This is a genomic window from Uliginosibacterium sangjuense, from assembly GCF_059132465.1.
Genome location: NZ_CP101132.1, coordinates 2,552,024 through 2,605,152, shown reverse-complemented (window position 1 = coordinate 2,605,152; position 53,129 = coordinate 2,552,024). Strand labels below are relative to the sequence as shown.

Genomic DNA, 53,129 nt, shown 5'->3' with positions numbered 1-53,129 from the left:
GGCGCTGTTGATGCGCAGGCCTGAAGACAGGCGCTGCAGCGAGGTTGCAAGGGAGTCGTTGGTGCCCGAGAGATTTCTCTGGGCATTCAACGACGGTACGTTGGTGTTGATAGTCATTGCCATGATTCGATCCTCCACGGATGCGGAAATTTCATTCGCGCCGAGCGCGGTGCGCCCGTTGCGAATCGCCACTACTTCCGCAGGTAACTGGCGAGCCACGAAGAATGACTGACAATGACAAATGCATTGACCGCACTCCGTTGCAGGCTCTCTATTGCGAAGAGCGTGCCAGTTCTGAAATTGCCGGGAAAACCCGTGCTTTTTCCCTCTGGAAGGGGGTTTTCAGGGGGCTGACAACGCGCAGGGCGGGAGCTCTTGCCGGTCTGGCTGCGAGTTTCGCCGCCCGGGGCGGCAGACTTTGCCGGTCGCTGGAGACAAAAAAGCCCGCCGTGCAGGCGGGCCCGGTGGCTGGCGAGGCCCCTGACTTATTGCAGTAACTGCAACACCTGCTGGGGCAGGGCATTGGCCTGCGCCAGCATGGCCGTGCCGGCCTGTTGCAGGATCTGCGAGCGCGACAGACTGGTGGTCTCCATGGCGAAGTCGGCATCGACGATGCGTCCGCGCGCGGCGGCCTGGTTCTCGACCGCGATCTGTAGCGACGAGATCACCGCCTGCGTGCGGTTGATGGCTGCGCCATAGCCGGCGCGCGTGGTGGTCAGCGTGTTGATCGCTGCGTCCAGCGAGGTGATCGCCGCCTGTGCCAGCGTGGCCATCGTGATGTCGACGGTGCTGCCGATGCCGACCACCGAGGCCAGCAGGTTGGCCGAACTCACCGAGATCTGGTCGTTGGCCGTGGTGCCGGCGCCGACCTGGAAGGTGAAGCTGGCAGTGGAGTCGCTCAGCAGCGCGACGTTGTTGAACTTGGTGGCCGCCGCCAGGCGTGAGACTTCGCTTTGCAGGGCAGAGAATTCCACTTGCAGGTTGGCGCGGTCGCCCGAGTTCAGCGTGCCGTTGGCGGCCTGGACGGCCAGTTCACGCATGCGCTGGACGTTGTCCGAGATCTGCTGCGCACCGCCGTCGGCCACCTGCATCAAGGAGATCGCATCGTTGGCGTTGCGGATGGCGACGTTGAAGCCGCGCACCTGGGCGTTGATGCGTTCGGAGATGGCGAGACCGGCGGCGTCGTCCTTGGCGCTGTTGATGCGCAGGCCTGAGGACAGGCGCTGCAGCGAGGTGGCCAGCGCATCCTTGGTGCCGGACAGATTGCGCTGCGCGTTGAGCGAAGCCACGTTGGTGTTGATCGTCATTGCCATGAGGGTCTCCTGATCGGGTCCGATGCGCGGGCAAAGCGCGTGCAGCCGCACGCAGGGGCGCGTTGCGGTCCTCGCCCTGCAGGAGTCGTGCCAATGTCATTTTGTGTGAAACCCGCCGCCGTCCTGGCCGCAGGGGCGGGACACGACGTGGATTCTTGCCGCCGGGGCGGCAAATCCAGGGCCTGTGGCAGGCAGGATTTGCCGCGCCGCGTGTGGTTCAGCGTGGCTTGAGCGGGGTGCTGGGTAGGAGGCGCACAATGCGCTCGCCGACCAGGAGCAGGCTGCCGTCCTGCGGGTTGAAGGCCAGGTTGCGCAGATGGCGCGCGGTATGGGTGGGCAGGGCCTGCCATTGGCGGCCGGCATCGGAGCCGCGCAACAGGGTGCCCGCCGCGCCGACGATCAGTACGTGGCCGGTGCCGGGCTCAAGGGCGGCCGCGCGCAGTTCGGCTGTGGTGCCGCTCGTCACGCCCAGCCAGCTCTTGCCACCATCTTCGGAGCGCAGGATCAGCCCGTTTTCGCCGAAGGCCAGCAAAGCCCGCCCGCGCGGTTCTTCGATCATGCGCCGCAAGGCGACCTCGCCGCCCGCATGGGCGCGGCTCCAGTTCGCCCCCTCGTCGGTGGAGCGCAACACGGTGCCCCCCTTGCCGAGGGCGAAACACTGCTTGCCGCGCGCTTCGCACCAGGCGCCGTACAGGTCATCGGCGAAACCGCTGTCGGTGATCTGCCAGGCGCTACCACCGGGGCTGCCGCGCAGGATCAGCCCCTTGCTGCCGACGGCCACGATGTGCCCATTGCGGCTCAGTGCGCCATGCCAGATCTCGCGGCCATTCAGGTTCACTGCTTGCGCGGCCCAGGTCTGGCCATCGTCGGTGGAGGTCTTCAGCGCGCCGAAGGCGTCGAGCGCGATGACGGTCTTGCGTTCGCGATCGACCAGCAGGTGCACGATGGCCTCGCCCTGTTCCAGCTTGGCCGCATGCGTGGCCTGCCAGGTCTCGCCGGCGTCGGTGGAGCGCATGATCGTGCCGGGCGGGCCGGCGGCCAGCAGGGTCTGGCCGTCCGGGCCGGCGACCAGCGCACGATAAGCCGGCGGCGTATTGGGGTCGGGATAGGTGATGTCGGGGGTGAGCCAGTCGGCGCCCTGGCCGTTGCCGCGATACAGGCTGCCGAATTCGCCGGTCGTGACCACTGCCGAGCCCTGGGCCACGAACAGCGCGTCGCGCTGGTATTCGGGCAGACCGACGAGGGCGGTCTGCCACACTTCGCCGGCATTCTGCGAACCCAGCATGTAGCCGCCCTTGCCGGGCACGGCCATGGTCTTGCGCGCCGGATCGTAGATCAGGGTGGCGAAACTGACCGGGATGCCCGGGGGCAGCGCCTCCTCCCAGTGCTGGCCGCCGTCGATCGAGCGCAGCATGCTGCCCTGGTGGCCCACGGCGACCAGGTTGCGATTGCTCTCGTCGAAGCGGATCGCCGAGAGATAGGTGCGGCGCCCGCCGAACTCCGTCTGCACCAGTCGCCAGTTGCGTCCGCCGTCGGTCGAGCGCGCCACTTCGCCCAGGTGGTTGCTCACCACGATGGCGCCGGACACGGGGTCGAGCGCACTGTCGGTGAAGAAGCCCTTGGTGGCGAGCTGGTGAACCTGCCATTGCTTGCCATTGTCATCGGTATGCAGGAGGCGGCCGAGCCCGCTGCGCGCCAGCAGAATCTTGCCGTGGCGGTGGAAACCCGCCACCGGCGTGTCGATCGGCATCTGCTGCAGAACCCAGTTCTCGCCGCCGTCGGTGGAGCGGCCAAGCAGACCCTGCTCGCCACCCAGCCACAGCGATTGTGAGGCGGCATCGTAGAACAGGCTTTCCAGCTTGATCGGGCGCGCCGCGCGCTGGCTCTTCCAGGTCTTGCCCGCGTCGCTGGAGCGGGTGATCACGCCCTGGGTGCCGGCGGCGATCCACACTTTGCGCTGGCTGTCGTAGGCAATTGCCTGCAGGCGTACGTCGGGCTGCGGCTCGCCGACAGCCTGCCAGGTCTGGCCCGAATCCTCCGAGCGCAAGATGCCGCCTTGCTCACCGACCACCAGGGTGACGCCTTCTGCAGTCGCGCCGCGCACGAGGTCTGTCGTGGCTGGGCTGCGGGCAGGGTGCCATTGCAAGGGATCGGTTGCGCGCAGGATGCTGCCATCGCTGCCCCAGGCCAGCATGACGCCGTTTTCGGGGATGACCAGACCGTCGACCAGTTCGGGATTGACCACCTCGGCGCGATACTCCGGGGGCGGGCGGTCGAAGCGTTCGCCAGGCGTGCAGGCGGACAGGCCCAGCCCGGCCGCCAGGGCCAGCCAGGCGAAGCGGCGCAGGCCGCCGGCGCCGCTGTCGCTCAGCGCGTTGAAATTGACTCGCATCGTGTCTCCATCATTCTTGTGTGGGCCACTTGCCGGGCGGGCAGCGGCCTCTGGTGCCGGATTGTGCCGCGATGGCGGCGGTCGTGCGGGGCCGACCGGTCCCGGCCATCATGCCGGGTATCGGGTCGTCCTCAAGACAGTACCGGATGGACAAACTATAATCGCTCGCCAGCCCGCTCCGGCCGCATCGCCTGCCCTTCGACGTGACGGATGCCGCGCGCTCCGGCGGGTGCGCGGGATGCCGGGGCTTCACTCAGCGAGGTCAGCATGCGAATCCTGCTCAGCAACGACGATGGTTATTACGCACCCGGCATTCAGGTCCTGGCCGGCGAGGTGTCCCGCATTGCCGACGTGACCGTGGTTGCGCCGGAAGCTGACCGCAGTGGGGCCAGCAATTCGCTGACACTGGACCGGCCCTTGCAACTGCGCTGCGCGCCCAGCGGCTACTACTACGTGAATGGCACCCCCTCCGATTGCGTGCACCTGGCGGTGACCGGCATGCTGGACGTGCAACCCGACATGGTGGTCTCCGGCATCAACCACGGCGCCAACATGGGGGACGACACGATCTACTCCGGCACCGTGGCGGCAGCCACCGAGGGCTATCTGCTGGGTGTGCCGGCGATCGCGATCTCGCTGGTCGGCAAGGACGGCATCCACTTCGCCACTGCGGCGCGTGTTGCCTGCGAGCTGGTCGAGCGCTTCCGCCGAGAGCCCTTCGGCGAGCCGGTGCTGCTCAACGTCAACGTGCCGGACGTGCCCTACGAGGCCCTGCGCGGCATCAAGACCACGCGCCTGGGCAAGCGTCATCGTGCCGAGCCGGTGATCCGCGACACCAACCCGCGCGGCCAGACCATCTACTGGGTCGGTGCGGCGGGCGAAGCTGCCGACGCCGGAGAAGGCACCGATTTCCACGCGGTGGCCAATGGTTACGTGTCGGTGACGCCGCTGCAGGTTGACCTGACCCATGCCGCCCAGATCGCCTCGATCGCCAACTGGATCAAATAAAAAGCTGCACATGAATGATCGACTGCAGGGCTCGGGCCTGACCTCGACGCGCGCTCGCGCGCGCATGATCGAACGGTTGCGGGCCGAAGGCATCCGCGACGAGAAGGTGCTGGCCGCCATGAACCAGGTGCCACGCCACGTGTTCGTGGAGGAGGCCCTGTCCAGCCGCGCCTACGAGGACACGGCGCTGCCCCTGGGCTTCCAGCAGACCATCTCGCAACCCTTCGTGGTGGCGCGCATGAGCGAGCTGCTGGGGGCCGGCGGCCGCGCGCTGGGCAAGACCCTGGAGGTGGGCACCGGCTGTGGCTACCAGGCCGCGGTGCTGTCCTACCTCGCCACCGAGGTGTACTCGCTGGAGCGCATCGGCAAGCTGCTGGAGAAGGCGCGCTCGAACCTTCGCCCGCTGCGCTTGCCCAATGTGAGGCTGAAACATGCCGACGGCAGTCTCGGGCTGCCGGAGTTCGCCCCCTTCGATTCCATCATCCTGGCCGCCGCGGCGCCCTCGGGTGTGCCGCGCGCGCTGCTGGAGCAGTTGGCGCCAGGCGGCCGTCTGGTGATCCCGCAAGGCACGCAGGAGCAGTACATCGTGCTGGTGGAACGCACGCCTGCCGGGGGCTTCAAGGAAACACGACTGGATGCGGTACGATTCGTGCCGCTTTTGCCCGGAACGGAATGATCGTCGAATGAAGGAATGCCTCACCCGGATGTCCCCCCGTGCTGCGCTGGCAGCCCTGTCGCTGGCCCTGCTGGCGGCGTGTGCAAGTACCGAACAGGCCGCGCCCGTTGAATCCCGCACGCCCGGCGCACCCGCCAGGGCCGCAGCCGAGGAGGCTGTGACACCGCAGGCTCCCAGCCTGCCACGCCCCGGCTATCACATCGTCAAGCGCGGCGAGACGCTCTACAGCATCTCGCTGGAGAACGGGCAGGACTATCGCGAGGTCGCGCGCTGGAATGGCATCGACAACCCCAGCCTGATCCAGGTCGGGCAGGAACTGCGCATCACCCCGCCGGAAACGGGCAACAGCGTGACGCCGGTGCAGGCGCCTTCGGTCAGCGTCGTATCCAGCTCGCCGGCCGCCGCACCCGCCGCACCTGGCTCCACCTCCGCCGTGACTTCACCCGCTGGTGGCGATGCGCCGGGTGCGCTCAAGACCGAGCCGCGGGGCGGACGTGTCGCCTATTCGCCGCAGGCCCTGGCCGATCTGCAGAAGGGCGTGGTGCCGGCCGCCAGTGTCGCGCAGTCGGCCGTGCCGAAGCCCACGCCCCCCGCTGCCTCGTCACCGCCTGCAAGCGCATCGGCTCCTGTTGCGGCGCCAGCGGCTTCCGCACCGGCCACCGAGGCCAAGAGCGGGGATGACGCCATCGACTGGTTGTGGCCTACCAATGGCAAGGTGATCGCCACGTTCAACGATGCCAGCAACAAGGGTGTCGATCTGGCTGGCAATGTCGGCGACCCGGTCCTGGCGACTGCGGCGGGCAAGGTGATCTATGTGGGCAGTGACTTGCGCGGTTACGGAAACCTCGTCATCATCAAGCACAACAATTCCTACCTGAGTGCTTATGCGCACAACAGCGAGGTGTTGGTGAAAGAGGGCCTGCAGGTCGCACGCGGACAGAAGATCGCTGCGGTCGGCCAGAGCGACGCGGACCGTCCCAAGCTGCACTTCGAGATTCGCCGGCAGGGTAAGCCTGTCGATCCATTGAAGTACCTACCGAAACGCTAGACACGATAGGGCGCTGACATGTTCGAACCGGCATTCCTCGACGACGCAGATGACAAGGAAACGGAAGACATTCCGCCCGAGCTTGAAGCGTTTGCCGAGCCTGCGCCGGTTGTCCCGCAGGACAACGAATTCCTCAACGATGTCACCCAGCTCTACCTGAACGAGATCGGCCTCAATCCGCTGCTGACGGCGGAAGAAGAGGCGGCGCTGGCGCGCAAGGTACGCCTGGGCGATTTCCAGGCTCGCCAGACCATGATCGAGCGCAACCTGCGCCTGGTCGTGAATATCGCCAAGCACTACCTCAACCGCGGCATTCCGTTGCTCGACCTGGTCGAGGAGGGCAACCTGGGGCTGATGCACGCGCTGGAGAAGTTCGATCCGGAGCGCGGCTTCCGTTTCTCGACCTACGCCACCTGGTGGATCCGCCAGAACATCGAGCGCGCGATCATGAACCAGTCGCGCACGATCCGCCTGCCGGTGCATGTGGTGAAGGAGCTGAACCAGGTGCTGCGTGCGCAACGCCAGCTTGAGGCCTCAACCGGCGCCACCACCACGGTGGAGGCGGTGGCCGAGAAGCTGCAGCGGCCGGTGGAGGACGTGCGGGCGATCCTCGCGCTGAATGAACACACGGCTTCGCTGGACGCACCGCTGGACATCGACCCGAACCTGTCGATCGGTGAATCGTTGGCCGATGAGCAGGCGATCGCCCCCGATGTCTCCATCCATACCGACGAGGTGGAGTCGCTGTTACGCGAGTGGATCGGCCAGCTCAACGAGAAGCAACGCCTGGTCATCCAGTATCGCTACGGGCTGGACGATGTCGAGGTGCTGACGCTGGAAGATCTCGCCGCCCAGTTGGGCCTCACACGTGAGCGGGTGCGCCAGATCCAGCTCGAAGCGCTGGCGCAGTTGCGCCGCATCGTCAAACGTCGTGGCGTGTCGCGCGACGTTCTGCTGTAAATCCCCCGCTGGAAATCCCCAACTCATTCCGCACTGCGGATCGGCGCGTTCAGCGCTTGCCCGGGTTCCTTGTCGTCTGCGTAGCCTGCTGCAGGCTGTTGCGGCGCGCAGCGCGCACCGCTTCCGCCAGGTCGTAGACCGCCATGGCGTAGAAGCTGGAGCGGTTGTAGCGCGTGATGACGTAGAAGTTCTGCAGGCCCAGCCAGTACTCGCTGGGCTGGCCCGGGGTGACGAATTCGATCAGGCAGGCGGTCTCCCCCTCGGCGAGCGAGCCCTTGGCCGGGCTGACACCGCGTGCCGCGAGTTCGTCCGCATTGAAGGCGGGGCGCAGGTCCGTGGTGCTGGCGGCTGCTACGTCGGCGTCGTCCGTCAGGCGCGCGCGCAGGGCGACGCGGCCATCCTTCTGCCAGCCGTAGTCGGCGAGATAGCGCGCCACGCTGCCGATCGCGTCGGCCGGGCTGGCGGTCAGCTCGATCACGCCGTTGTCATCGAAATCCACGGCATGGCGCAGCACGCTGCTGGGCAGGAATTGCGGCAGGCCCAGGGCGCCGGCGAAGGAGCCCTTGTAGTTGATCGGGTGACGGCCTTGCTGGCGTGCCAGGAGGAACAGGGATTCCAGCTCGCCGCGGAACAGCGGGGCGCGCGGCGGATAGTCGAAGGCCAGCGTGGTCAGTGCGCTGAGCGTGTTGAAACTGCCTGTATTGCGCCCATAGATGGTTTCCACGCCGATGATGCCCACGATGATGTGGGCCGGCACGCCGTAACGCGCCTCGGCCGCGTCCAGCGTGGCCGCGTGTTCGTTCCAGAACTGCAGGCCGGCGCGGATGCGCGTGGGTTCGATGAAGCGCGTGCGGTAGCGTTGCCAGGAGCGCACTCCCGGATTCTCCGGCGGCTTGATCAGGTCGATGACGCGCGGCGTCTCCTGCGCCATCGCCATGGCCTGTTCGATCTCCTGCGGCGTGAAGCCATGGCGTTCGACCATCTCCTGCATGAACAGGCGGACGTCTTCGCGTTCGATGTAGGGCGTGGCAGACATCGCGCCAGCACTGTGGAGTGCGAGACAGAGGAGGACGGGACGGAGCAGGTTCATTGCAGTCGGAGTTGGCGGATGCGCAGGGCCAGCATTCTGACATCTTCAGCCGTCGCCGCATGCGGACCGAAGCGCAGCCCGGCGTAGTCCTCGGCCAGCGCAAGCAGGGCATTGGCCTCGGGACCGAACTGCGGCGCGATGCGGGTGACGTAGGCAAGCGGTCCTTCCCAGTCGTGGCGGGGGCCGCCGCGTCGGGCCAGGCGACGCTGCAACGCATGCCAGACGCGATCCAGTGCGTCGCGGCGCGGTGCGCGAGCGCGATACTGCCAGGCCGCCCAGGCCAGCCACAGGCTCACGCCAGCGGCCAGTAGGCCGCCCAGCTTCTGCCAGTCGGGGTCGGGCATGCCCAGCTTGCGCAGCAATTCCATCTGGCGGCTGGCGTTGTAGCCCAGCACCCACTGGTTCCAGGCGTTGCCCAGGGCTTCCCAGCGGAAACGCAACTGCTGCAGCCAGGGGATGTCGCGACGCAGTCCGAGGGGGAGCGTGTCAGTCTGCGACAAGGCCTGGGTGAGGCCGCTGTCGATGCGCTGCGGGTAGGACGCGGCGGTGGGGTCGATGCGCCGCCAGCCTTCGCCTTCCAGCCATACTTCGGCCCAGGCGTGAGCGTCGGACTGGCGGATCACCAGGGTGTTGTCGAAGGGGTTGATCTCGCCCCCTTGATAGCCGGTCACGACCCGCGCCGGCAGGCCGGCGGCGCGCGCCATGATCACGAAGGCCGACGCGAAGTGCTCGCAGAAGCCCATGCGGGTGTCGAACAGGAATTCATCGGCCGTGTGCTCGCCCAGGGTGGGTGGGTAGAGCGTGTATTGCAGGCCGGCGCCGCGCATGAAGGCGAGGATGGTATCGACACGCCGCGCCGGATCGGTTTCGCGTGCGGCGATCTGCTGGCCTTGCGCGACGCTGCGCGGGTTGGACTTGGGTGGCAGGCGACGCGAGGATTCGAGCAGCCAGCGTGGTTCGCTCAGGCCTACTCGCGCGTCGGGCCAGGCGCTCATCTCCAGGCGCACGCGCGTGCGTAGCGGGTTGCGCGCCATTGCGGTGTAGTCGCGTGTGAAGCGCTCCGCTGAGCCGGGCGAGGGGTAGTCCAGCGCCAGCAGCCAGCGCTGGTTGTGCGGTTCCAGCGTGCTGGCGTAGCGGATCTGCTGCTGTCCGCGTTCGATGCTCAGTGTCGGCTGGGGCAGACCGGACAGCGCCGTCCACCGCCGACCGTCGAACTCTGTGAGCACCGGGCCACGCCAGTAGCGCAGGCGGTTCGGCGGGGGCGGGCCGTCGAGGAATTCCACGCGCATGGCGATCTCGCTGGACATCGCCAGGGCATTGATCGCCCCCGGTTCCATGCTGTCGGACAGCCCCGAGCGGCCGCTGAACGCGTCCATGGGCAGCCCCCACAGCGGGCCGTCGATGCGCGGGAACAGCAGGAACAGGATCAGCATCAGCGGGATGGCCTGCAGCAGCAGGCGCCCGGCCAGGCGCCCTGCTGGCTGCAGCGTCAGGTGAGGCGATTGCACACGCGCGGTGGCGGCGAGCAGCAGCCCGGTGTTGAGCAATACGCAGGCGGCCAGCCAGCTTTCCTGGCTCAGGGCAAACAGGCCGACCTGCAGGAACAGGCCAAGCATCAGTGCGACGCGGGCGTCACGCGTGTTGCGCGACTCCAGCAGCTTGAGCGGCATTAGCATGCTCAGCAGCGAGAGGCCGGGCTCCTTGCCCAGCACCTGCTTGTGGGCCAGCAGGACCAGCGCGAGGGTCGCCAGCGCCACGCCCAGCAGCAGCCATCGCGAGGGACGCTGCAGTTTGCGCCAGCCGTTGATGCCAGCCCATGCGCACAGCGCCGCCGACAGCAGGCTGATCAGGACGGGCTGAAAAGCGGCAAGCGGCGCCAGGATGACGCAGGCGACGACGGCCAGTTCCGTCAGCAAACGGTCGGGCAGGGCGGGGGAAGGCATTCCCGCGGCGTGGCGGGTCATGATCCCGCCCTCAGGCCGTAAAGCGCCAAGCGACTCAGGCAGGCGTCGAAGTGCGCGGGCTCCGCCGAGGGACCGAGCTGGCCGGTAGACAGACGCAACTGCATCGGTCGACCCGCCTGGCGCGCAGTCAGTACCCACTGGGTGAGCTGTGACAGGCGTGCCTCCAGCGGCATATCGGGGGGCAAGGCGTCCCAGTCCAGGCACAGATCCTGGCTTTCACCACCCAGGTAGTGCTTGACCAGAGGGGTTGCGCTGCGCGCCAGGGTCTTCCACGCGATGCGGCTGGGCGGGTCGCTGGGTTGATGGCTGCGCAGTCCGGCGAAGTCCTCGTCACCGGGCACCGTGGCGACCGCCACTTCGGGCGCAGCGGCGTGGCCTAGTGGCAGTGGCAGATCGCCGTCCGGGGTGGGCAGTACGAGCTGCTGCACATCTGGCTCGATGTAGCTCCAGGCGCGGATCCAGCCCAGCGGGTAGCGGCACTCGACCACGATGCGGCCCGGTCGGTGCAGGCCACGGCGGGGCACCGGCCAGGCCAGGTTGAAGGGAGTTTCTGCTTGGGCCGGAATATCCGCCTGACTCAGCAATGCATGCCCGTCGAGCAGTAGCGTGATGCCGTGGCGGGGCTGGGTGCTGCGATTGCCCAGTTGGGCCTGCAACGCTGCGGCGCCGCCGGCGAAGGCTTCACCAGTGGCGCGGAAATGCAGGCTGAGCCCGACCAGGCTGCGCCAACTCGCCAGGATGTGCGCGATCCACACCGCACCGAGCAGGAAAGTCAGGCCGTAGCCCAGTGACAAGGTGTAGTTGATCGAGCCGATCAGCATGAGCAGCAAGGTGGCCAGCATGGCCAGGCCGGCCGATGTGGGCAGCACGTAGACGCGCCGCTGTACCAGCGTGATCGGCTGGGCCTCGGGCGCGCGATTGCGCAACATCCAGCGGATGAGGCGTTCGCGCAGGGCGGGGGAGAGCAGCCGCATGCCGGCTCAGGGCAGGGTGACGGCCTCGATGAGCCGGCGCGACAACTCGTCGCCGGACTGCCGGATGCCATGCGCCTGCAGGCGATGGCCAGCCACCGGCGGCAGCACGGCCTGGATGTCTTCCGGCCGCACGTGGTCACGTCCGGCGCACAGCGCCCAGGCGCGCGCGGCAGCGAGCAGGCCGATGCCGCAACGCGGCGACAGGCCGTGGGCAATCTCCGGCAGGCTGCGGCTGGCGGCGAGCAGGCCTTGCACGTAGTCGAGGATGCGCTCATGCACATGCACGGCGGCCGCCTGAGCCTGCAGCGCCTGCAGGCCATCGGGGCCGGTCACCGCCTGCAAGGTCGCGAGCATTTCCCGACGGTCACGGCCGGCCAGCAGTTCGCGTTCGGCCTGCGCATCCGGCAGGCCCAGGCTGATGCGCATCAGGAAGCGGTCGAGCTGCGATTCCGGTAGCGGGAAGGTGCCGATCTGATGGGCCGGGTTCTGGGTGGCGATCACGAAGAAGGGCGCGGGCAGCGGATAGGTCTGGCCATCCACCGTGACCTGGCGCTCCTCCATGGCTTCCAGCAGCGCGCTTTGCGATTTCGGCGTGGTGCGGTTGATCTCGTCGGCCAGGACCACTTGCGTAAACAGTGGCCCTGGGTGGAAGCGGAATACTTGCTGGCTGGTGTCGAAGATCGAGACGCCGATCAGGTCGGCCGGCAACAGATCGCTGGTGAACTGGATGCGGGCGAAGCGCAGGCCCAGGGTGATCGCCAGCGAGTGCGCCAGGGTGGTCTTGCCGACGCCGGGCTGGTCTTCGATCAACAGGTGGCCGCGCGCGATCAGGCAGGTCAGGGCGAGTTTGAGCGCGTGCTCCTTGCCCAGCACGATCTGCCCGAGCTGGTCGAGGATCGCCGGAACGGCGGGCATGGTGGAGCGGGCAGGGGGCGGGGCGAGCTGGGCGGTCTGGGTCATGAGGCGATGCAGCGTGAAGGGGCGTTGTTATGGTTGATAGGCCCGAGACCACCGCTGCGGTGAAGCGTTCCCGCAGAGGTCGCAAACGGGCCTGGACAGAGCCTTAACGGCAGGCGCAGCCCAGGACTGAGGGCGCGCCGACCCGCGGTCGACGGGTGCTCAGGGGTTAAGTTGCTTATAGACGGTCTGGGCGATCTGCAGCAGACGGTTGCGCTCGATTTCACCCGACAGGGCGTAGCCCAGCTCGTGGTCCAGCCAGTAGAACACGCCCAGGCGGCCGCTCTGCGAGAACTGGAAGGCCGTCTCACGCACCTCGCCGGTCTGGCCGCTGACGTAAAGTGTGAGGCGCAGACCATTGGCATCCTGGTACATGAACTGGGCCACCGGCCCGGCCTCGCCGGGCAGCAGGCGGCCGCCCACGAGATTGAAGCCGAGCAGGCCCAGTTGCGGGATGCGCAGGCGCTTGCCCAGGCGCTTGGACAGCCAGTTGACGAGGTGGGTCTCCTGTTCGGCACCGACCTCGACCGGATGACGGATCTCCGGGGCGTAGGTGGCGTGCGCGATGGCTGCTTCGCGCGGCAGGCTGGGTTCCGCACGTGGCGCGATTTCCTGTTGCTGTTGCAGGGCGGCGACGCCGAAGCCCAACAAGCCGCCCAGCAGCAACCAGCCGATGGACGCCGCGTAGCGCAGCGGTGAGGCGCGCGAGGCACGTCGCGCTGCACGCAGCAGGTGCTCGGGTACCGGGGCGCGCGCGATGTCGTCGTAGTGCTGGCGCAGGGCGTCGATGTGGCCGCGCCATTCGCGCACGCGCTGAGCGTCTTCCGGCGAGTCCTGCAGCATCTGCTGCACGGTCGCACGATCCTCGACGTCGAGGCGGTCGTCGGCGTAGCGCAGCAGCGCCTGGTCGCGGGCGGAGAGCTTGTCGGTCGGGCCGCTCATTTCACCACCTTCAGATGCAGGCCCTCGGGCGCCGCCAGCACCGCGCGCAGGCGTTCGCGCGCGCGGAACAGGCGCGACATGACGGTACCGACCGGCACACCGATCACCCGCGCCGTGTCCTCGTAGCTCAGCTCCTCCAGCCCCACCAGCAACAACACTTCGCGGTGTTCCGGGCTCAGCCGGGACAAGGCACGTTCCAGCTCGCGCAGGGCGATGCCGTCTTCCTGCGTGGCGCGCGTGGGTGCGTCAGGGAAGGTTTCGTCGTCGCGGTATTCGATGCGTGCGCCATGCCGGATCTGGTTGACGAAGATGTTGTGCATCAGCGTGAACAGCCAGGCGCGCAGGTTGCCGGGTTGCCACAGCATCCATTTGCTGAGCGCGCGTTCGATGGTGTCCTGCACCAGGTCGTCGGCGCGATAGCTGTCGCCGGTCAGCGCGCGGGCGTAGCGGCGCAGACGCGGAATCTCGGCAACGATGTCTTGCTGGTTGGGCATGTCTGTCATTGTGCATGCCCCGCGTGCCGCGGTCGACAAGGGTTGCCACGTATCGCCGCCGGCTGGTGCGAAGAGATCGTACAGGCAGTGAGCGTAAGTGCGATGTAAGCTGTACTTCATCTAATCGCCACATCCTCCCGGGCGCGGTATGGCCTTGTCCGGGAACGAACACATACGACACGGCGAATATTCCGGCCCCTACCAGAGGAGAAGAATGCAATGAGCACCATCGATTCCGTGATGCAGGAAACCCGGGTCTTCCACCCCGCCGAGGAGACCGTGGCGCGCGCGGCGATTTCGGGCATGGCGGCCTACGAGGCGCTGTGCAAGGAAGCCGAGGCGGACTACGCCGGCTACTGGGCCCGCCTGGCGCGCGAGCACCTTAGCTGGAAGCAGCCCTTCACCCAGGCGCTGGACGAGAGCAATGCGCCGTTCTACAAGTGGTTCGCCGACGGCAAGCTCAATGTTTCGTACAACTGCCTGGATCGCAACCTGGAGAACGGCAACGGCGACAAGGTGGCCATCATCTTCGAGGCCGACGATGGTTCGGTGAAGCGCGTGACCTATCGCGAGTTGCATGCGCTGGTGTGCAAGTTCGCCAACGGCTTGAAGTCGCGCGGCATCAAGAAGGGCGACCGGGTGGTGATCTACCTGCCGATGTCGGTCGAGGGCGTGGCGGCGATGCAGGCCTGTGCGCGCATCGGCGCGACGCACTCGGTGGTGTTCGGCGGCTTTTCGGCCAAGAGCCTGCAGGAGCGTATCTCGGACGCGGGCGCCATCGCGGTCATTACGGCAGATGAGCAATGCCGCGGCGGCAAGGCACTGGGCCTCAAGAACGTGGTCGATGAAGCCCTCGAAATGGGCGGCTGTGAAACCATCCACAGCGTGATCGTGTATCGCCGTACCGGCGCGAACATTGCAATGGCGGCGGGGCGCGACATCTTCCTCGATGAGCTGATGGCCAAGCAGCCGGCTGAATGCGAGCCAGAATGGGTGGAGGCAGAGCATCCGCTGTTCCTCCTCTACACCTCGGGCTCCACCGGCAAACCCAAGGGCGTGCAGCACTCCACGGCGGGCTATCTGCTGCATGCGGTGCTGACGATGAAGTGGACCTTCGACGTCAAGCCGCAGGACGTCTACTGGTGCACGGCCGATATCGGCTGGGTCACCGGGCATACCTATATTGCATACGGGCCGCTGGCCTGCGGGGCGACCGAGATCGTGTTCGAGGGGGTGCCGACCTACCCGGACGCCGGCCGCTTCTGGAAGATGATCCAGGACCACAAGGTCAGCATCTTCTATACCGCGCCGACCGCCATCCGTTCGCTGATCAAGGCCTCGGAAGGCACGCCCAGCACCCATCCGCGCAACTACAAGCTGGACAGCTTGCGCATCCTCGGTTCGGTGGGAGAGCCGATCAATCCCGAAGCGTGGATGTGGTACTACGAGCATGTCGGCGGCGCGCGCTGCCCCATCCTCGACACCTTCTGGCAGACCGAGACCGGCGGCCACATGATCACCCCGCTGCCGGGCGTGACGCCGCTGGTGCCGGGTTCCTGCACGCTGCCCTTCCCGGGCATCGCCGCCGCGATCGTGGATGAGACGGGGCATGACGTGGAGTGGGGCAAGGGCGGTTTCCTGGTCGTCAAAAAGCCCTGGCCTTCGATGATCCGTACGATCTATGGCGACCCGGAGCGCTTCAAGAAGAGCTACTACCCCGATGACCTGGGCGGCCGTCTGTACCTCGCTGGCGATGGCGCGGTGCGCGACGCGAAGACGGGCTACTTCACCATCATGGGCCGTATCGACGATGTGTTGAACGTGTCCGGTCACCGCATGGGCACGATGGAGATCGAGTCCGCCCTGGTCGCCAACCCGATGGTGGCCGAGGCCGCCGTGGTGGGCCGCCCCGATGATCTGACCGGCGAGGCCATCGTGGCCTTCGTGGTGCTCAAGCAGGCACGGCCCACGGGCGATGCGGCCAAGGTGGCGGTCAAGCAGTTGCAGGATTGGGTGGCCAAGGAGATCGGCCCGATCGCCAAGCCCAAGGACATCCGCTTCGGTGACAACCTGCCCAAGACGCGCTCCGGCAAGATCATGCGCCGCCTGCTGCGCGCGCTGGCCAAGGGCGAGGCGATCACGCAGGACGTGTCCACGCTGGAGAACCCGGCCATCCTGGAGCAACTGAAACTCACGAGCTGAGTCCGGCCGGCCGGTTCTTTCCGGCGGCTACCGGTTTTGCATGGAGCACGACCTTGGGAGACCCTGTGGGGTCTCCCTTTTTATGTGCTTTGCGCCTGACTGCGCAGGCCGCTCAGCAGGGCCCGCACGGCGGGCGCGCGCTCGAAGCGGCGGTGCAGGGCCAGCAGTTCGGAATGGGTTTCCTCTCCCTCCAACCTGCAGAAGGCCACGCCGGGCATGCGCAGCACGCGGGCCGAGTCGGGCAGCAAGGCCACGCCCATGCCGGCGGCGACCAGGCCCAGGGTCGAGGTCATCTCGTTGACGAGCATGGTGCGCTGCGGTGTGAAGTGCGCCTGGGCCAGCATCTGGCGGACCGTGTGGGCCAGGCCGATGCCCGGGGGGTCTTCGGGCTGGAGCAGCGTGTCCTGGGCCAGGGCCGTCAGCGCAATGCGCTCGGTCTTGCTCAGCGGATGCGCTTCGGGCAGCGCGGCGATCATCGGCTGGCGTGCCAGCACGAAGTGTTCGCAGCCCTCCGGCAACTGTGGCAGCGGGCCGCGCGTGACCGATACATCCACTGCTTGCGATTGCACGGCCTCGATATGGGCGCCGGCCAGGCGCATCTGCATCTCGATGGCGACGTCCGGGTGGCTGCTGCGGAAGGCGGCCAGGGCACCGGTGAAGGGCCGCTCGGCCAGCGCGCTGCTGACATAGCCGATCACCACCGTGCCGGTTTCGCCGCGCGCCGCACGCTGCGCCGCATTGCCCGCCAGGTCGGCGTGGTGCAGGGCGGCGCGGGCCTCGGCGAGAAAGGCCTCGCCGGCCTCGCTCAGTACGATGCGACGGTTGGCGCGGATGAACAGGCGCACCCCCAGGCGTTCTTCCAGGCTGCGGATGTGCTGGCTCAGCGCCGGCTGGGCGATGCCCAGGCGCTGCGCGGCACGGCCCACGTGAAGTTCCTCGGCGGTGACGACGAAGTAACGGAAGTGACGAAAGTCCATGTGCCTATATTGATAACATTTTTCTTATCAATATTGTAGTAAGTGTGCGATTGATTGAATGCAATTGACTGGCCACAATGCACATGGGTTCGCGCTGGATGCAGACACCTCCTGCCGACTCACTGTGCGCGAAATGGAGGGGGCGACCCCTCCATTTCTTTTTGATTCCTGCCGAAATGCCTTCCATGCCGGAAAAGACTCCCTTCTTTGCCCGTCCGTTCAACCTGATCCTGCTGGCCAGCTTCTGTGGCCTGCTGTGGGGCAGTGCCTATCCGGCGATCAAGCAGGGCTACGCGATGTTCGCCATCGCCCGTACCGATATCGCCAGCCAGATGGTGTTTGCGGGCGTGCGCTTTCTGGGGGCCGGCCTGATCCTGCTGCTCGCTGCGCGCCTGCTCGGCTGGCGCCTGTGGCTCACGCGCGCTGACTGGCTGGGGGTGACGGGGCTTGGCCTGAGCCAGACCACGGTCCAGTACATCTTCTTCTACATCGGACTGGCCAACGCGACCGGTACCAAGAGTTCGATCATGAACGCCACCGCCACCTTCTTCTCGGTGCTGCTGGCGCACTTCATCTATCACAACGACCGTCTCAGTCGTCGCCGTGTGCTGGGTTGCACGGTGGGCTTCGTCGGCGTGGCTGCGGCTAACTATGGCCCAAGCCTTCTGCAGCCGGATTTCACCTGGGCCGGCGAGGGCTCGGTGACGCTGGCGGCCTTCCTGTTGTCGGCGGCGATGATCTACGGCAAGCGGTTGTCGCAACGCCTCAACGCGGTGGTGATGACGGCCTGGCAGATGAGCATCGGCGGCTCTGTGCTGTGGCTGGTGGGCTGGCTGGGTGGCGGGCAGATGGCGGACTTCACGCCGGCCTCCACCGCGTTGATGCTTTACATGGCCTTGTTGTCGGCCCTGGCCTTCGGCATCTGGAGCGCGTTGCTCAAGTACAACCCGGTGGGCAAGGTCAGCGTGTTCAACTTCCTGGTGCCGGTGTTCGGCGTCGCCTTGTCGGCCATCTTCCTCGGCGAGGACATCTTCGCGTGGAAGAACGGGGTGGCGCTGGTACTGGTGTGCTGGGGGATCTGGTTGGTCACGGCGGAGCAGCGCCCTGTCGCCTCGGCTGAGCACAACGCGACGCCCATGCGCGTCACTGGCTGATCAGGCTGCCGCCGTCTGTTGCAGGCGCAGCGGGCGTGACACGCACAAGCGGAAGCGCCCGCGTCCGGTCTTCTCGATGCGGATGCCTTCGCAGCGTTCGCCCAGGCGGCGCGTCAGCAGGATCAGACGCGCCTCCAGGTTGTCGTCGATCTCCGGCAGGCGGATAGCCGGGTCCAGGCGCAATTCTCGATTGGTGAACTCGGCTCGTCCCGAGCGGGCATGTTCGCTGACCAGCTTCCAGAACACCGCTCCGGCCACGCCCTTGATCAGGTAGTGGTCGTCGACGAACACGCTGTCGTTCTCCGGGTAATGGTGCAGGCATAGCGGCCGGGTATCCGCCGTCTGGGGAGGCTGGGCAGCGGTGGCCGCCTGCGGGTCGGTTTCGTTGTCTTCACCCAGGGCGAGGATGGCGCCCCCCAAGTGGCTGGCCAGCACAACCAGTGCGTCTTCTTCGGCATGTCCGAAGCGGTAGTCCTCCATGCTGTCGGCGTAGAGCACGCCCAGCAGGCGCGGCCCTCCCATGATCGGCACGGCGACCTGGCTGCGCGGCTCGGCCAGTCCGGGGAAGGGAATTTCCGGTTGCGCCTCGGCCAGCCCGGCGTCGATGGCCGAGGCCCGCATGGTGCGCCCGTAGCTGTATTCGGAGGTCATGAACGTGATGCGGATCGGCACGCGCTGGGCCGCCGCCACCCCGATCACCCCGCTGCCCAAGGCGATCTCGGAGCCGATGCCCGAGGTCGCGTAGCCGCGGCTGGCCACGGTATAGAGCGTGTCGCGCCGGGCGTCGAGCAACAGGATCATGCCGTGTGGCATCTGGAACGCCTGGTCCAGCAGGCGCAGGCATTCTTCCAGCAGGCTTTCCAGATCGGTACAGGCACCCAGTGCCTGTGTGCTGGTGCGCAGACAGGCCAACAGGTCGACGCGTCGTGGCGGGGCGGGGAGCAGCGGGCCGGGTACCGCCTCGATCGCCAGCACACGGTAGATATCGGAGCCCTGCAGGTGAAAGACGCCCTGCATGCCGGTCTGCGAGGCGATACCGGCCAGGCGTGCGCGCATGCGCTCGAACAACGGGCCTTCGGTGGCGGTGCGCAGGTACTGCAAGGCCACGCGGTAAGCCTGGGCGCTCGTGCTGTCGGTCACGTAGGCGGTGGCATAAGGGTGCGCCAGGATGTTCGCCCGCGTCTTGTTGAAGAACTGGAAGCTGAGCGCAACATGCTCGCGATCTACGTACTCCATCTGGGACAGGTAGGAGACGTTCGGTGTGCCATCCAGGGCGCAGGTCGCCAGGATCGGCGGGATGGTGCCGTCCAGGCAGCCACGGATGTCGTCCAGCGTGAGTTTCATGCGAGACGGACTCCCGCCGTGGTGCCGGGCGTCTGCGAGAAGCTCTGCTCTGGCGTGAAGCTGATGGCCACCCGGTCGGTCGGCGGGATGTCGACCACCGCACGCACCAGTGGCTCGGTGAACCCAAGCGGACAGACCTCGCGCAGGAACAACTCGGTGTGCCGCTCGCAGGCTGCGTGGTCGAAGGGGCGCAGTGCCTGTACTCGTGCGTTGCGTCCTTTCACCTGATAGCTGCGGTGGGTGCTGGGCTCGGTGATGGCCACCGCGATCTGCCCGCAGGCCTCGATGTCGGCCAGCAGCGCGGCGGACTGCGGCGCACTCACCACGATGGTCACATGGTGACGGTCTGGTGAAACATGGAAGGCGAAGACCCGCGCCAGCGAGGGTTGCAGGTTGGCGTCGCGCGAGGAGGCGACGATCGACACGCCGCCTTGGGCGAAGGCAGCGATCTCTTCGGTGAGCGGGGCGGGGCTGTCCATGATTGGCCGGGGCTGTTATCCCTGCATGTTAGCGGCTGCCCGCCTGGGTACGCCAGCATGACCAAAAGGGTGAGCGTGTCCCTGCACCTACGGGCAAAACCCTGTCCTTCGGGCAGAGATAGGATTTCTTTAAGGTTTCCTTACCGAACATTTACGCACCGGTGACGCAGCGAATTCCTAAGCTCCACCCACTTGCCCACCGCAGCGTTGGGCGATGAGCTGCAAGTCACCCGTAATCAACCGAGAGAGGAATACCCAACATGCAATCCCAACACAAGGCATCGGACGCCAAGGACCGCTTCAATATTTACAACTTCCCGCATAAGGGCCTGCGCGCCCTGATGCAGCACACGCTCTACACGGTCGGCTGCTGCGACTGGCTCGACGAGGTGGACGTGGCCGCCACCCTGACCGAGGTGCGCGCCATGATGGACATGATGCTGGGGCATTTGCATCACGAGAACGAGTTCCTGCATGCGGCGATGGAGGAACGCCGGCCGGGCTCCACCGCCGGCGCACTGATCGAGCACGAGCAACACACCCTGGCCATCAAGTCCTTGCTGACCGATGCGCTGGAGATCGAGCAGTCGTTGCCGCTGGAGCGCGCCCGCCAGGGTTACCGCTTCTACACACGCCTGGCGTTGTTCGTGGCCGAGAATCTGGAACACATGGTGATGGAGGAAACTGACCACAACGCGGTGCTGTGGTCCTGCTACACCGATGCCGAGATCATGGGCATCGAGCAGCGGCTGGTGGCGGCGATTCCGCCGCAGCGTGCGGTGGCTTTCCTGCGCTGGATGGTTCCCGCCATGAACGCTAGCGAGCGCGCCACCATGCTGCGCGGCATCCGCGCCAGCATGCCGGCCGAGGCCTTCGACGGCATGCTGTCGGAGATCCGCGCACTGCTGTCCGAACGAGACTGGAACAAGCTGTCCGCCGCGCTGGGCTGTAGCGCCAGCGTGAGCCGCGACGAGCTGGCCTTCCTGCGCTGAAACGACAAGGCCGCCGGCGGGGTTGCCGGCGGCCTTGTGTCAGGCGAATTCGGGCACCTTACTCCTTGATCGCCTCGACCGCGATGGCCAGTACCACCTCGTCGGAGACGTGCGGGGCGTACTTGCCCATGTTGAAGTCGGAGCGCTTGATCTTGGCGGTGGCATTCGCGCCAATCGCGTCCTTCTTCATCATCGGGTGGGGCTGCAGCGTGAAGCTGCTCAGGTTCAGCGTCACCGGCTTGGTCACGCCCTTGATCGTGAGATTGCCGTCCACGCTCACCGGCTTGTCGCCTTCGAACTTCACTCCGGTCGACTTGAAGCTGATGGTGGGATGCTTCTCGGTGTTGAAGAAGTCCTCGCCCTGCAGGTGGCTGTTGAACACTTCATAACCGGTGTTGACCGACTTGGCGTCGATCACCACTTCGACCGAACCGGTCTTGGCCGCACGGTCCAGCACCAGCTTGCCGCTGGTCTTGTCGAAGCGATGTTGTTGCTGGCTGTAGCCGAAATGGTTGTACTCGAAGCGCGGCGCGGTGTGCGTCGGGTCGATGGCAAAGGTTTCGGGGGCGGCGAATGCGGGCGACACGCTGCCCATGGCCAGGACGAAAGCCAGTTTCTTCATGCTGAACTCCAGTTGGGGTTGGATGATTGTGTAGGTCTGATGCTTACTTCTTCGGGGCCGCCAGCAGGCGGAACCGGATCTGCACCTCGTTGGCGACGGTGCCGAAATCTGCCCACATACCCTCGCCGATGGCGAAGTCCGCGCGCTTGATCGTGAATGCGCCTTCGAACAGCGCGTTGGCGCCTTCTGGGCGGAAGCTCGCAGTGGTGACGACGTCCTGCGTCTTGCCCTTGATCGTGAGCTTGCCGGCTACCTCGAAGCGGTTGTTGCCGAGTGGTTTGATCGCGCTGGAGACGAAGCGCGCGGTCGGGTGTGCCTTGGTGTTGAACCACAGCTTGCCGGCCACTTCGTCATTGCCCTCGGCCGAACCGACATCAATGCTGGCGACGTCGATCTCGAACTGGGCGCTCGCCGTGGCCGGGTTGGCCGGATCGACCGCCAACTGCCCCTTGAAACGCTTGAAGCTGCCGTCCATGGGCACGTTCATCTGCTTGTAGCTGAAGCTCAGCGCGCTCTTGTCGCTCAGCAGTTGGTTGTATTCGACGGCGTGGGCGGTGGTGGCTGTCAGCAGGCTTAGCCCGAGCAGGGCGAACAATCGTTTCATGCTTGTCTCTGGAAGAAAAGGTGGAGTGTCAGCTTCGTTTGAGGTGCGGCAGCATGCGCGCCAGCACGTCGTCGCGATCGACGAAGTGGTGCTTGAACGCAGCGCCCGCATGGCTGATGACCAGGGCGGCCATCAGATAGTTCAATGCCGCATGCATGCTGGCGAGCAGATCGCCCAGTTCCCGGTCGCGCGGCAGCAAGTCGGGCAGTGGCAAGACGCCGAAGTACACGGTCTGAACGCCTTTGGCCGAACTCATGAGCCAGCCGCTGAGCGGAATGGCGACCATCAGCAGATAGAGCAGGCGGTGCGCCCATTCGGCCGCCAGGCGTTGCCAGTGCGGCATGCCGGCAGGCGCGGCAGGCGCTCCCTTGGCAAGACGCCATACGATGCGCAGCAGGGCCAGCAGGAAGATCGTGATGCCCGCCCACTTATGCCATGAGAATAGCTGCAACTTGCCCGGTGAAAAAGGCAGGCCGACCATGTAGAAGCCGAGCGAAAAGGTGGCGATGAGGGCGATCGCGATCAGCCAGTGCAGGCCGATGGCGACGCCGCCGTAGTGCTGAGGGGTGCGGGAGGGCACGGTGATGGTGTTCTCGTGGCTGGATTTTCCGGCGGACTGTACGGAAAACACTTGGCGTGGAGAACGCCGATTACGACAAATGATTGTTGCTCGATCAGCAACAATCTAGTGGGAACTTTCTTGCTCCCGCTCGCCCGTCTGCCTATGCCAACCCTTGAATCTAAGCCAGCTTGACCTGGTTCACGATCGTTTTGCCTTGTTCGAAGGCCGTTGCATTGTCCAGCGTGGTGGCCGCAATGCTGTGCAAGGCCTCACGCGTGAGGAAGCCTTGGTGCGAGGTGATCAGCACGTTGGGAAAGCTCATCAGGCGGGCCAGCATATCGTCCTGCAGGGGGCGATCCGACAGATCATGGAAGAACACGCCCTCTTCCATCTCGTACACGTCCAGGCCTACGCCACCGACCTGGCCGCTCTTGAGGGCGTCGATTAGGGCCGGGGTGTCGATCAGCCCGCCACGGCTGGTGTTGATGAGGATGACGCCCCGTTTCATCTGCGCCAGGGCCTCGGCATCGATGATGTGATGACTGCTGTCCATCAGGGGTAAGTGAAGCGACACCACATCCGCTTCGCTCAGCACGCGTGTCAGCGGGGCGTATTCGAAGCCGATCTCGGCGGCGATGGCGGGATTCTCATAGGGGTCATAGGCGAGCAGACGACAGCCGAAACCTTTGGCGATGCGCAGCGCACTCTGGCCGATGCGGCCCGCGCCCAGCGCGGCATAAGTCTTGCCGTGCAGGGTGAAGCCTTCCAGGTTGTCGAGCGAGAAGTTCTGCTCGCGTACGCGGTTGAAGGCGCGGTGCGTCTTGCGCACCAGGGTCAGCAGCAGGGCGAAGGTGTGCTCGGCGACCGCCTCCGGTGAATAGGCCGGCACCCGCGCCACGGTGATGCCCACGCGTTCGGCGGCCGCGATGTCGATGCCGTTGAAGCCTGCAGCGCGCAGCACGACGAGCTTGATACCCATTTCGGCGAGGCGCGTCAGGACGAGTGAGTTGAGCCGGCAATTGACGAAGGGACACACGGCGTCGAAACCTTGTGCAAGCTCGACGGTCTTGTCGTGCAAGCGCTCCTCGAAGAACTCCAGGCGATGGCCACGGGTGGCATTGGCCTCCCGGAGGGCGCGTTCATCGTAGGCATGGGTGTCGAAGACGGCGATGCGCATGGTGAGCCTTTCGTGACAGTGGATTCAGTCAGTCGTCATTCTCGCCCAGGAAGCCGCCGCTCTGGTGCGCCCACAGGCGGGCGTAGAGACCACCCTGGGCCAACAGGCTCGCATGGTCGCCCTGTTCGACGATGCGCCCGCCGTCGACCACGATCAGGCGATCCATCGCTGCGATGGTGGACAGACGGTGCGCGATGGCCACTACCGTCTTGCCCTCCATCAGCTTGTACAAGCTGTGCTGGATGGCGGCCTCGACTTCGGAGTCGAGCGCGCTGGTGGCTTCGTCGAGCAGCAGGATCGGCGCGTCCTTCAGCATCACGCGGGCGATCGCGATGCGCTGGCGCTGTCCGCCGGACAGCTTCACTCCGCGCTCACCGACATGGGCGTCATAGCCGCGTCGGCCCTTGGGGTCGCTGAGTGTGGCGATGAAGGCATCGGCTTCGGCGCGCTGCGCGGCCGCGATCATCTGCGCGTCATTGGCGTCCGGACGGCCATACAGAATGTTGTCGCGTACGCTGCGGTGAAGCAGGGAGGTGTCCTGCGTGACCATGCCGATCTGTGCACGCAGGCTCTCTTGCGTGACGCCGGCGATGTCTTGCCCGTCGATCAGGATGCGGCCCGATTCCACGTCGTAGAAGCGCAGCAGCAGGTTCACCAGCGTGGACTTGCCGGCCCCTGACCGGCCGACCAGACCGATCTTCTCGCCGGGGCGGATGGTGAGGTTGAAGTCCTCGATCACGCGCTTCTGCTCGCCGTAGCTGAAACTCATGTGGTCGAACACGATCTCGCCGCGCGTGACCTTCAGCGGCTGCGCGTGGGGTGCGTCGACCACGGCGTTGTGACGCGACAGCGTGTTCATGCCGTCCTGCGCGGTGCCGAGGTTCTCGAACAGACGCGCGGTCTCCCACATGACCCAGTGCGAAATGCCATTCAGGCGCAGCGCCATCGAGGTGGCCGCAGCCAGCCCGCCGACGCCGGCCTCGCCTTGTGACCAACGCCACAGGCCTACCCCGGCGGTGCCGACGATCAGCAGCATGTTGAGCGAGAAGTTGGCGATCTCGATACCGGTCACCAGGCGCATCTGGGCGTGCGCGGTGTGCATGAACTCCTCCATCGCCGAGCGCACGTAGGCTGCCTCGCGCTTGCCGTGGGAGAACAGCTTGACGGTCGAGATGTTGGTGTAGGCATCGGTAACGCGACCTGTCATCAGCGAGCGGGCGTCAGCCTGTGCCTGCGACACACGGCCCAGACGTGGCACGAAATAGCCGAGGGCGCAGATGTAGAGCAGCAACCATATGCCGAAGGGCAGCAGCAACCAGAGGTCGAAGGCGGCAGCCACGGCCACCATGCTGACGAAATAGACGATCACGAAGACCAGGATGTCGGTCACGATCATCACCGAGTCGCGCACCGCCAGCGCGGTCTGCATCACCTTGGTGGCGACACGGCCAGCGAACTCGTCCTGGTAGAAGCTCATGCTCTGGCCCAGCATCAGCCGGTGATAGTTCCAGCGCAGCAGCATCGGGAAGTTGGCGGCCAGGGTCTGCTGCTTGATCAGCGCTTGCAGCGCCACTACCAAGGGGCTGGCCAGCAGCACGCAGGCCAGGGTGAGCAGGGTTCCGCCTTGCTCCTGCCACAGCGTGTGCGGTTGCAGTTTGGCCAGCCAGTCCACCATACTGCCAAGCAGGCCGAACAGCAGTGCTTCGAAGACGCCGATCAGCGCGGTCAGCATGGCCATTGCTGCGATGTAGGGGCGCAGGCCACGGGTGCCTGCCCACAGGAAGGCTAGTAACTGGCGTGGCGGCGTGCGTGGACTGTCTTCCGGGTAGGGATGGACGAGGGATTCGAAAAGGTTCAGCAAGCGGGGCTCCGGCGCATGGCAAGCAAAGCTAGACCGCGGGGCGGGCAGCGGGTTCCAGGCGAGGTGGCATTGTGCCTAAGGAAGATGTCGCGGGCATGCGCCCGGTATGGGTGTCTCACTCAGCGGCGTTGAGACGGTCCTGCAGGGCGCGCAGTTCAACTGCTGTGTCGGCGTCGGCAAAGGCGCCGGCGCAATCGTCGAAATCGACCGCAACGGCGTTGAGCGATTCCAGCCACAGCCCGACCTTGCGCCCGCCAGCGGTCAGAAAGGCACGCAGGCCAGGCAGGGCCTGCCGGGGCAGCAGGGCGTATACCGGTTGCATGCGACCTTCGAGGCGAGCCACGGCCGGACGGCCGCGCGCTGCGGCGACCATCCGTTGGACGTAGTCGGCAGGTAGCAGCGGCGCATCGACCGGGCAGGTGATCATCCAGCTATGGCGCATCGCGGCCAGTGCGGTCTCCACGCCGGCCAAAGGGCCCAGGAAGCCGGCGCGCAGATCCTGCACGACGGGATGACCCAGCGCGCGATAGTCGTCGAGGTTGCGATTGGCGACGATCAGCAGATCCGTCACCTGCGGCGCCAGGCGTTCCACCACCCAGGCAGCCAGCGGGCGGCCGTCTAGCGCGCACAGGCCTTTATCGATCCCGCCCAGACGCGATCCCTGGCCCCCCGCGAGGATCGTGCCGCAGAGCTTCATCCGCCGATGTACGACATCTCGATCTTGCCCGCCGGGGCGATGCCCTGACCGCGTAGCTCGGAATAGCGATCACCGCGTTGCGACCAGACATCGGCAACCCAGGCCGCGAGTTGCGCGTCATCCGCGTGTTCCCGCAAGAGCGCGCGCAGATCATGGCCCTGGGTCGCAAACAGGCAGGTGAAGAGCTTGCCCTCGGGTGACAGGCGCAGGCGATTGCAGTCGCGGCAGAAGGCCTGGGTTACCGAGGCAATGACGCCGATCTCGCCCAGCCCGTCGCGATAGCGCCAGCGCTCGGCCACCTCACCGCTATAGTGCTTGTCCAGCGTTTCCAGCGGGAAGTGTTCGCCGATGCGGCGCACGATCTCGCCCGCGCTGACCACGTCGTCCATGCGCCAGCCATTGGTCTCGCCCACGTCCATGTATTCGATGAAGCGCATGATGTGGCCGCTGCCGCGGAAATGACGGGCCATGTCGAGGATGTGATGGTCGTTGATGCCACGCCGTACGACCATATTGACCTTGGTGCCGATGAAGCCTGCGCGATCGGCCATTTCGATACCTCTCAGCACTTCCTGCACCGAGAAATCCGCGTCGCACATGCGGCGGAAGGTCTCCTCGTCCAGTGAGTCCAGGCTGACCGTGATGCGATGCAGGCCTGCAGCCTTTAGATCGGCAGCATGGCGTGCCAGCAAGGCGCCATTGGTGGTGAGCGTGATCTCCAGGTCCGGAATCTGCGCCAGCATCTCGACCAGGCGCGGCAGATGCTTGCGCATAAGCGGCTCGCCGCCGGTCAGCCGCACCTTTTTCACGCCCAGCGTGGCAAAGACCCGGGTCAGGCGCGCGATCTCCTCGTAGCGCAGGATGTCGTCATGCGTCAGGAAGGGGTGGTCGCGCCCGAACTTGTCGCGGGGCATGCAGTATGTGCAGCGGAAGTTGCAGCGATCCGTCACCGAGATGCGAAGATCGCGCAGGCCCCGTCCCAGGCGGTCGACAGGCATCCCGCCGGGCACCGCGGCAGGGCGGCGCAATGCACTCAGCGGAATGGTCTGGCCTGGAGGGAGAGGCGTGTCGGTCAAGCGAAATCCCGATGTGTATGTAGCTGATTATGCGCAAGCCCGTGCAGAGGCTCAATCGCGCCTAACCCCATGGATGGCCTCTATTCTTGCGCGAGGAGAAGCAAATAAAAACCCCAGCCGAAGCTGGGGTTTTTATTTGGTGGAGGCGGGGGGGATCGAACCCGCGTTCATCCGCGCCAATGCTCGATCTCCGGGCGATGCTGCGAAAAAGCTGCGAATCAGCCACTGTTGCTGGACTTCACTTCGCCCTGATTGCCAAATAACTGCACGGCGCGGTTTCCGGCTTCCGGCGCTGCATCCGGAATCCATCGGCCATAGGTGCGGAATATCATCGACACATCGGTGTGCCCCATCTGTCCTGCTAGCCAGACAGGGGATTCTCCAGCGGTCAGCATCATCGACGCGAAGGTGTGACGCGTCTGATAGGGGCGGCGGTAGCGGACTCCGGCCGCCTTCATGGCGGGAGTCCAGGCAGTCTTTCTGATGGGGGCGTCTCCTTCCCATGGTTCGCCGGTGCGCGGGTTCAAGAAGACTACGCCGCCGGCGAGGAAGCTGTGTTGCTTCTGAGCCTCCAGGGCGTCCCGCGCGGGGGCCAACAGTTTCACGTCGCGGGTGCCGCGCCTGGTCTTCGTAGTCTCTGGTTCGTCCGATGCTTGGGTGAGAGCGCGGCTCACGCGGATGAAACCACGCATGAAGTCGATGTCACCCCACTCAAGGGCGCACAGCTCGCTGGTACGCAGGCCAGTCCAGAGGGCGAACTTGAACAGGTTGGCATGTTGCGGATCGCGACAGGCCTGGAGAATGGCAGCCTGTTCGGTGGCGTCGAATGGATCAACGTCATCCTCCGGTTTCGGGGCCTCCTTGCGTGAATACGTCCAGCCATAGAGCGGGTTCATGTCAATCAGTTCGTCCTCGAGCGCATCTTGCAGGGCCTTGCGCAACACACTTTGCACGTTGGCCAAGCGCTTGTTCGTGCATTCCAATTCACAGCCCCATTCGCGGATCTGGCTGCGTTTGAGATCCGGAAGTGCAGTGCGGCCGAACTCGGGGATCAGCACGTTCTCGACGATCTTCGTGTAACCATCCAGCGTGCTGCTCTTGAGGTGCGCCTTTTGGCGAGCGAGCCATGACTCCAGGTAGTCCTCGAGCAGGTAGGCGGCCCCCTTCTGTTCTGCGAATAGGTGGCGCTTCTTTGAGTTCGGGAAGGTCACTGCGTAATCAAAGGTGCCGCGCTCGATCGCATCCAGGATGGCTGCGCGGTGCTGTTGGGCCCGCTTCAGGTTAGCGGGGGTGGGCTGGAGCTTGATCCGCTCGCGGCAGACGATGCCTTTGTAGGTGAAGCTGATCTGGATCGAGCTTTCGGAGACGGCGACGACGCCAGTCCGTTCCCGTTTTCCACCCATTCGTTGTAACCCTCTTCATCAATCAATCTGCGTCCATCGGGCGCGCGCCGCCACACCCTGCCTTCCATCCACTCGCCGCGATCGATCTTGGCGTTGATGGCGTCGACAGAGTACCCGGTTTCTTCCGCGTGCTTTGCGATGGTGCGGTAGCGAGCCATGGTGGCAGGGCGGTTTTATCGTTCCTGAGGGGGGTAGGGGCAAAAAAAACCGTGGATGCGTGGATTGTGTGTTTTCCGCTCGCAAGCCATTGATTCCGCGTATGAAATGTATCCACGGAATCCACGGAAACGCCCGTGGAGAGGGTGTCCAACCCGTGGAACCATTTTTGAGCAGGTCCGCCAACCGTGGATATTTCGGCCCTTTCCGTGGATCGCCGCTTTTTTGCCTCTCTTCTTCTCTCTCTCTTTAAAAACAAATAGATAGAAATACATATAGGGAAACTCGCTCAAAAAATGACAAATGCAACCCGTGGATAAAACGACCCATTCCGTGGATTTTTCGGGGTTACTCGGCAAGAAAACCTCTCGCCGCTCAATGACTTACAGACTTATCCACCGAAATCCACGGGTTTTTAAACTGTGCTTCCCCACCCGAAACAGCCATAACCGCAGGTTCTAGCCCCTCTCGTTCAAAGTCCGCAGTCGGGCCAGGTTTCTTGCGCAGGGGGGACAGGGGGGGAACGGCAAGGCGATCAGGCCTGGCCAGCCCCCTGTTTTAATCAGCCGGGCTTGCGCCCGGGAGGTGTGGAGGGCCTGGAAACGGGGCGGAAACGCCTCATGCGGCCTCCGCGATGCGCTCTTGGGCATGTGCCTCACCGCGATCACCGCCACGCTGCACTGCGTGCAATCCGAAGCCCTTCAGGCGCTCCAGACTGATGGCGGTCAGGTGCCCCATGCGTAGGCGGTTGTTGTCCGGGCCGATCATCCGTTCGAGGTCGTCGGCCACGATCACGCCGCTGTGCCTGAGCTGCTGCTTGAAGACCCGGTCGCTCTTCACCGGCAGGCCATTCCAGATATCCCGCAGGCGCGTGGTGGTCTTGATGTGATCCATCACGTGCGCCGGCCGTAGCAGCAGGCACGGCTCCATCTCGCCCGTGATCGGGTCTTTGACGCTGTCCCACACGAACGGATGCACGAAGGCGTGCGAGGAGATCTCCGAGAGGAGGGTCTCCATGATCCACACCCACGGCTCGCGGTCTGCGCTGGTCTCACCGATGTGGCGGTTCATCTCAGCCAGCACGTCCTGCGGGAAGCCGCCCTGGTCGTAGTTCTCGATGCCGGCGAACTCGCACATGTAGCGCCAGGCCAGCAGCACCGCCGCATAGTTCGCGGCCATCCGCTGTGCGCCTTCGTCGTTGCCGCTGGCGCGGCTCTTGGCCAGGCAGTGCGCACGCAGATCCTCGTACTTGCGATAGACCGTGTTTCTGTCCTGGCTGGCCAGGAACTCCAGCCACTGGCGCACCGGGAAACGCGGCAAGTCCTGCGGGAGCAGCGCGCCCTTCTTGCCGGTCAGGTCGGCACGGACCAGCTTGCCCGTCAGCGAGCGCACGGGCACGTCCTCACCAATCAACAGCACTGGCGCGCAGGTGAGGTACTCGATCGCTTCGGTACCACGCGGTGCGCTCTTGAAGTTGTAGGCCTCCTGCAGCAGGCTCACGGCCGCGTCGATCACGATCTGCTGGTTGGCCGAGATCTCCTCCCAGCCGACCGGGTGGCTCGTGGCGCTGGTGGTGATCACCAGGCGGAATGCCGTCTTGATCGCCTCCTTCGAGAACACCTTGATGGCGGTAGTCTGTTCGAGGCGGCCAGTGAGTACCGACTTGCCTGAGCCTTTGCTCGCCTGCAGCTGCATGTGCGGCCAGAAACCCAGCAGCACCTTCATATGGGCGCCGACCGTCCAGGCCAGCAGCATGCTGGCGGCGTTGCCCTTGAAGGTGGCCTGGTAAGCCTCGATCACCTTGCGCGCATCGCTCGCCCGTCCGCTGGGGAAACTCAGGTTGCTATAAGGGCACTGCTGCTTCGGGTTGGCGAAGTAGGTGTCGCTGCCTTCGCTGACCGTGAGGCGACCATCCATGTAGCAGAGGCCCACGAAGTTGGCAGCCTTGCGCTCCCCGATGTCAGCTCCGCGCTCGAGGATGTTCAGCATGCGGAGGAAACGACTCTGGTCCCACACAGCCCCGCAACGCTTCCATGTGTCGATGTTGAACAGCTTCTCGTCCTCGATCACCTGGCGGACCAGCTTGTCGCCGTGGCGTGCGGTCTGCACGACGGCCGCGAAGGCCACGGACGGCTGGCTGTCTTCTTCGCCCGTGGTGGTGGCCACCGTGCCCTGAATCGTGACGCGCGAGAGGCCGGCGACACGAAAGCTGCAGACTTCCTTGGTGTCCATCCTGATCGCACCGTCCTCATCGGTCACCAGCTCGGTGACATAGCTGGTGAAGTCCTTCTGAACGCGAAAGCGCCAATACATCGAGGTGTCGTGCCAGGGCAGGTAGACGCGCTGCTTGCCCTCGGGACGCTGGTCCTTCTTCTCGTAGCCGGGCATGCCTTGGAACAGCCAGGGCTCGATGCGGAGCAGCGCCTTGGCCAAGTCCTCGGGACCGTGCGCCTTCAAATATTCGTTGATGTCGGTACCCGGCTCCCAGCTCCCCATGTCGACGAGCATCGCGGAGATGTCCAGCCGGGTCAGGATCTCGTGCATTTCCCACGCGGCTGCGAGGCCTGGGCGGACGCCACGCTGCAGGTCCACCTCATCAGCATGGTCGAAGGCGATCAGCACTTGCTTGCCGCGCAGCCAGCGCCAGTCCTTGTGCTTGATGTTCTTGGTCCCCAGCACCGCGTAGGCGGCCGTCTTGGGCAGCTTGGCGCACTCGACCGAGATCGCGTTGATGCTGCTCTCGGTCAGGATTACGGTGCGCGCCTCGAGGAGGCGGCGCGTGCACAGCGTCCAGCCGTGGAGCTGCTTGTCGCCCTGGCACTGCGTCTTCACGCCACCGTTCAGCGCGGGATCGAGGTAGCGCAGATCCACCGCCACGATGCGCGGGCTGGTCAGCTCGCGCACGATGAAGGCCACGGCCGGGCCACCGTGCCCAGCCTGGCCAGCTTCGACCCGCTTGCTGGTGTAGGTGTTGAAGCCCAGGCTCTTGCGCGAGATCGCCTCGTTGATCACCTCGATGCTGATGCGCCGGCTCTGCAGGTAGTCCTTGGCCTGCTCGGCCTCGCGGATGCAGTTGTCGGCGATGCTCTCGGCGAGCGACTTCTCGCGCCTCGGCTCGTCACGTTGCGGCGGCTCGGTCGGGATGCCCAGGTAGTCGTGCAGCACCTTGAGCGCTTCGCCCACGTCGCCGGCGCGGCCGCAGTACATGACCAGGTCGACGCAGCTCCCGCTGGCGCTGTCGTCGCCGGCCCAATCCTTCCAGCTCCAGCGACCACCCTTGAACGTGATCGACAGGGAAGGGTTCCTCTCCTCGCGCGCCGGCGAGAACCAGTTCGCCTTCACGCCAGCGCCTTGCTTCATGCCAAGCCATGCTGCGAGATCGGGTAGTTCGACACGGTCTTTGATTTCTTCAATGCTTGCCATGGTGCTCACTCAATGCGTTGTGTTCTGATCAGTCGATGCGGATCTCGATGCAGGCGGCCAGCCCCGTGCGGTCGGGGTAGCAGTCCAGCCATTCAGCGGTCTTCGTGGGCTCGATGCTGGCCTGGTAGCCGACGATGACGCCCTGCAGGCGGTGCTGCTTGCCGTAGCCGAGGCTCAGCACCACCGGGCGGCCGACCACGCACGTGCGAGCATTCCAGCGCGGCCCCTCGGGTCGGTACTCGATGCGTTTGGAGCCGTCTCGGAAGCGATCGAAGTGCCGGCGCTTCAGGGGGATGAACAGAGGCTTCATCGCTGCCGGGTCGTTGTCATTCGAGAACAGATCCGGCACGCCACGCGGAGCCCTCGGTGCGGGGAGACCATGGCGGATGAAGAACGTCCGGCGCGCCTTGAGCCATGCCTTGTACGGCCAGCGCTTGCGCTCGCCGAACGGGTAGGCGTCGTCGATCGCTCGCGCGATCTCGAGCGGGGACTTGTTGGCCTTGATGCACTCCAGGCGCACCTCGCACATCACGTGATATGCCGTGTCGCCCCAGCTCATAGGACACCACCTTCCCTCTGCGTCTGCCGGGCACGCTTGAGCGCGTCGTAGTGGCGGGCGAAAGTGGATCCGCTCTGGCGCTTCCAGAAGTCCTCGCTCAGATCAGCAAGGGCGCGCAGCGCGAGCAGCTCGTCGCCACTGGCACCGCACTTGCCGGTTCGGGTGTGGCGCTCTTTGATGGCGACCAGGGCGACATAGGCAAGCTCGCACATGGCCAGGGTTTCCTTGTCGCCACGTTCGGATGCCGCCATCGTGAGGATGTCGCGGCAGTCGGCCAGGTTGTCGAAGTGGTCGACGTGGGCGTAGCCGCCCGCGAAAGCCTCGACGGACAGGCGTTCGGTCAGGCTCAGGTCGGGGATCGTCTGCATTACGACGAGCATCGGGGCGCGCGGCGTGACGGCGCGGCGACGGGTGTGCTTCCTCACTTGGCGGTACCTCCAAGCAGATCGCCGAGTCTCTCAACGACGACGACGTCCTTCTTCAGAAGGTTTGCCGGCTTGAGAACATCACCGAAAAGTGGTGCCTGCCCGAGGCACCCTTCATCAATGCTCTTCGGCTCAATGGACACGATCTCTGCCTTGATGAGCTTCTCCATCAGCCACTCATCACCTGTGCCGTCGAAGTCCGTCAGAGAGTTCCCATCCGCGTCGGTTAGTACCAACTCACAGTCGGATTCATCACCGCAGAGTTCATTGAACGCCATGCGTACCGCGTGCTCAATGACGTCGAGTCCGCGCAGATTTCCGCCAACAGTTACCGTCATTTCTGCGCGGTATTGCCACTCCGCGAATGTGAGCTTAACCACCTGCACAGCCGTTCTCCCCGAGAGGAGCATGTTCGGGTCGTAGTTCATCTCGCTCACGCGGCACCCCCACGCTGATCGATCCCGAAAAGTTCGGTGAAAGGAACGCAGCGCCGGCCCTGAGTAGCGGCGTCGGCCGGTTTGACGATTCGGGTTTGCGTCTGCGGCTGCTCAGTAAGGTGGGTAAAGCCCAGCGCGTTGGCGAGGCGGATTCCCTCGACGACGGGCAGGGCACCGATCAGCGCCGTGCAGAACTCGCGTGCGCGGTCGTCGTTGTTGTCACGGCGTGCGCGGGCGACGTTTGCAAGCGCGATCAGCCTGTCGATCGACATAGAGGGCGTTGCGGTTGCGCGCCGATCTGCTCGTGCGGGGCCAGGCATGGGAATAAACGGTTCGTGACTCATTTCAGTGGGTCTCCCAAAAGAGGAACGGGCGCTGCTCATGCCGGCGGAATCGCCATGCGAGCAGCAGGTAGATGAAGTTGGCGAGGGTGACCAGGGCGGCGCAGGCGCCGCTCCACACTTGGCCCAGCGCGGGGTAGTAGAAGAGGTTCCAGGCGCCCCAGACGGTGAAGAAGAGGACGGCCATGAGCGACACGCCCCGCACGCAGCGCTCGCGCAGCAGCACTCGGCAGTGGTTCAGCACCATCAGGCCGGCCAGCCCCTCGAACAGCGCATTGATCAGGTCGTGGCTCACGCTGCGACCTCCTGGGCGGTTGCGGCCTCGATGCTGCGGGCGCACTTCTCGCAGCACCATTTCTGGTGCAGTGCCGTGATGGCGACGTAGCGGCCCGCTGCACGCGGGACGGCCGTGCGGCACTCGTCGCACATGCGCTTGCCGGGCTGGATGGCGGTGGCCCCGCGGTAGAAGCCGTTGATCGGTCTCATGCCGGCCTCCGCGTGCTGAAGAAGACCTTGAGCGCTTGCGCCTCGGCCGGGACAACACTGGCGAGATGGGCCTCGATGGCGGCGAAGCCCTCGGTGGTCTCCATCTCGCGCTTGTAGTCGTTCACCAGTTCGGTGCGATGCGGCTTGCTCCAGCCTTCACACACCCGCAAGTACTCGAGGTGAACCGACATTTGGTCGCGCATGTCGCCGACGAACTCAGCGCGTGCCATGGCTCACCTCCATGCGGTGCCTAGGCAAGCGTTCGGGAGCACAAGCCATAAGCGTCGAGCGCAGCTCACGCAGCAGTGCAATGTCGGTTTCATCGACGGCTCGCCGCGTGAGACGGTCTTCGGCGCGCACGAGCAGATCGACGATGGTGGTCTGTTGGACTCCGGTTGCCATGTTCAGGCCACCTTCGTAGCCGGCTGCGAGGAATCGGCGATCACCAACGTGAGGCCCGGCCGGTAGGCCTTGCGCACGGCGTCGCCCCATTCCACTGATCGCGTGACCAGGGTCTCGAAGTCTTCGGCAGCCACGACGCCTTCATACAGCGCCGTTTCGCTGGCGCGCATCCTCACGCGGGCGATCAGCCCAGCAAACTTGCCTGCTCGGATCAGCGAGCAGCAGGCGTCGGTAACCTCGCGCGGCACGGCGCAGGTGCCGTAGTCATCCAACTCGTCGATCAGATCCTGCAGCGCTTCACCGTTGTGCGCGGCATCGAAATACACGCTGGGCCAGTAGATCGTCTCGATGGTGATCCGTCGCATCCACAGCTCATTGGACGGGGGGACGCGGGGGGCGCGGCGCAATGCCTCGGTGCTGGCGTCGAGGGTGCTGAGCGCCTCGATCATGGGCGTGCGCTCCTGCGCCGGCATGGCGCTGGCGGCAGCGCTGTACGCTGCTTTGAGTTGGTCGGCGGCGCGGATCACATTGGCGATTTCCTGATTCATGGTGGGTTCCTTCAGGCAAAAAGAGTCCCGCACGCCTGCAAAACAGGCGCGTGGTGGGGTGCTGCTTGGGTGGGTGGGAGGCGGCTAGGTCATGCCTGCGATCCCTTCGCAGGCGGAGGGGCGTGCCCGTAGCAGCTCAGATCGAGCTCTATGCCAGGCAGGCCCAATTGGTTGGGGTCCGGGGCGGGGCGGGCAGGCGCGAGGGCCTGCTTCTTGAGGGATTGCGGGATCTTGAGGCCGTGGTCGTAGGAGCCCTCGAAGAGGGAGGCCACGATCTCGCGGTGCGCCTTGAAGCGACCAGGGCAGACATCGTTGGTGCAGTCGAGGAACTCTTCGCGCAGCAACTCGCTGAGCTGGCGCGAGGTGCGGATGCGCGTCGGGAACCCGCAAATCGGGCACCGGAAGGTCATGTCGACGTAGATTCGGACGTTCGCCATGGTCAGTCCCTTTCAGGTCGCGCTGTGCTGTGAGGTGGCCTGCAGGCGCAGCACATTGTTGCGGCTCTCTTCGATGGCTGCGGCGGCCTCGGCCAGTTGCTTGTCTGCCTCCGCCAAGCTGCCGGCGTCCGCATGCTCGATCACATCAGCAAGTGCGGCGAGCCCTTCGCCAAACTCCTTGCTCATCACGCGCAGGCTGTGCGTGAGCGTGGTCTGCGGGTTCTGCTCTGCCGTCACGTCGGCGTGCAGGCCGGTATCGGCCAAGAGCTGACCCACGGCTTGCAACTGGAGGTCGGTGGGCAGCGCCACAAGGATCGAGCGGATGAAGTTGGCCGGCAGCAGGTTGTTGTCCTTGCTTTCGTCATCGAGCCAGCGATAGACCCGTTCCGCTTGCGTCTGGCGCGTCCGGAAGATGTCGCCACCCATCTCAAAGCAGAGCCCCGTGGCCTCCTCGCCGCCGATGCGCTTGTGGGCTTCCACAATCTCGGCCACCACGCTTTCGCGGCTCCAGTCCATGCGTCGCCGCCATGCATTGACGGCGGCACGCAGCACAGCGATCAGTGTGGTCGGTTGGTGTAGATCGTTACGCATGACGTTGGTCTTCATGGCTCGTAGGCTTACTGCACGACGTGAAAGGGGAGGGTGGGGGAATGGCCGTAGAAGGACGATTCGCCGGGGCGCTGCTGGTCGCCGATGAGCTGGTCACTCGGCTGGCGCTGGGGGTGCTGGCCAGCACTGTTCCGGGCTTCACCGATGCGTTCTTGGCCGGCATCGATACGCTCATCGAGCGGCAGCCGGGCACACCGGCTACCGTGCGAGCGCTGCACGAGTTTCGCGCGCTGGTGGCCGCTCAAGGCGCCGAGGACGATGCTCACCACGGTCACGACAGCAGCTCCGGCTGATACGGGATGCCGTTCTCGCGCGACAGGTTCTTGAGCAGACCGTCGATCAAGCCGCGATCCGCCTTGTTCTCCGTGGTGGCCTTGGTGCGGATCAGCTTCACCGCGGCGTTGGCGGCGCGCAGGGTGGCCTGGCCGGCCTGGTGGCGCTCATTCACGGCCGCGCCCAGCGTCTCGTAGTCGTGCAGCGCGTCCGCCCACTCGTTCAGGCGGGCTTCCAGGAAGTCGGCGCCGGTGGTGTTGCCAGCGGCGCGGATCTTGGCGGGGTTGAGGCTCATCAGGTAGGCCGCTACTCGGTCCAGGCGGATGCAGACCTGCTCCCGTTTTTGCTCACCTGCATAGGGCATATGCCCTATGCAGACCCCCAGAAAACGAGCAGTCCATTCTTCCTTCGTCTTCAAGTACTGGCGTTTCCAGTCCAATCCGAAAAGGTCAGAAATGGGCTTCAACGGCACCAGCTCGATGCCTTCTTCGTTCCTCACCACCGGCAGTGTCAGGCCGGCGTACTCGATGGAAATGGCGATGTGTTTCATGGATGGCCCTCAGCGGATTTCGTCGAGAAGGGCGGCGATGTCGTGGCACGGCTTGCCTTCGGAAGCCATGTCAAAGGCGCGGTCGACCACATTGACGGCGTCGGTCACGCAAGCGTCGGCCAGATCAATCAGGCCATCGAGATCGGCAGGCAGGCCGAGCACGGTGGTGTCGGGGTCCAGCGGCTGGCCGGCGCGCAGTTCGCGCATCTGACGCACAACCATCAACAGCGTCTGCAGGGCGCAGTGCTGCGTGACGACGGGGGTCGTTACGACGCTCATCAGGCAATTCCTTTCTTGAGGGTGGGCAGGCCCTTGATCACCAGGGAACGGGCCAGGGCGTTGAGCGAGCAGTTCTGTTCCTCGGCCGCCGCTTCGACGGCGCGGAACTCGGCGGGCAGCAGGCGCAGCGCAATGGGGCGGTGCTTAAGCACACCCTGCGGTGCGGTGCGCTTCTTGCGAGGCGAAACAGGTTTGGCGGTGGGCATCGGCGGTATGCTCTGCGTTGTCGTGTTACACACATATAGTGATAGAACATTTCCATCATGTCAACAGAAGTAATGGAAGAATTCCATCTTCGCATCCGAGCCGAGCTTGAAAGGCTTGGCCTAAGCCAGGCTGAGGCGGCTAGGCAGGCGGGGGAGAAAAGCCCTCAACGCCTGCGTGACGTGCTTATTGGGAAGCAACGCTGTCCCTTGGAACTGCTGAGCGCGCTGTGTGAAATTGGTGTGTCAGCCGGCTTTGTGGTCACAGGGGAGCGCAATCAGGTGGGCATTCCCGACGAACACGCCCGCCTGATCGCAGCCTACGACGCAGCCCCCGAAGCCATCCGCGCAGCGGCAATGGCGGTGCTGGCGACTGCACCCAGGAAGCCGCAGCTCCGCATCGTGGAAGAACCGGAGCTGGAACCCTTACCCGACGAAACTGAAGAGGACCGCAGGCGTCACGAGGACTTCATGGCGGCGATGGACCCAGTCGTGGGGGGCTCAAAGGCCAAGCCGAAGATCAGAACAGGGGTAACTCAACGCCCCCAACGAAAGGTGATTCCTGGCGTGGAAAAGAAGAAATGAGCTCCGAGTTGAGATTCGTCTATCGAGATGGAACCGGCCATGTCTCGACTCGGGAGCTGGACAACTGGAGAGAGGCAGGTCGGTACATCGTCGCCGTCACTTCGGAAGGCCCGCGCACGTTCCTGAAGTATCGAGTGATCGAGTACCTGGACGGTTCGGCCAAGTTGCTTGATCAGCCGCATTCACCGCCACCGGAGCCGCCCCGGCGAAAGGCCCTTGATCGAAGGCCGGAGATTCTCTTCACCGGGTTCGCAAAACAGATACGGGAGGACCTTGAGGAGAAGGCCGAACGTGCTGGGTTGCAAGTCGTGAAGAACGTCACCGTTGGTCTCTACGCGATTTGCGGTGGTCACAATGCTGGCCCTGCAAAGATGGAAGCGGCGCGAGCAAAGAACTGCTTCGTGCTGTCAGAGGCGCAGTTCCTTCACATGATTGAAACCGGTGAGATCCCTGATTGACCGATGAGCCCTGCATTGGCAGCACTTACATTCTCGCTAGTGACCCAAGCACAGGTAGCGTGTCCTGTGGTCGGCATCACCGATGGCGACACCCTGATCGTGCGCTGCCCCGGCGAAGCGCAGCAGAAGGTCCGCCTGGCCGAGATCGATGCTCCCGAAAAACAACAGCCCTTCGGTGAAGTCAGCCGCCAGGCGCTGGCGCGTCTCTGCTTCCGCCAGGAAGCCAGCCTCTCTATCCAGACCAGGGACCGCTATGGCCGCCTCGTGGCACGGGTGGAATGCCAGGGCCGCGATGCGGGTGGCGAGCTGTTGAGCGCCGGCCTCGCGTGGGTCTATGACCAATACGTGGTCGACCGCAGCCTGTACGCACTGCAGGAGGACGCGCGGGTACGGCGGGTGGGGGTGTGGGGGGATGCATCCAGCATTCCGCCCTGGCAGTGGAGGAAGGGCGCGCGAGCATCCGTCAGGCCCTGACCCGAAACCCTGCCCGTTTGGGTGGTTTGTGCGGCCTCCGTACAAACCCCGATCAGAAGTGATAGATTTGCAAAAAACAAAAAAATCGCCACCTGGGCAAGAGGTGGCGGATGGGGTGGTTAAGCCAGTGCGGGGCCGTCGATATAGGGTTTGGTTGCGTCCCGCTCTCGGCACTTAGCTGCTGCCGGTATAGCCGGCATCCACCGGGGAAACAAGGATCAGTCGTCCCAACGGAGAGTATCGGCCAGCTGATTGGCAATGCGTGCTGCGCGATCACGGTTGCGCTCCGCAAGGCCCAGCTGGCCGAATTCCACCTGGTTATCCGCCCAAATGATCGCGTAGGCCATGCCGATGGCCGGCCGCTTCTGATCCTCCGCACGTCGCGCTAGATCCTTGATACCCGCCGTGGTGGCGCGCGAGTCATTGCGGATGGGGAGCAACATCGAGTGCAGTGTGCGCTTGGACATGGGCAACGGTCAGTGGTGCGGGCCGACGAGCCTGGAGTGCAGGCACGCCAGCGCGGCCTCCTTCTGGTCCTGGTCGCCGCCAAGGGTGAAATCGCGGTAGGTGCCATCCGAATGGAATATTCGGACGGCGCAGCAGGTCAGATCACCGCTCTCGATTCGCTCAGCCAAGCGGCGCAAAGCCGACTCCAGCTCCTGCGGAGCTTCAGATAGTGTAAGCGGTGCCGGTGAGCCCATGAGGCGATGCTACCACTACGTCAGCAACGAGGACGGAAGGGGGGTGGAGCCTTCACGGGGGCGGGTGACAGCCGAGCTTTGAGCGCAAAAGGCAAGTGAGCGATCGGTACCGTCACGACACCGTGCGAGCCGCATCTCACGGCGACGATTTGTTGATCGTCGGTCTGGCCCCCAACCAATGTCCACTTCGTCTCGCACTTGCAGTCGCACTCATCTTGAGTGGCTGACATCGCAAGCAAATTGTTGCGCAACTGCTCCTTCAGTTCGCTGGGCACCAGATCCGGCTCTACCTCCAGCTCGCCGTGCTCGCTGCACACCAGTCGTACCTTTTCCTGATCCAAGGTCTGGTTTCCCACGAGACCCCAGGCGCCATTGTTATGGCACTGATCGTCGCATTTCATGAGGTCACCTCCCGGCCAGTCGCTCGAGCGCTGCGCGCGCCAAGAAGCCACTCCGGCTTTCTCCGGGCATGTCTTTCACGGCGTTGTCGATGCGGCGGATCAGGCTACCCGGCAGTGTGACGTTGATCTTCTCGGCCTTGCCCATGTAGCGCGTGACATCGACATCCACCAAGGCCCAGGACCAGCCGGCAAAGTCCGGATTGCGCTGGTGTTCTGCCACGCTGGTGGCGGCAGGCGGATCGATCCCATCTTCGCTGAGTCCTTCGAGGTGTAGTTCGATCGCCTCGCGCGCGCTGCGCATGGCGTCGTCGACGGTTTCACCGGAAGAGAAACAACCGGGGATATCAGGCACGACCACGCCGTAGGCTTCTTTCTCGTTGGTCGGTGATTCAATGGCAATTGCATAAAACATTGCGATAACTCCAAACAAATTTACACGCACCTCAGTAAGTAGGGGAGGGCGTGGTACGGGGGCAGGTGTTTGCTCGTTGAGCCTTCCGGAAAAGCCGGCCTCACTTGAGGCCGGCTTGCTTCTTGATGCTATTCAGGGTGCCTGCCGGTACATCCTTGTCTGGGTGCTTCACTGTGACCAGACCCGATTTCGTTGGGTGCTTGAACTGATGATGACTGCCCTTGCACCGCACTTCGTACCAGCCATCCGCCTGAATCATCCGGATGACTTCCAAACTGTTCATCTACCCTCCCTTAACTGTTGATGTGGTTATTATAACCACCCGCAAAACAAAAGCAATAACCCCGGAGTTATTTACTTGAGTCCTCAAGCAGTCTATTCGGTGTGCCCGGTGGCCCCTTGGGCGGGTCATCACCGATTTGGCGTCCGCATTCAGGGTGGTACCAAGGGCTGCTGCACTGGGTGCCATCGGGAACGGGTTTGATCCACCATGCCTGCGTGTATTCGGGAAGGCGGCCGTCTCCCGTGGATGCCCGCTGCGTCCCGGTCATGATCAGCCCGCCGAGGTGATCGCGCGTGACCATGGCGTCGAAGAGCGGCGCCACCAGATCGACCTTCACGCCGCCGTAAGTGCTCGTGCCGCTGAGGGGGGCTGAGATGTGAAGGGCGGTATGAGGTGGCCCATTCTGGAGTCGGTGAACGGTCAGGAATCCGATCAGGCGCGCAGCTTTAGCGGCGTCCTCCTTGGGCCGGCGTTCCCCGCGGCGGTAAAGTTCGACCATCTCGACAAGCATACACATACTGTAGCTTTGTACAGTTATGGCGTGTCAAGGGGGAAGGGCTGGATCAGTCCTGCAGTTCCAGCTCCAGGCTGGTGGTCAGTCCGCCATCCCCCAGCGTGTGGGTGGCCTTGCTGATCAGCCACTCAGCGCCGTCGATCTCGCGCTTGAAGCCTGAGACGGTCGCCGGGATCTCCGGGAACAGCTCGGGCCGGCCGTGGGCCAGAGTGAGCGAGAAGGTGGCGGCGCCACGCTGCAGGCGCTGCCATTCGGCCATGGCCGCGCGCTCGGCGTTGGCCTTGCTTGCATACACGTGGCGCAGGGTCTTGATGTTGTCGGCGCTGGCGTCCAGCTCCGACTTGGAGACGTGCTTGCCTTCCTGATCTACCAGCACTTCGCCGGTCTTCGCGCCGGCCGTGTCCTGCCAGCGCGCCCGCACGGCGGTGTAGGTGTCGCGTTCGGCCATGGCGAAGCGGTGGCTGTCGCCAGCCTGCCGCGTGATCGTCACGCGCTCGAGCGGCTGGCCGCTGGCGGTGGTCGCCTGGCCGATCACCGTGCAGAGCAGGCAACCGGCCTTCACCGTGGCCATGGCATCGAAGTCGCGGGCCACCCGCGTGAGCAGGTTGGCGTCCGACTCGCCGGTCTGGTCGACATGGTCGATCACCTGCTTGGCCAGGTCGGCCGAGATCACCGGCTTGAGCTTGTTCTGGGCGGCCACGCTGCGCACCATGTCGCCCAACGTCTTGCCGTGCCAGCTGCGTTCCTTCTTCGTGGTCAGGCCGGCCCGGAGGTCCGCGCTGCGCGCGCGCAGGGTGAGCTTGTCCGGCGCGCCGCTGTGCTCGACCTCATCGACCACGAACGTGCCCTTGTCGACCAGGCCGGTGTCCTCCCAGCCCAACGCCACGGCGAGCGTGACGCCGCGCGCGGGGATGGCGAGGCGCCCGTCCGAATCGTCCAGCGTGATGTCGACCTGATCGGCTTCGAAGCCGCGGTTGTCGGTCAGGGTCAGCGATTCGAGGCGCGGCTCGAAAGTCGGCGTGATGTCGCGGCCATCGAGCGTGATGCGGTAGATCGGGCGGGGGTGCGGCATGCTCAGCTCGCCGAGGGCGGCACGGCCAGGCCGGCGTCATCATCGACGCGCTTGAGCGTGATGGTGAACTCGATGCGCCGTGCTGCGCCGTCGGTAAAAAAGACGGTGCGCCCGATGTCCAACCCCTCGAGCACGAACTGCCCGAAGACGCGCCCGGTGCCCTCGACGAGCGGGTAGGCCTTGCCTTCGTCGCCCATCTTGCGCAGCTCGTCCAGCGTCATGTCCTTGCCGGTGATCTCGGGCAGCAGCACCCCCTTGAGTGTGATCGTCTCGTCGTCGGCGCCGAGGAACTGGCGCGCCGGCCGCACGCCGACCCGGCTGGTGCCGGGATGGCGCCACGCGAGCTGCTGCTGGAAGTCCTGATAGGCCGCCGTGGTGAGCGAGAAGATGTACTGCCCGAACGCCATCATCATGGCGAGACGCTCCGTTGTGCGATCTGCTGCTGCTCGCGCTGCCAGTCATCGCGGCAGTCGGTGTCGCACCAACGCAGGGGCTGCGGCACCGGCTCGTCGCAGAAGAGGCAGCAGCCGGACGCTTCTGGGCCAACGGGTTTGCGCTTGGCGAGATCCACCGCGCGGAACAGTTCCTCGGTGGCGGATACGCGGTCGATGAAATCACCCATGGATCAGTCCTTGTCCGTGAGACGCGAGCGGGCCTGTGCCGCCTTCGCCCGATCCCGCTCATCGATCTTGGCCACGACCAGGCGCGCGAGCGCCTGCTCATCCATGCCCGGGGCCGCGTGAATGTGGATCTCGTAATGGTTGCCGCCAGAGCCGGCCGCGCCTGCCGCGCTGGCCTGCGCCGCAATCGGTGGCCGGCGGTCGATCAGGGTGTCCGCCGCCATGGCCGGCAAGGAGAGGGCGCCCAGGGCGATGCCGGCACCGGCTGCCGTGATCCGCTTGGCGATGCTCGCCACGGTACCCAGCGGCCCGTCCTGTGCGGCGGCTAGGCCCTGGTCGAGCCCGGCCATCGTGAAGCCTCCGAGCTGCGCGAAGACGCGCGAGGGGCTGTGAATGCCCAGCCGCTCTTTGAACCATCCCACGACGTTGTCTGCCGCGCCGGTGATGGCGCCCTTGACCGTGGAGAGGCCGCTGGTGATGCCATTGACCAGGCCGCTGAGCAGCATGCCGCCGAACTGCGTGAACTTGCCCGGCAGCTCGATGCCGAACCAGCTCAGCACCGCCGCGAAGGCCTTGTAGAAAAGCCCGAGGGGCGACCAGTTCAGGAGCAGGGCGCCGATGCCGCCGATGCCGCCCGCGAAGGCTGCCCGGATCTCGGCCCACACGCCGGAGAAGAAGGCCTTCACCGTGTCCCAGTTGCGGTACAGCAGGTACGCCGCGGCGGCGAGCCCGGCGACGGCCAGAATCACCCACCCGATCGGGTTCGAGATCAGCAGCGCCCAGGTGGCTTTCAGGGCGCCCGCAAGCACACCGAAGCCGCCGGTGACCAGGCCGCGCAGTACGCCCAGCAGGGCGCCGCCCTGCACGCCGAACATGGCCAGGCCATAGCGCAGGACCGCGAAGGGGCCGATGATAGACGCCAGCGCCAGCGTGAGGCCGCCCATGACCACCAGCAGCGCGGCGACGGCCGCCGCCCCCTTGAGCAGCCCGCCGGCCAGCGCCGGGTGTTCCTTTGTCCATGTGGTGGTCGCCTTTACGATGCCTCCGACGGCTTCCATCAGGCTCACCAGCGTCGGCTGCAGGGTGCGGCCCAGCTCCACGGTCTGCGTGTAGAGCTTGTTCTGCGTCATCTGCCATTTGGCCGAGAGCAGGGTGTTCTTGATCTCGGCCTCGCGCGCCATCGAGCCCTTGGCCTGCTCGCCATTGACCAGCTCGAGCTGGCGGCGGTACTCGGCGAGGTTGTTGGCGAGCTTGCCGGCGTCGTCGCCGTATTCCTTGCCGAAGAGCTGCGTCGTGACGGTGAGCTGTTCGGTGGCCGGCAACTGCTTGACCGCGTCGAGCACCCTCAGGATGGTGCCCGTCGCGTCCTTCGCCATGCCCGTCTGGATCTCCTTGGCCGACAGTCGCAACGCGCGTAGCCCGGCCTGGAAACGCTTGGGCTGCATCTCCGCGATGGCCAGCTCGCGCACCATGGCGTTGCTTGCGCTTGCGGCCACCTCGGCGCTGGCGCCCAGCGACAGGAAGGTGGAGCCCAGGGCGGCGGCCTTACGATAGTCCAGCTTGTCGGCCACACCACCCATGCGCTGCAGCACTTCGATGATGTCGCCGCCCTTGGACTGCGCGTTGTCGTCGAGCCAGTTGATCGCGTCGCCCAGCTCGCTGATGTTCTTGATCGGGATCTTGTAGAGGTTGGCGATCTTGCCCAGGTTCTCGCCGATGTCACCGGCTGCCATGTCGAAGGCGGCAGCACTCACCCCGGCGGTTTCCGCGAAGGCGAGCAGATCCTCCTTGCCCTGGATACCCATGCGCGCGCCGGCCTCCACCAGCGCGGCAATCTCGGTCGTCGCCAGCGGGATCTTGTTGGCCGCGAGGTTCTGGATGGCCTCGGCCATCTCGTAGTAGGTCGACGTGAGCTGGCCGTTCGCGTCACGTGCGCCATTCACCTGGCGAGCCACGCCGGCCATGGCGTCTTCGAAGCTGCTGTAGTCGCGGATCAGCTTGACGATGGGCGCACCGATGGCCGCGCCGGCCACGCTCATCGAGGCGCCAGCTCCCGCCATCTTGTTGCGGGTCTCCAGTGCGGCGTCATAGCCCTTCTTCGCGGCGTAGAGCTGCTGGGCGCGCTTGTTGACGGCGGCCAGTGCGGCCTCCTGCCGGCGCAGCGCGGCCGTGGCCGCGTCGGTCTGCGCGTGCAGGCGCTGCTCGTGTTCGGTGAGGTTGCCGACGCCGGCCGCGTTCATGGCGCTGCGCATCTGCAGGAGTTTCTGCGTCTGCTTGGTGTGCGCGTCGCTCAGGCGCTGGGCGGCGCGCTCGGCGGCCCGCATCTGCACGCCCATGGCGCGGGTCGGTTTCTCAGTGGCTTCGAACTGCTGTCGCAGCATGCCGGCCACAGCCTGCGCGTTCTTGAGCTGGGCGGACGTGGCCTGCGCTTCGCCCTGCAGCTTGCGCAATGCGTCGACCTGGCCCTGTGCGGCGTTCAGTTCCTTGAGGCGGTCGCGGATCGCCTTGACCTCGCGCGCCGTCGTCTTCGATTCGACGCCCACCGCACGGATCGGGCGCACCACGCGATCCACGGCGCTGAGCACCACCTTGAGCTGCAACAGGCGCCCGCTCATTCCTCATCTCCCCCATGCCGGACCCGTGCGCGCTCGCGCCAAGCCATCAGATCACTCAAAGACATACCCTCGAAGGCAGACGGCGGCCAGTGAAAGACCACAGCGATATCCGCCATCGCATCCTCTACTCGGGCAGGGATGCCGCCGCACGCATGTCCTTCGTCAGCAAAAAACTGCTCACCTTCGTGCCTAGCTGACACAGGTCGGCGGGGTCCATGCGGGCGACATCGTGCTCGGTGAGCATTGGGCTGCTGATGCGCGGCAGCACCTTGATCAGGGCCGCGACGTCCATCTGCAGGAGATCGGTGAGATTGACGCCGCGCAGCTCGCCCGCGTCGGGCTTGCGGAGCGTCACTTCGGTGATGGTCTGTTCGCCCCGGGTGATCGACTTTTCCAGGGGGATGCTGTTCGGGTTCTTGGTGGTCATGGTGTCCTCGCGTCGCGAGGGGCGCCTCACTTCGGCGGCGCCCCTCCAGTCCTTCCTCCGGCGCTATCCGTCTCGCCCGGCAGTTCTCGCGGTGGTGTATGTGGTGTGGGCTCAGATGCCCATGGCGGCGCGGATCGCGGCCTGGCGATCGACGCCGTCGACGATGTAGAGACCGTTGATCATGTCGATCTCGATCACGACGGCGCCATTGACGATCAGCTTGTAGTAGCTGAGCGAGGACTTGACCTTGAACTCGGTGTCGTCGCCCGGCTTGGCTGTGCCCGGATCGATCTCGGCGTGCCGGCCGCGCACGACCATCTCGATGGCATCGACGTCGCCCGTGTCGTCACGCTGGTAGCCGCCCGCGAAGCGCAGCATCACGCCGTCGGCTTTGGCGACGCCGAACTGCGCGTAGATCTGGCGCATGAAGCCGCCGTAGGTGTGCTCCAGCTCCAACTTCTCGAGGCCGAGATCGATGTCCACCTCGCCGGGCATACCGCCTCCGCGATAGCCCTCCAGCTTCGCGGCGAGCTTGGGCAGCCCAACTTCTTTCACCTGGCCCATCATGCTTTCGCCTTCGTTGAAGACGTTGAAGCCCTTCAGTTTGCGTGGCAGTCCCATTGGACGCTCCTTTCAGTGGTGGGCCGCTCAGCCGGTGATGCGGGCGGCGAAGTCGACGAGGTAGCGATCGGTGATGCGCTGGCGGAACATCAGGTTCTCCAGCGGCGGCACCGGCGTGTAGTCGTAGTCGATGTAGAGCTTGCCGGTCTTGAGCACGGCGGCCTCGTTGATCTCGGCGTCGAACCAGGCGTTGCCGTCGATGATGTAGCCCTGCGCCTTGAGTTCGCGGAACTTGGCGTTGATGCCTTCGAGGATGTCGCGCACGAGGCTCGGATGCATGGGCTTGTCGACGGCCCACATGTGCGCCTCGGCCATCGTGTCGGCCAGCACCTGGGCGGTGCGGGTGTAGTTCTCGAAGGCGAACAGCGGATCGTCCGAGCAGGTGCGCGAGCCCCAGAAGCGGTAACCGTTCTCGTTGATCAGCGTGGTCACATCGGCCGCGTTCATGTAGCCCGCATCGGAGGCCGGGTTCTGCAGGTCGAAGAAGATCGGCTTGGTGAGCCCCGAGACGCCGCCAACAGCGATGTTGGACAGGGTCTTGTGCCAGCCTTGCTCTTCGTCGAGCTTGGCGCGTAGGCCCACGGCGCGGGCCGTAGCCCAGGTGGTCGCCTCGGCATTGGCCGTGGTGTCCCAGGTGACAAAGTCGGGCCAGATCAGCATGAGTTCGCGCTGGCCGAAGTTCTCGCGGTAGGTGACCGCCGCTTCCTTGGTCTCGCAGCCCCAGGCCGAAACGTAGGCGAAGGCGCGCAGCTTCTGCGCAATCGTGGCCAGCTCGGTGGCGACGTTCAGGCTGTCGAGGCCCGGGCAGGCCAGGATGCGCGGCTGCACACCCAGCTTCGTCTTGGCGCCCAGCAGCGCCTTCATGCCGGTGAACTGGCCATCGGCGGTCACCGTGCCGATCACATTGCTGGTGGTCGCGGCTTCGTCGGCGCCTTCCTCGACGCGCACGACAATGGTCAACGTGTTGGTCTGATCGGCGATCGCATCGAGCACCTTGGCGAGCGTGCCATCTTCGCCGGCCTTGCCGATGGCACTCACGACATTCGTGAGCAGCACAGGCGTGTTGAGCGGGAAGGTGGCCGCGTCCGCATCCGGCGCCGTGCAGACCAGGCCGATGACGGCGGTCGCGATGGTGCGGATCGGGCGCACGCCCTCGTTGATTTCCACGACCCGTACGCCGTGGTGGTAGTCGGTTGCCATGCAGGTCTCCCAGTGGGTAGGCGGTACATGGCAAGGATGCCGCGCGCGCGCGGTCTGGCCGAGCGTTGGATGTTGTAGGCGCACCGGCCTACAACATCGCGTCGCGCGTCACTTCATGACATTGAACTTGAAGCCGAAGGCGCCGGCCGGACGCCAGCCGGCGTAGAGCTTGAGGCGGGTGCCGAGGTAGCTCACGAAGGGCAGCGGAAGGACACCCACGCGTGTGACGGCGAACATCCAGCCGCCGCCAGGCTTGTGCACTTCAGAGCCGTGGAGGGAATACAGCACACGGTCGCGGTCGGCCACACCGAGTCCGTAGAAGGTCAGGTTGTGCGCCGGGTTACGTGCCCACCACATGAGGCGGCGGCGCCACTCGGGGCGGCCCGGTTCGTACCAGGCCGGTGCGTAGCCGTCGTCTTCGTTGCCAACGATCAGCCACCAGGGATTGAGCTTGCGATACCAGGGCACCGCGCGACGTGCCGGAAGCGGGATGGCGATCATGACGGCAGCACCAGGGCGGGCAGCTCGGCCAGCAGCTGAGCTTTCGTCGGCTCCTGGCGCACGCCGTCCGTTACGTCCGCCAGGACCGCGTAGCACTTGGCATAGCAGGCATCCATCCAAGCGGCATAGGCCACGCCCTCGTTGTGGAAGGGGCCGGGGTAGGCGGCACGCAGCGCGGCCGAGCGGATGTCGTCGTAGCCCTTCTCCTTGGCTTTGGCGTTGAGCAGCGCGTCGACTTCTTTGAGCAGCAGCGCAATCTTGCGCTGACGCACTTCCTCCGCTGACAGGGCGGGCGCGTCTTTGATGACAGGCTGACCGTCCTGGCCGGCTTCGATGAGCTTGCCCTGAGCGCGCGCGTCGATGGCGCGGAGGTACAGCTCATCGCTCACCGGCTGCGCATCGGTCGGCAGCAAACAAGCCGGGTTGGAAACGGTCACCAGCGGCGCGTGTGCGCTCCAGTCCGGAATGGAGATGGTGGGCGGCTCCGCCTCTTCGTCGGGCACCTCAATCGACGGTGGAGTGGCTTCCTCATCGGGTACGGCCATCATCGGTTGCTCGACGTCCATGTCGGGTACCGACACCATGGGACAGACCGCATCCGGATCGGTGATGACATCCAACGGGGCCGGCCCTTCGCCGATCCAGTTCTCGCGCGGGACGGCAATCATCGGCGCCTTCCATGACGGGTCCGGTACCAGCTTGGTGGGGCGCTCCCAGTCGGAATCGATCGGTACCAGCTTGGTGGGGCGTACCCACGAAGGGTCTGCCACCTTGATCGTCGGACGTACCCACAGCGGGTCGGGCACTTTGACGGTCGGGCGCTCCCAGTCCGGGTCTGGGATTTCGATCTCGCGCGCGCCGTGCGCGTCGGTATCGTAAAAAGCGTTGGTCGATGGCGAGTAGTAGCGGCTCATGTCAGTACCCGATGGCGAAGTAAGTGAGTTGGGTGTTCGGCGTGACGACGCTGTCGAATTCGCGCGCGCTAAGGACGCAACCGAAGCGGGTGGGCTCGCCATGTACGAACACGTTCCCGTTCGGGGCCTCGACGCCCGAGAACAGTCCCGGAATGACGAAGAGGCACATCGTCGTGAAGGCGATCGGGAAAGTCACATTGACCGAGCCGGACCCGGCGAGGTCGCCGAGCGTGACGCGCCCCCACTGGAAGATGGGCTTCAAGCCATCAGCCCCAGGGGGGAAAACCTTGTAACCGTTCACCGTCAGAGACTGCGGCGAATCGCCCGCATGCCAGACGTGCCAGCCGTTGACAGTGAGGTGCTGGCTGGCGAAATCATAGCCAAAGCCTCCGCGGGAGCTGTTCCAGAATCCGAAGGCGTTCGAGTTGGAGTACAGGTAACCGTGCAGGAAGCTGATGGACCTCTCGGTATCAGGGCCGGAGATCACGACGTTTCCACTCTGGCCCACGCTAAACACTTCGCCGTAGCCCGCATTGGTGAAGCGAATGCGCTCAGCCCCGGACGCGCCGTAGCACTGCACGTTCCAGCCGACGCCGTTGTCCGAGGCCCGCCGGAGGAATAGGCGTCCGCCCTCGACTCCGGCATCGACGCGATTGGCGACCAGATCCACGGCGGTCACGGAGCCAGTGACGGATAGGTCGCCATTTACTGACCCGCCCGAGGACGTTCCCCTCACGCGCTCAACCCCATTGCAGACCATCGCGATGGTTCCGTCGCCGAAGCTCGCCAGCGCACTGAGTTGAGTCGAGTAGGCGCTGTTCACAAATCGGAGTACGCCGTGATTGTCAGACGGCCGATTGACGATCGTCATGCCAACGGGGTTGTCGTTGCGGGCATAGCCAGCGATAGGATCGCCTGTCGTCGACTGCGCATACAGCATGCCCGTCAGGTATCCGCCCGTGAGCTTGAGGTATCGGGCATCGCCCTGGGCTTGGGTAAGGCGTGCGGCGATCATGTTGGTGACCGTCGTCGCAAAGTTGGGGTCGTTGCCCAGTGCCGCCGCCAATTCGTTGAGCTGATTGAGCGCTTCGGGAGACGAATTCACCAGCGCTGCGATGGCGGCCTGCACAAAAGCCGTCGGCGCGGCCTTGCTGCTGTTGTCGCCAGCGGCGGGGGTCGGAACGGTGGGGGATACCGTGAAGCTATTAGCACCGGTGAATGCATTGTTCGTCGCCTCCATCGCAAACGCGCCAAGGTCCGACGCGTCGACACTTGCCTTGAGCTTCGCCGCGGCGCTCCAGCCAATCTTGACCGCATTGGCGGTCTGCCCGACGCCTGAGCCTTGTTGCACCGGCGTGAAGCCCAGCGAGCCTTCGACCTGGCCCTTCGAATGGGTGTGGTTAACGCCGGAATACGCCGCATCGCCCTCCAGTTTCGTGAGGTACTGCGGGTGCGGGTCTGCCGCGGCGACGTGCGCCGCGTCCTTGTCGTCGACGTACTGCCGCGTGGCCAGCACCACGGCGGGGTCGATCTTGAGCTGCACCGCATCCGCACTGGTCACCAGGAAGACCAGGCGCACCACCTGCGTGCGGCCCGAGCCCTCGGCGAGCTGCGGCTTGTAGCTGGGTGGGCAGTTGCCCACCGCGATCAGATCTCCGGCCTCGTCGTACAGCCCCAGCTCGCGGATCCACCAGCCGCCCACGGACTCGGGAATCACCTGCTCGGCGATGAACTGGGAGGCGTTGGCCGGATCGGGGGCGAGCTGATTCAGCGGGGCACGGCGTACCTCGTGCACCAGTGCGGTCTGTGCGCGGCTCGGCTGAGGCACCACGCCGTTGCCGTCGCCGACGGCCATGTGCGTGATGCGCAGTGCGGTCCCGAGGGCGTTGGCGTTGGCGAGCTTCGCTTCGCCTACCGCCGTGAGAATGGAGAAGTAGGTATTGCTCATGATGGGTAGACGCTCATGGTGTCGATGGTGTGGGTGACAGCGGCGATCACGAGCCCCGACAGCGACTCGATGGGACCGGGCTCATATGGATAGACGGTGGTGATCTCGCCATCGAGGACGGCCAGACCGAAGCGGAGGTCACCGCGCGATTCGAGGTTGATGGCCAGCCCGAGCAGATGGCGGCTCACCGGCTTCGCGTCGTCGATCAAACGCTCCAGCTCGCCGTACATCTCGTCGGTGATGCCTGTGTCGAGCACGCCCACGTCGATGCGAAACGTCCCGGGCTCGCCCAAGGGCTGGGTCTGCCACCACTCGGTGACTTTGATCAGGTAGCCCAGGGGTTCGACCACCCGGCGCAGTGCGGCGATGGTTCCCTTGTGGCGGTGGACATGGAAGGACGAGCGGATCACTTGCCGCTTCGTGAACTCCGACCAGGCCGGATCCCAGCGATCCACGGAAAACGCCCAGGCTAGGTACGGCAGCAACGCGAGCGGGCAGCGGTCAGGGCTCCACAGATCGCGCAGCGGCACGTCGAGCGCCAGCGCGGCGGCGCAGGCCTCGGCCGCGGCGCGCTCAAGCTCGGTGGCGTTGGCGGGTAACAGACGCTCAGTCATCGGTACCGCCCACGGTGAGCGTGTAGCCCGTGCAGTAGGCCGCCTGGGTCGGCGTCAGCACGACGTCAGCCGCGGGCTGCTGCACCTCGACGCGCTGCACGCCTTCCACGTGCAGCGCAGCGAAGATCGCCGAGCGCCGGATGTCGCGGCCGATGCGGCGCTGTGCGCTGACGTAGGCCTGCAGGCGGGCATTGGCCGCGGCGAGGATGGGCTCGGCTTCAGGGCCGGGGAACAGGTAGAGCTGGGCGACGATGGCATAGGGCACGATCTGCGCCGACTGCACCGTGAGTCGATCACCCACCGGGCGGATCTCTTCGTCGTTGAGTGCAGCCGCGACAGTGGCCAGCAGGTCGGCCGGTGCGGTGCCGTCGCCCTCGGCCGCCAGCACGCTGACCGTCACATAGCAGGGTGCCGGGCTGATGGCGCTGACATGGGCCACGCGGCCGTCGGCGGACATCGCGTGCCATTCGTAGGCGCCACGCGGCCCTGCAACCGACAGACCCTCGAAGGCGCGCTGCGTGCGCTCGCGCAGGGCCGCGTCCAGTTCCATGACGGCGGCCAGCGGCGGCACCACGGTGTTGTCGGCGCCCTGCACCGTCAGGCGCTCAACCTTGAAGTTGGCGGCGAGCTGGTCGAGATCCGCGCCGCGCGAGAATGCCAGCATCACCGCCTT

At 65.3% G+C, this 53,129-nt stretch carries 64 protein-coding genes (2 of these 64 running past the window's edge); 11 read left to right on the top strand and 53 right to left on the bottom strand.

Features of this window, described 5'->3' with window-relative positions:
* From NMB43_RS12135 to NMB43_RS12125, 3 genes are all read right to left on the bottom strand, one after another.
* Positions 1-123, bottom strand: partial view of a flagellin N-terminal helical domain-containing protein gene (locus tag NMB43_RS12135; RefSeq protein ID WP_494348422.1) — the start only. The gene continues 708 nt to the left of window position 1, outside the view; the window shows 123 of its 831 coding nt (coding positions 1-123); the start codon lies at positions 121-123; its stop codon lies beyond the left edge, outside the window.
* A 362-nt stretch (positions 124-485) separates the two neighbouring features.
* Positions 486-1,313 carry a flagellin N-terminal helical domain-containing protein gene (locus NMB43_RS12130; protein WP_494348421.1) on the bottom strand — a complete coding sequence of 276 codons (828 nt, stop codon included), beginning with the start codon at positions 1,311-1,313 and terminating at the stop codon, positions 486-488.
* A 217-nt stretch (positions 1,314-1,530) separates the two neighbouring features.
* Complete coding sequence (locus NMB43_RS12125) at positions 1,531-3,705, bottom strand: WD40/YVTN/BNR-like repeat-containing protein (RefSeq protein ID WP_494348420.1); 2,175 nt, start codon at positions 3,703-3,705, stop codon at positions 1,531-1,533.
* Between the two features lie 267 nt (positions 3,706-3,972).
* Between NMB43_RS12125 and surE the strand changes: the two genes are divergently transcribed.
* Genes surE through rpoS form a run of 4 tightly spaced genes read left to right on the top strand, consistent with a single transcriptional unit; the run spans position 3,973 to position 7,397 of the window.
* Complete coding sequence (gene surE, locus NMB43_RS12120) at positions 3,973-4,713, top strand: 5'/3'-nucleotidase SurE (protein ID WP_494348419.1); 741 nt, start codon at positions 3,973-3,975, stop codon at positions 4,711-4,713.
* A gap of 10 nt (positions 4,714-4,723) precedes the next feature.
* Entirely contained in the window at positions 4,724-5,389 is a 666-nt protein-coding gene (locus NMB43_RS12115) for a protein-L-isoaspartate(D-aspartate) O-methyltransferase (RefSeq protein WP_494348418.1), read from the top strand.
* A gap of 28 nt (positions 5,390-5,417) precedes the next feature.
* Positions 5,418-6,437: a peptidoglycan DD-metalloendopeptidase family protein gene (locus tag NMB43_RS12110; protein WP_494348417.1), complete on the top strand. Its 1,020-nt coding sequence runs from the start codon at positions 5,418-5,420 to the stop codon at positions 6,435-6,437.
* A gap of 18 nt (positions 6,438-6,455) precedes the next feature.
* Complete coding sequence (gene rpoS, locus NMB43_RS12105; protein ID WP_494348416.1) at positions 6,456-7,397, top strand: RNA polymerase sigma factor RpoS; 942 nt, start codon at positions 6,456-6,458, stop codon at positions 7,395-7,397.
* A 49-nt stretch (positions 7,398-7,446) separates the two neighbouring features.
* Here the strand turns inward: rpoS and mltB are convergent, their stop codons facing one another.
* The 6 genes from mltB to NMB43_RS12075 all read right to left on the bottom strand — a co-directional run bounded on the left by mltB (position 7,447) and on the right by NMB43_RS12075 (position 13,818).
* Positions 7,447-8,433: a lytic murein transglycosylase B gene (gene mltB, locus NMB43_RS12100; RefSeq protein WP_494348415.1), complete on the bottom strand. Its 987-nt coding sequence runs from the start codon at positions 8,431-8,433 to the stop codon at positions 7,447-7,449.
* Positions 8,434-8,483: 50 nt separating this feature from the next.
* Positions 8,484-10,451, bottom strand: a complete 1,968-nt coding sequence (locus NMB43_RS12095; RefSeq protein WP_494348414.1) for a transglutaminase TgpA family protein — start codon at positions 10,449-10,451, stop codon at positions 8,484-8,486.
* A complete protein-coding gene (locus tag NMB43_RS12090) occupies positions 10,448-11,425 on the bottom strand; it encodes a DUF58 domain-containing protein (RefSeq protein ID WP_494348413.1) in 978 nt (325 codons plus the stop codon). Before NMB43_RS12090 ends, NMB43_RS12095 begins: the two co-directional genes overlap by 4 nt.
* 6 nt (positions 11,426-11,431) lie before the next feature.
* Positions 11,432-12,385 (bottom strand): AAA family ATPase, encoded by a 954-nt coding sequence (locus NMB43_RS12085; RefSeq protein WP_494348412.1) that lies wholly within the window; start codon positions 12,383-12,385, stop codon positions 11,432-11,434.
* A gap of 159 nt (positions 12,386-12,544) precedes the next feature.
* Positions 12,545-13,324, bottom strand: coding sequence for an anti-sigma factor family protein (locus NMB43_RS12080; protein ID WP_494348411.1), 780 nt, complete (start codon positions 13,322-13,324; stop codon positions 12,545-12,547).
* Entirely contained in the window at positions 13,321-13,818 is a 498-nt protein-coding gene (locus NMB43_RS12075; protein WP_494348410.1) for a sigma-70 family RNA polymerase sigma factor, read from the bottom strand. Before NMB43_RS12075 ends, NMB43_RS12080 begins: the two co-directional genes overlap by 4 nt.
* A 219-nt stretch (positions 13,819-14,037) precedes the next feature.
* On the opposite strand from NMB43_RS12075, the gene acs reads away from it, so the two are divergent.
* Positions 14,038-16,020, top strand: coding sequence for an acetate--CoA ligase (gene acs / locus NMB43_RS12070; protein ID WP_494348409.1), 1,983 nt, complete (start codon positions 14,038-14,040; stop codon positions 16,018-16,020).
* 80 nt (positions 16,021-16,100) lie between these two features.
* On the opposite strand, the gene NMB43_RS12065 is transcribed toward acs, so the two are convergent.
* Positions 16,101-16,997: a LysR substrate-binding domain-containing protein gene (locus tag NMB43_RS12065; protein WP_494348408.1), complete on the bottom strand. Its 897-nt coding sequence runs from the start codon at positions 16,995-16,997 to the stop codon at positions 16,101-16,103.
* A gap of 185 nt (positions 16,998-17,182) precedes the next feature.
* On the opposite strand from NMB43_RS12065, the gene NMB43_RS12060 reads away from it, so the two are divergent.
* Complete coding sequence (locus NMB43_RS12060) at positions 17,183-18,151, top strand: DMT family transporter (RefSeq protein WP_494348407.1); 969 nt, start codon at positions 17,183-17,185, stop codon at positions 18,149-18,151.
* Here the strand turns inward: NMB43_RS12060 and NMB43_RS12055 are convergent, their stop codons facing one another.
* Both NMB43_RS12055 and NMB43_RS12050 read right to left on the bottom strand, forming a co-directional pair.
* On the bottom strand, positions 18,152-19,495 hold the full coding sequence (locus tag NMB43_RS12055; RefSeq protein ID WP_494348406.1) for a GAF domain-containing protein: 1,344 nt from the start codon (positions 19,493-19,495) through the stop codon (positions 18,152-18,154).
* A complete protein-coding gene (locus tag NMB43_RS12050) occupies positions 19,492-19,974 on the bottom strand; it encodes a hypothetical protein (RefSeq protein ID WP_494348405.1) in 483 nt (160 codons plus the stop codon). The genes NMB43_RS12055 and NMB43_RS12050 overlap by 4 nt, the downstream gene beginning before the upstream one ends.
* A gap of 260 nt (positions 19,975-20,234) precedes the next feature.
* On the opposite strand from NMB43_RS12050, the gene NMB43_RS12045 reads away from it, so the two are divergent.
* Positions 20,235-20,966, top strand: a complete 732-nt coding sequence (locus NMB43_RS12045) for a hemerythrin domain-containing protein (RefSeq protein WP_494348404.1) — start codon at positions 20,235-20,237, stop codon at positions 20,964-20,966.
* Between the two features lie 58 nt (positions 20,967-21,024).
* On the opposite strand, the gene NMB43_RS12040 is transcribed toward NMB43_RS12045, so the two are convergent.
* The 20 genes from NMB43_RS12040 to NMB43_RS11945 form a co-directional block, all read right to left on the bottom strand.
* Positions 21,025-21,588: a YceI family protein gene (locus tag NMB43_RS12040; protein ID WP_494348403.1), complete on the bottom strand. Its 564-nt coding sequence runs from the start codon at positions 21,586-21,588 to the stop codon at positions 21,025-21,027.
* Between the two features lie 43 nt (positions 21,589-21,631).
* Positions 21,632-22,192, bottom strand: coding sequence for a YceI family protein (locus NMB43_RS12035; protein ID WP_494348402.1), 561 nt, complete (start codon positions 22,190-22,192; stop codon positions 21,632-21,634).
* Between the two features lie 28 nt (positions 22,193-22,220).
* The gene (locus NMB43_RS12030; RefSeq protein ID WP_494352142.1) at positions 22,221-22,778 is read right to left on the bottom strand and encodes a cytochrome b; all 558 of its coding nucleotides are present in this window, start codon (positions 22,776-22,778) and stop codon (positions 22,221-22,223) included.
* A 154-nt stretch (positions 22,779-22,932) separates the two neighbouring features.
* Positions 22,933-23,931: a 2-hydroxyacid dehydrogenase gene (locus tag NMB43_RS12025; protein WP_494348401.1), complete on the bottom strand. Its 999-nt coding sequence runs from the start codon at positions 23,929-23,931 to the stop codon at positions 22,933-22,935.
* Between the two features lie 28 nt (positions 23,932-23,959).
* Positions 23,960-25,792 carry an ABC transporter ATP-binding protein gene (locus NMB43_RS12020; protein WP_494348400.1) on the bottom strand — a complete coding sequence of 611 codons (1,833 nt, stop codon included), beginning with the start codon at positions 25,790-25,792 and terminating at the stop codon, positions 23,960-23,962.
* A gap of 115 nt (positions 25,793-25,907) precedes the next feature.
* On the bottom strand, positions 25,908-26,489 hold the full coding sequence (mobA, locus tag NMB43_RS12015) for a molybdenum cofactor guanylyltransferase MobA (RefSeq protein WP_494348399.1): 582 nt from the start codon (positions 26,487-26,489) through the stop codon (positions 25,908-25,910).
* Complete coding sequence (gene moaA, locus NMB43_RS12010; RefSeq protein WP_494352141.1) at positions 26,486-27,532, bottom strand: GTP 3',8-cyclase MoaA; 1,047 nt, start codon at positions 27,530-27,532, stop codon at positions 26,486-26,488. Before moaA ends, mobA begins: the two co-directional genes overlap by 4 nt.
* A 251-nt stretch (positions 27,533-27,783) precedes the next feature.
* Positions 27,784-28,968: an Arm DNA-binding domain-containing protein gene (locus NMB43_RS12005; RefSeq protein ID WP_494348398.1), complete on the bottom strand. Its 1,185-nt coding sequence runs from the start codon at positions 28,966-28,968 to the stop codon at positions 27,784-27,786.
* 774 nt (positions 28,969-29,742) lie between these two features.
* Entirely contained in the window at positions 29,743-32,547 is a 2,805-nt protein-coding gene (locus NMB43_RS12000; protein ID WP_494348397.1) for a toprim domain-containing protein, read from the bottom strand.
* A gap of 28 nt (positions 32,548-32,575) precedes the next feature.
* Positions 32,576-33,106 (bottom strand): hypothetical protein, encoded by a 531-nt coding sequence (locus tag NMB43_RS11995; protein WP_494348396.1) that lies wholly within the window; start codon positions 33,104-33,106, stop codon positions 32,576-32,578.
* Positions 33,103-33,531 carry a hypothetical protein gene (locus NMB43_RS11990; protein ID WP_494348395.1) on the bottom strand — a complete coding sequence of 143 codons (429 nt, stop codon included), beginning with the start codon at positions 33,529-33,531 and terminating at the stop codon, positions 33,103-33,105. Before NMB43_RS11990 ends, NMB43_RS11995 begins: the two co-directional genes overlap by 4 nt.
* Positions 33,528-33,959 (bottom strand): DUF5406 family protein, encoded by a 432-nt coding sequence (locus tag NMB43_RS11985; protein ID WP_494352140.1) that lies wholly within the window; start codon positions 33,957-33,959, stop codon positions 33,528-33,530. Before NMB43_RS11985 ends, NMB43_RS11990 begins: the two co-directional genes overlap by 4 nt.
* Positions 33,960-33,964: 5 nt before the next feature.
* A complete protein-coding gene (locus NMB43_RS11980; RefSeq protein WP_494348394.1) occupies positions 33,965-34,240 on the bottom strand; it encodes a hypothetical protein in 276 nt (91 codons plus the stop codon).
* A 73-nt stretch (positions 34,241-34,313) separates the two neighbouring features.
* Positions 34,314-34,604, bottom strand: coding sequence for a hypothetical protein (locus NMB43_RS11975; RefSeq protein ID WP_494348393.1), 291 nt, complete (start codon positions 34,602-34,604; stop codon positions 34,314-34,316).
* Complete coding sequence (locus NMB43_RS11970; RefSeq protein WP_494348392.1) at positions 34,601-34,795, bottom strand: hypothetical protein; 195 nt, start codon at positions 34,793-34,795, stop codon at positions 34,601-34,603. Before NMB43_RS11970 ends, NMB43_RS11975 begins: the two co-directional genes overlap by 4 nt.
* On the bottom strand, positions 34,792-35,025 hold the full coding sequence (locus NMB43_RS11965) for a hypothetical protein (RefSeq protein WP_494348391.1): 234 nt from the start codon (positions 35,023-35,025) through the stop codon (positions 34,792-34,794). Before NMB43_RS11965 ends, NMB43_RS11970 begins: the two co-directional genes overlap by 4 nt.
* On the bottom strand, positions 35,012-35,197 hold the full coding sequence (locus NMB43_RS11960) for a hypothetical protein (RefSeq protein WP_494348390.1): 186 nt from the start codon (positions 35,195-35,197) through the stop codon (positions 35,012-35,014). Before NMB43_RS11960 ends, NMB43_RS11965 begins: the two co-directional genes overlap by 14 nt.
* A gap of 2 nt (positions 35,198-35,199) precedes the next feature.
* On the bottom strand, positions 35,200-35,745 hold the full coding sequence (locus tag NMB43_RS11955; RefSeq protein ID WP_494348389.1) for a hypothetical protein: 546 nt from the start codon (positions 35,743-35,745) through the stop codon (positions 35,200-35,202).
* Between the two features lie 89 nt (positions 35,746-35,834).
* Positions 35,835-36,182, bottom strand: coding sequence for an Ogr/Delta-like zinc finger protein (locus NMB43_RS11950; protein WP_494348388.1), 348 nt, complete (start codon positions 36,180-36,182; stop codon positions 35,835-35,837).
* Between the two features lie 12 nt (positions 36,183-36,194).
* Positions 36,195-36,788, bottom strand: coding sequence for a toxin YdaT family protein (locus NMB43_RS11945; RefSeq protein ID WP_494348387.1), 594 nt, complete (start codon positions 36,786-36,788; stop codon positions 36,195-36,197).
* Between the two features lie 44 nt (positions 36,789-36,832).
* On the opposite strand from NMB43_RS11945, the gene NMB43_RS11940 reads away from it, so the two are divergent.
* Complete coding sequence (locus tag NMB43_RS11940) at positions 36,833-37,084, top strand: hypothetical protein (RefSeq protein WP_494348386.1); 252 nt, start codon at positions 36,833-36,835, stop codon at positions 37,082-37,084.
* Here NMB43_RS11940 and NMB43_RS11935 read toward each other — a convergent pair.
* Genes NMB43_RS11935 through NMB43_RS11925 form a run of 3 tightly spaced genes read right to left on the bottom strand, consistent with a single transcriptional unit; the run spans position 37,063 to position 38,099 of the window.
* Positions 37,063-37,614: a phage antirepressor N-terminal domain-containing protein gene (locus NMB43_RS11935; protein ID WP_494348385.1), complete on the bottom strand. Its 552-nt coding sequence runs from the start codon at positions 37,612-37,614 to the stop codon at positions 37,063-37,065. The genes NMB43_RS11940 and NMB43_RS11935 overlap by 22 nt on opposite strands.
* Positions 37,615-37,623: 9 nt before the next feature.
* Complete coding sequence (locus NMB43_RS11930; protein WP_494348384.1) at positions 37,624-37,893, bottom strand: hypothetical protein; 270 nt, start codon at positions 37,891-37,893, stop codon at positions 37,624-37,626.
* On the bottom strand, positions 37,893-38,099 hold the full coding sequence (locus NMB43_RS11925) for a hypothetical protein (protein ID WP_494348383.1): 207 nt from the start codon (positions 38,097-38,099) through the stop codon (positions 37,893-37,895). Before NMB43_RS11925 ends, NMB43_RS11930 begins: the two co-directional genes overlap by 1 nt.
* A 207-nt stretch (positions 38,100-38,306) precedes the next feature.
* On the opposite strand from NMB43_RS11925, the gene NMB43_RS11920 reads away from it, so the two are divergent.
* The 3 genes from NMB43_RS11920 (at position 38,307) to NMB43_RS11910 (ending at position 39,613) form a co-directional block, all read left to right on the top strand.
* Entirely contained in the window at positions 38,307-38,681 is a 375-nt protein-coding gene (locus NMB43_RS11920) for a hypothetical protein (RefSeq protein WP_494348382.1), read from the top strand.
* Positions 38,678-39,139, top strand: a complete 462-nt coding sequence (locus NMB43_RS11915; RefSeq protein WP_494348381.1) for a BRCT domain-containing protein — start codon at positions 38,678-38,680, stop codon at positions 39,137-39,139. The genes NMB43_RS11920 and NMB43_RS11915 overlap by 4 nt, the downstream gene beginning before the upstream one ends.
* Before the next feature lie 66 nt (positions 39,140-39,205).
* Positions 39,206-39,613: a thermonuclease family protein gene (locus NMB43_RS11910; RefSeq protein WP_494348380.1), complete on the top strand. Its 408-nt coding sequence runs from the start codon at positions 39,206-39,208 to the stop codon at positions 39,611-39,613.
* A 218-nt stretch (positions 39,614-39,831) separates the two neighbouring features.
* Here NMB43_RS11910 and NMB43_RS11905 read toward each other — a convergent pair whose 3' ends face one another.
* From NMB43_RS11905 to NMB43_RS11820, 18 genes are all read right to left on the bottom strand, one after another.
* Positions 39,832-40,080: a hypothetical protein gene (locus NMB43_RS11905; protein ID WP_494348379.1), complete on the bottom strand. Its 249-nt coding sequence runs from the start codon at positions 40,078-40,080 to the stop codon at positions 39,832-39,834.
* A 254-nt stretch (positions 40,081-40,334) separates the two neighbouring features.
* Positions 40,335-40,715, bottom strand: coding sequence for a hypothetical protein (locus tag NMB43_RS11900; RefSeq protein ID WP_494348378.1), 381 nt, complete (start codon positions 40,713-40,715; stop codon positions 40,335-40,337).
* 4 nt (positions 40,716-40,719) lie between these two features.
* Positions 40,720-41,127 (bottom strand): type II toxin-antitoxin system HicB family antitoxin, encoded by a 408-nt coding sequence (locus tag NMB43_RS11895; protein ID WP_494348377.1) that lies wholly within the window; start codon positions 41,125-41,127, stop codon positions 40,720-40,722.
* 100 nt (positions 41,128-41,227) lie between these two features.
* Positions 41,228-41,410, bottom strand: a complete 183-nt coding sequence (locus NMB43_RS11890; protein ID WP_494348376.1) for a type II toxin-antitoxin system HicA family toxin — start codon at positions 41,408-41,410, stop codon at positions 41,228-41,230.
* 67 nt (positions 41,411-41,477) lie between these two features.
* Positions 41,478-41,921, bottom strand: coding sequence for a hypothetical protein (locus NMB43_RS11885; protein ID WP_494348375.1), 444 nt, complete (start codon positions 41,919-41,921; stop codon positions 41,478-41,480).
* A 52-nt stretch (positions 41,922-41,973) separates the two neighbouring features.
* Positions 41,974-42,996, bottom strand: a complete 1,023-nt coding sequence (locus NMB43_RS11880; RefSeq protein WP_494348374.1) for a phage late control D family protein — start codon at positions 42,994-42,996, stop codon at positions 41,974-41,976.
* A gap of 2 nt (positions 42,997-42,998) precedes the next feature.
* Positions 42,999-43,409: a phage tail protein gene (locus NMB43_RS11875; protein WP_494348373.1), complete on the bottom strand. Its 411-nt coding sequence runs from the start codon at positions 43,407-43,409 to the stop codon at positions 42,999-43,001.
* On the bottom strand, positions 43,406-43,618 hold the full coding sequence (locus NMB43_RS11870) for a hypothetical protein (protein WP_494348372.1): 213 nt from the start codon (positions 43,616-43,618) through the stop codon (positions 43,406-43,408). Before NMB43_RS11870 ends, NMB43_RS11875 begins: the two co-directional genes overlap by 4 nt.
* 3 nt (positions 43,619-43,621) lie before the next feature.
* Positions 43,622-46,231 (bottom strand): phage tail tape measure protein, encoded by a 2,610-nt coding sequence (locus NMB43_RS11865; RefSeq protein ID WP_494348371.1) that lies wholly within the window; start codon positions 46,229-46,231, stop codon positions 43,622-43,624.
* The gene (locus NMB43_RS11860) at positions 46,228-46,347 is read right to left on the bottom strand and encodes a GpE family phage tail protein (RefSeq protein WP_494348370.1); all 120 of its coding nucleotides are present in this window, start codon (positions 46,345-46,347) and stop codon (positions 46,228-46,230) included. The genes NMB43_RS11865 and NMB43_RS11860 overlap by 4 nt, the downstream gene beginning before the upstream one ends.
* 8 nt (positions 46,348-46,355) lie before the next feature.
* Positions 46,356-46,658, bottom strand: coding sequence for a phage tail assembly protein (locus tag NMB43_RS11855; RefSeq protein ID WP_494348369.1), 303 nt, complete (start codon positions 46,656-46,658; stop codon positions 46,356-46,358).
* Positions 46,659-46,769: 111 nt separating this feature from the next.
* Positions 46,770-47,279, bottom strand: a complete 510-nt coding sequence (locus tag NMB43_RS11850; RefSeq protein WP_494348368.1) for a phage major tail tube protein — start codon at positions 47,277-47,279, stop codon at positions 46,770-46,772.
* 27 nt (positions 47,280-47,306) lie between these two features.
* Positions 47,307-48,479, bottom strand: coding sequence for a phage tail sheath protein (locus NMB43_RS11845; RefSeq protein ID WP_494348367.1), 1,173 nt, complete (start codon positions 48,477-48,479; stop codon positions 47,307-47,309).
* Positions 48,480-48,587: 108 nt separating this feature from the next.
* A complete protein-coding gene (locus NMB43_RS11840) occupies positions 48,588-48,980 on the bottom strand; it encodes a hypothetical protein (RefSeq protein WP_494348366.1) in 393 nt (130 codons plus the stop codon).
* Positions 48,977-49,894: a hypothetical protein gene (locus NMB43_RS11835; RefSeq protein ID WP_494348365.1), complete on the bottom strand. Its 918-nt coding sequence runs from the start codon at positions 49,892-49,894 to the stop codon at positions 48,977-48,979. The genes NMB43_RS11840 and NMB43_RS11835 overlap by 4 nt, the downstream gene beginning before the upstream one ends.
* Position 49,895: 1 nt before the next feature.
* Complete coding sequence (locus tag NMB43_RS11830) at positions 49,896-51,842, bottom strand: phage tail protein (RefSeq protein WP_494348364.1); 1,947 nt, start codon at positions 51,840-51,842, stop codon at positions 49,896-49,898.
* Positions 51,839-52,456, bottom strand: a complete 618-nt coding sequence (locus tag NMB43_RS11825) for a phage tail protein I (RefSeq protein WP_494348363.1) — start codon at positions 52,454-52,456, stop codon at positions 51,839-51,841. Before NMB43_RS11825 ends, NMB43_RS11830 begins: the two co-directional genes overlap by 4 nt.
* Positions 52,449-53,129 carry the 3' portion of a baseplate assembly protein gene (locus NMB43_RS11820; protein WP_494348362.1) on the bottom strand. The gene runs 231 nt beyond the window's last position, so the window shows 681 of its 912 coding nt (coding positions 232-912); the start codon falls outside the window, past its right edge — the gene reads right to left on this strand; the stop codon is at positions 52,449-52,451. The genes NMB43_RS11825 and NMB43_RS11820 overlap by 8 nt, the downstream gene beginning before the upstream one ends.

Excerpts from the sequence above, each read along its gene's own strand:
- NMB43_RS12130 (WP_494348421.1), bottom strand. The coding sequence starts at position 1,313 with ATGGCAATGACGATCAACACCAACGTGGCTTCGCTCAACGCGCAGCGC.
- NMB43_RS12125 (WP_494348420.1), bottom strand. The coding sequence starts at position 3,705 with ATGCGAGTCAATTTCAACGCGCTGAGCGACAGCGGCGCCGGCGGCCTG.
- surE (WP_494348419.1), top strand. The coding sequence starts at position 3,973 with ATGCGAATCCTGCTCAGCAACGACGATGGTTATTACGCACCCGGCATT.
- NMB43_RS12115 (WP_494348418.1), top strand. The coding sequence starts at position 4,724 with ATGAATGATCGACTGCAGGGCTCGGGCCTGACCTCGACGCGCGCTCGC.
- NMB43_RS12110 (WP_494348417.1), top strand. The coding sequence starts at position 5,418 with ATGTCCCCCCGTGCTGCGCTGGCAGCCCTGTCGCTGGCCCTGCTGGCG.
- rpoS (WP_494348416.1), top strand. The coding sequence starts at position 6,456 with ATGTTCGAACCGGCATTCCTCGACGACGCAGATGACAAGGAAACGGAA.
- mltB (WP_494348415.1), bottom strand. The coding sequence starts at position 8,433 with ATGTCTGCCACGCCCTACATCGAACGCGAAGACGTCCGCCTGTTCATG.
- NMB43_RS12095 (WP_494348414.1), bottom strand. The coding sequence starts at position 10,451 with ATGACCCGCCACGCCGCGGGAATGCCTTCCCCCGCCCTGCCCGACCGT.
- NMB43_RS12090 (WP_494348413.1), bottom strand. The coding sequence starts at position 11,425 with ATGCGGCTGCTCTCCCCCGCCCTGCGCGAACGCCTCATCCGCTGGATG.
- NMB43_RS12085 (WP_494348412.1), bottom strand. The coding sequence starts at position 12,385 with ATGACCCAGACCGCCCAGCTCGCCCCGCCCCCTGCCCGCTCCACCATG.
- NMB43_RS12080 (WP_494348411.1), bottom strand. The coding sequence starts at position 13,324 with ATGAGCGGCCCGACCGACAAGCTCTCCGCCCGCGACCAGGCGCTGCTG.
- NMB43_RS12075 (WP_494348410.1), bottom strand. The coding sequence starts at position 13,818 with ATGCCCAACCAGCAAGACATCGTTGCCGAGATTCCGCGTCTGCGCCGC.
- acs (WP_494348409.1), top strand. The coding sequence starts at position 14,038 with ATGAGCACCATCGATTCCGTGATGCAGGAAACCCGGGTCTTCCACCCC.
- NMB43_RS12065 (WP_494348408.1), bottom strand. The coding sequence starts at position 16,997 with ATGGACTTTCGTCACTTCCGTTACTTCGTCGTCACCGCCGAGGAACTT.
- NMB43_RS12060 (WP_494348407.1), top strand. The coding sequence starts at position 17,183 with ATGCCGGAAAAGACTCCCTTCTTTGCCCGTCCGTTCAACCTGATCCTG.
- NMB43_RS12055 (WP_494348406.1), bottom strand. The coding sequence starts at position 19,495 with ATGAAACTCACGCTGGACGACATCCGTGGCTGCCTGGACGGCACCATC.
- NMB43_RS12050 (WP_494348405.1), bottom strand. The coding sequence starts at position 19,974 with ATGGACAGCCCCGCCCCGCTCACCGAAGAGATCGCTGCCTTCGCCCAA.
- NMB43_RS12045 (WP_494348404.1), top strand. The coding sequence starts at position 20,235 with ATGCAATCCCAACACAAGGCATCGGACGCCAAGGACCGCTTCAATATT.
- NMB43_RS12040 (WP_494348403.1), bottom strand. The coding sequence starts at position 21,588 with ATGAAGAAACTGGCTTTCGTCCTGGCCATGGGCAGCGTGTCGCCCGCA.
- NMB43_RS12035 (WP_494348402.1), bottom strand. The coding sequence starts at position 22,192 with ATGAAACGATTGTTCGCCCTGCTCGGGCTAAGCCTGCTGACAGCCACC.
- NMB43_RS12025 (WP_494348401.1), bottom strand. The coding sequence starts at position 23,931 with ATGCGCATCGCCGTCTTCGACACCCATGCCTACGATGAACGCGCCCTC.
- mobA (WP_494348399.1), bottom strand. The coding sequence starts at position 26,489 with ATGAAGCTCTGCGGCACGATCCTCGCGGGGGGCCAGGGATCGCGTCTG.
- NMB43_RS12005 (WP_494348398.1), bottom strand. The coding sequence starts at position 28,968 with ATGGGTGGAAAACGGGAACGGACTGGCGTCGTCGCCGTCTCCGAAAGC.
- NMB43_RS12000 (WP_494348397.1), bottom strand. The coding sequence starts at position 32,547 with ATGGCAAGCATTGAAGAAATCAAAGACCGTGTCGAACTACCCGATCTC.
- NMB43_RS11995 (WP_494348396.1), bottom strand. The coding sequence starts at position 33,106 with ATGAGCTGGGGCGACACGGCATATCACGTGATGTGCGAGGTGCGCCTG.
- NMB43_RS11985 (WP_494352140.1), bottom strand. The coding sequence starts at position 33,959 with ATGAACTACGACCCGAACATGCTCCTCTCGGGGAGAACGGCTGTGCAG.
- NMB43_RS11980 (WP_494348394.1), bottom strand. The coding sequence starts at position 34,240 with ATGTCGATCGACAGGCTGATCGCGCTTGCAAACGTCGCCCGCGCACGC.
- NMB43_RS11970 (WP_494348392.1), bottom strand. The coding sequence starts at position 34,795 with ATGAGACCGATCAACGGCTTCTACCGCGGGGCCACCGCCATCCAGCCC.
- NMB43_RS11965 (WP_494348391.1), bottom strand. The coding sequence starts at position 35,025 with ATGGCACGCGCTGAGTTCGTCGGCGACATGCGCGACCAAATGTCGGTT.
- NMB43_RS11960 (WP_494348390.1), bottom strand. The coding sequence starts at position 35,197 with ATGGCAACCGGAGTCCAACAGACCACCATCGTCGATCTGCTCGTGCGC.
- NMB43_RS11955 (WP_494348389.1), bottom strand. The coding sequence starts at position 35,745 with ATGAATCAGGAAATCGCCAATGTGATCCGCGCCGCCGACCAACTCAAA.
- NMB43_RS11950 (WP_494348388.1), bottom strand. The coding sequence starts at position 36,182 with ATGGCGAACGTCCGAATCTACGTCGACATGACCTTCCGGTGCCCGATT.
- NMB43_RS11945 (WP_494348387.1), bottom strand. The coding sequence starts at position 36,788 with ATGAAGACCAACGTCATGCGTAACGATCTACACCAACCGACCACACTG.
- NMB43_RS11940 (WP_494348386.1), top strand. The coding sequence starts at position 36,833 with ATGGCCGTAGAAGGACGATTCGCCGGGGCGCTGCTGGTCGCCGATGAG.
- NMB43_RS11935 (WP_494348385.1), bottom strand. The coding sequence starts at position 37,614 with ATGAAACACATCGCCATTTCCATCGAGTACGCCGGCCTGACACTGCCG.
- NMB43_RS11930 (WP_494348384.1), bottom strand. The coding sequence starts at position 37,893 with ATGAGCGTCGTAACGACCCCCGTCGTCACGCAGCACTGCGCCCTGCAG.
- NMB43_RS11925 (WP_494348383.1), bottom strand. The coding sequence starts at position 38,099 with ATGCCCACCGCCAAACCTGTTTCGCCTCGCAAGAAGCGCACCGCACCG.
- NMB43_RS11915 (WP_494348381.1), top strand. The coding sequence starts at position 38,678 with ATGAGCTCCGAGTTGAGATTCGTCTATCGAGATGGAACCGGCCATGTC.
- NMB43_RS11905 (WP_494348379.1), bottom strand. The coding sequence starts at position 40,080 with ATGTCCAAGCGCACACTGCACTCGATGTTGCTCCCCATCCGCAATGAC.
- NMB43_RS11900 (WP_494348378.1), bottom strand. The coding sequence starts at position 40,715 with ATGAAATGCGACGATCAGTGCCATAACAATGGCGCCTGGGGTCTCGTG.
- NMB43_RS11895 (WP_494348377.1), bottom strand. The coding sequence starts at position 41,127 with ATGTTTTATGCAATTGCCATTGAATCACCGACCAACGAGAAAGAAGCC.
- NMB43_RS11890 (WP_494348376.1), bottom strand. The coding sequence starts at position 41,410 with ATGAACAGTTTGGAAGTCATCCGGATGATTCAGGCGGATGGCTGGTAC.
- NMB43_RS11885 (WP_494348375.1), bottom strand. The coding sequence starts at position 41,921 with ATGCTTGTCGAGATGGTCGAACTTTACCGCCGCGGGGAACGCCGGCCC.
- NMB43_RS11880 (WP_494348374.1), bottom strand. The coding sequence starts at position 42,996 with ATGCCGCACCCCCGCCCGATCTACCGCATCACGCTCGATGGCCGCGAC.
- NMB43_RS11875 (WP_494348373.1), bottom strand. The coding sequence starts at position 43,409 with ATGATGATGGCGTTCGGGCAGTACATCTTCTCGCTCACCACGGCGGCC.
- NMB43_RS11870 (WP_494348372.1), bottom strand. The coding sequence starts at position 43,618 with ATGGGTGATTTCATCGACCGCGTATCCGCCACCGAGGAACTGTTCCGC.
- NMB43_RS11865 (WP_494348371.1), bottom strand. The coding sequence starts at position 46,231 with ATGAGCGGGCGCCTGTTGCAGCTCAAGGTGGTGCTCAGCGCCGTGGAT.
- NMB43_RS11860 (WP_494348370.1), bottom strand. The coding sequence starts at position 46,347 with ATGGCGGATATCGCTGTGGTCTTTCACTGGCCGCCGTCTGCCTTCGAG.
- NMB43_RS11855 (WP_494348369.1), bottom strand. The coding sequence starts at position 46,658 with ATGACCACCAAGAACCCGAACAGCATCCCCCTGGAAAAGTCGATCACC.
- NMB43_RS11850 (WP_494348368.1), bottom strand. The coding sequence starts at position 47,279 with ATGGGACTGCCACGCAAACTGAAGGGCTTCAACGTCTTCAACGAAGGC.
- NMB43_RS11845 (WP_494348367.1), bottom strand. The coding sequence starts at position 48,479 with ATGGCAACCGACTACCACCACGGCGTACGGGTCGTGGAAATCAACGAG.
- NMB43_RS11840 (WP_494348366.1), bottom strand. The coding sequence starts at position 48,980 with ATGATCGCCATCCCGCTTCCGGCACGTCGCGCGGTGCCCTGGTATCGC.
- NMB43_RS11835 (WP_494348365.1), bottom strand. The coding sequence starts at position 49,894 with ATGAGCCGCTACTACTCGCCATCGACCAACGCTTTTTACGATACCGAC.
- NMB43_RS11830 (WP_494348364.1), bottom strand. The coding sequence starts at position 51,842 with ATGAGCAATACCTACTTCTCCATTCTCACGGCGGTAGGCGAAGCGAAG.
- NMB43_RS11825 (WP_494348363.1), bottom strand. The coding sequence starts at position 52,456 with ATGACTGAGCGTCTGTTACCCGCCAACGCCACCGAGCTTGAGCGCGCC.